Below are 57,671 nucleotides of genomic sequence, written 5' to 3' on the forward strand. Positions count from 1 at the left end.
TTAATTACTCAACTATTTTAGTAACAACACCTGAACCAACTGTTCTTCCGCCTTCTCTTATAGCGAATCTTAATCCTTCATCCATTGCTACTGGTGTTATAAGTTCTACATTCATGTCTATGTGGTCTCCAGGCATTACCATTTCCATTCCTTCTGGTAACTTGATTGTTCCTGTAACGTCTGTTGTTCTGAAGTAGAATTGTGGTCTGTATCCATCAAAGAATGGTGTATGTCTTCCACCTTCTTCTTTCTTTAGTACGTATACTTGGCCTACGAACTTCTTATGTGGATTTACGCTTCCTGGCTTTGCTAATACTTGACCTCTTTCAATTTCTGTTCTCTGTATTCCTCTTAATAGTGCTCCTATATTATCTCCTGCCATTGCTTGATCAAGAAGCTTTCTGAACATTTCTACTCCTGTACATACTGTCTTCTTTCTCTCTTCGCTTAATCCTACTATCTCTATTTCGTCTCCTACCTTTAGGATTCCTCTTTCTACTCTTCCTGTTGCTACTGTTCCTCTTCCTGTAATTGTAAATACGTCTTCTACTGGCATTAAGAATGGCTTATCTGTTGCTCTTTCTGGTGTTGGAATGTAGCTGTCTACTGCTTCCATTAAGTCAAGTATGCACTTTGATGCTTCTGGATCTGTTGGGTTTTCTAATGCTTTTAATGCTGATCCTGTTATTATTGGAATATCATCTCCTGGGAAGTTATACTCATTTAATAATTCTCTTACTTCCATCTCTACTAGTTCTAATAATTCTGGATCATCTACCATATCTGCTTTATTTAGGAATACTACTATGTAGTCAACTCCTACTCTTGATGCTAGTAATATATGCTCTCTTGTTTGTGGCATTGGTCCGTCTGCTGCACTTACTACTAGTATTGCTCCGTCCATTTGTGCTGCTCCTGTTATCATGTTCTTTACATAGTCAGCGTGTCCTGGACAATCTACGTGTGCATAGTGTCTATTGTCTGTTTGATACTCTACGTGTGCTGTATTGATTGTTATTCCTCTTTCTTTTTCTTCTGGTGCCTTATCTATTTCGTCATACTTTGTTGCTTCTGCATATCCCTTTTGTGATAATACTGTTGTTATTGCTGCTGTTAATGTTGTCTTTCCATGGTCTACGTGTCCTATTGTTCCAATGTTTACGTGTGGCTTATTTCTTTCAAATTTTGCCTTTGACATTTTTGTTTCCTCCCTTGTTTATAATACACTCACCCTGGTGTGTTGTTATGTAATAATATTATTTGGAGCCCATAACCGGGATTGAACCGGTGACCTCCACCTTACCAAGGTGACGCTCTGCCGACTGAGCTATATGGGCAATTTGCTGCTCTGGAGCGGGTGAAGGGAATCGAACCCTCGTAACTAGCTTGGGAAGCTAGCACTCTACCATTGAGTTACACCCGCCTGTATGCAACTATATGTCACATACCAGTTATTAATTTTAATATAAACACTCTTATATGTCAATATGTAATTTTTTACTTTCCAAACAAACTTTTTTCCAGCTTCCTTTTTACTCTCTGCAAGGCATTATCTATAGATTTTGCATGCCTGTTTAAGTCACAGGCAATCTCCTGATACGACTTGCCATCAAGATAAGAAGCCAATACTTCCATCTCCAAATCTGACAATATTTCTCCAATTTCCTCTTCTATATGCTTTAACTGTTCTTGACTTATTATAAGCTCTTCAGGATCTGTTACCTTAGCCATTGATAATATGTCAAGTAAAGTTCTATCCGACTCTTCATCATATATAGGTTTGTTCAAAGATATATATGTGTTAAGAGGAATGTGCTTTTGACGGGTTGCTGTTTTGATAGCAGTAATAATTTGCCTTGTTACGCAAAGTTCCGCAAAAGCTTTAAAAGAAGAAAGCTTATCCGGCTTAAAATCTCTTATAGCCTTATAAAGACCAATCATACCTTCCTGATAAATATCTTCCTTATCAGCACCTATCAGAAAGTATGATTTAGCTTTTGCTTTTACAAAATTTTGGTATTTATTAATTAAATATTCTTGGGCGTATACGTTGCCTTTTTTTGCTTCTATAACAATTTCCTCATCTAATTTATCTTCAAACTTACAAAATTTTTTGACGTAATTCACCGTTTTTTCCAAGATATCCCCTCCAAAGCATCCCACACCTATCATGATTATACCCTACACTTAAAATTTACGTCAAGAAATTTTATCTACTTCTACGTATTTTATCAAGCTTTTCCAAAACATCCTTTTGAATTCTATCTTCTAACAGATTCCTCTTTTCTGAGTAATTTTTATTTGCTCTAGCTCTAATTTTGTCTTCTGTTTCCTTCACTTCAAAATAAAACTCCATTGAGGACATTCTTGTTGCACCCCTTTGAAAAGCTGTCTGCTGTTCTAATGAATCAGAAGTTATAACAGAGACTTCAACTCTCCTTCCAATATTATTTACAGCTCTCTCAATAAAACTATCCGCTGTTTCTCCCTCTTTTGTATACACAACAGTAATACTATCACTTATTTTTTCTTTTTTCTCAAGACTTCCACTTACCATATGTGCGTCAAAAACTATGAAAACTCTATACCCTTTATATGTGGCATAATTTTGAAGATAATCTATAAGTTTTCCTCTTGCTGCTTCAAGGCTATACTCTTTCATACCCCTAAGCTCAGGCCAAGTATTTATAACATTGTATCCATCAACAAAAATATTTCTCACTTTTATTACCTTTTAAGCCTTTGTTTTAAGACTTCATACATCATTATTCCCCCGGCTACAGAGGCATTTAAGGAATTTATTCTTCCTGCCATAGGTATTTTAGTAAGTACATCGCATTTATTTTTAGTTAGTTTTGAAATTCCTTTTCCTTCGCTGCCTATAACGAGTGCTATAGCCCCCGTAAAATCTGCCTCAAAGCAATAGCTTTTGCCATCCATATCAGCTCCATAAATCCATAATCCTTTTTCCTTAAGGTCATCTATTACTATGTTTATGTTAGTCACTTTAGCAATTCTTATATGTTCTACTGCACCAGCAGAGGACTTATATACAACAGGTGTTATTCCAACATTTCTTCTTTTAGGTATTATAATTCCATGAGCTCCGCAAACCTCTGCACTTCTTATTATAGCTCCAAAATTATGCGGGTCTTCAATTTCATCAAGGATAATGATAAACGGTTTTTCTCCCTTCTTTTCAGCAAACTCTAACATATCATCCACTTCAAAATATTTATAAGGAGTAACAATAGCAATAACTCCTTGGTGAGCTCTAGATACAGACATTTGATCAAGTTTTTTTCTGTCAACTTCCTTAACTACTATATCCTTTTCTTTAGCAAGAGCTATTGCCACATTTATCGAACCTTCTAAGTCTCCTTTAGCCACTAAAAGCTGCTCTATAGTTCTATCTGATTTTAACGCTTCAATAACAGCATTTCTGCCCTCAATTATATCTTCTCTGACCGGCAATTCTTCCTTAGCATTAACAGGCACAACTTCTTTTCTAAATGGTCTGTTGCCTTTATCCAACTTCTTTGTTTTCCCTTTCTGTGTTTCTTTTTTCATTTTATCCCTTCCTTATATAAAGTTTTATCTATTTATTCTCCGTTTGATATTTTGCCCTAACTTCTGCAATTTTACCACAAGTCATTTTCCCTTCAGGACAAGGCCCGTTAACACATCCAGGTCCACTATATTTAAATAATGTAGGTGCAATCTTTTTAACCTGCATAAGCATTTCCTCTGCAAGTTCTCTTATTTCCCACTGTGCTCTATTACAGCACCTATGTCTAAAAAAGTTCATCAGGCTTCTTGCATTCATGGTAACTATTATTTTAGTTTCGCAAGCATTTGGAAAAACATATCTTGCATCTTCTATAGCTTTCTTTTCTGCATTTAATGCGTTCATACCTTCATTGATATACCTGTCTTTTAAAATATTTACTAACTCATCATAAGCTTTTTGGCTTTGCTCCATAGAGGCTATAAATACTTCTTTTGCTCTGTCATTTTTTTTAATTTCAGGCGGAATTACATATTCAAACTGATTTAATCTAACATATCTTTGACTCTGCTGTGAAAAAGAAGCTATTCTATGCCTTACTAATTGATGTGTTAAACTTCTTGATACACCTTCTATTGCAAAAGTAAAAGAAACATGCTCTATAGGTGATTCATGCCCATAAGACATAAGCATATTTAAGAATTTCTCTGTGTTTTCCTCTGTAAGATTTTCCATTATATCTTCTACTCCTACAGAACTATAGCAGAGTTTTGCTGCAGAAGCTATTATTTTTTCAGGATCAGGAGTATGTTCCAACAGTTTTACTTTTAACGCCATTTTATCTCCCCCTATACTTTCCACTTCCTTAGTACGATCATTTGTTATTTTCTTTTAAACATACTATCATATTTAAGAAATAATTTAATCTTTCAATCTGTTCAGTTAAATACAAAAAGCCTAATAGACTTTCAAATCCTGTTGCTATTCTATATTCCTGCAAATCTGCATTTTTAGGTACAGTACCAGATTTTGAATTCCTTCCTCTTTTAAATATAATAAGTTCATCTTCTGTCAATTTATCTTCTAAAAATTTCATAAAGTCACTTTGAGCATGAGCTTTTACAAAGGATATAGCTTCTATATGAAGCTTGTGTACAGACAATTCTCTATTTTTATCCACTAAGTATGTCCTTATAAAAACTTCATATATAGCATCCCCTATAAAAGCTAAAACTAGAGGATTAAGCATTTTTACCTGTTGTATAGTAAACTTACCTTTAAGTCTGTCAAACTCCATATTATATTCTAAGCCTTCTTCCATCTTACTCCCTGTGGAGTATCTTCTAAAATAATTCCTCTATTTTTTAAATCATCCCTTATCTTATCAGCAAGAGCCCAGTTTTTATCCTTTCTGGCTTGCTGCCTTTGTGCAATAAGAGCTTCAATCTCCTCTTCAAGGTTTCCCTTAGTTGATTTTTGAAGTATTCCCAAAGGCTTTCCAAATTCTCTTATAAGCTCTAATGCAAGTTTAACCAATTCCTTAGAGGAATTTACTGTTATATTTGTGTTTATATCTCTCACTAAGTCGAATATTACAGAAATACCATCTGCAGTATTGAAATCATCATCCATCTTTTCTATATATTTATCTCTATAGCTGCTTAAAGAAGCTGCATAAGCTTTTTCTTCCTCGCTCATGCTATCAGTTTTTACTTCTTCTAAAAGATTTTCAAGATTTCCAATAGCATTGTAAATTCTTTCAACAGCAGCTTTAGCTGAATCTAAAAGTTCAACACTAAAATTAAGCTGTGTTCTATAATGTCCTGAAAGCATAAAAAATCTTATAACGTCAGCATCGTATTTTTCTAAAACTTCTCTTGCTGTGAAAAAGTTATTTAGAGATTTAGACATCTTTTGATTATTTACATTTATAAAAGCAGAGTGCATCCAATAGTTTGCAAAAGGCTTACCAGTTCTAGCTTCACTTTGAGCAATTTCATTTTCATGATGTGGAAATGCTAAATCTTCTCCACCAGCATGAATATCTATTGTTTCCCCCAAAAGCTTATGAGCCATACAGGAGCATTCAATATGCCAGCCAGGTCTTCCCATACCCCATGGACTTTCCCAGGCAGGTTCACCTGGTTTTTGGTTTTTCCAAACTGCAAAATCCATTGGATCATTTTTTCTTTCGTCGACACTTATTCTTGCACCCGCTTGAAGCTCTTCTAAATCCTGTCCAGATAATTTACCATATCCATAAAACTTTTTAGTACTAAAATATACGTCTCCATCAACTTCATAGGCATAGCCTTTATCTATTAAATCCTTAACAAACTCTACAATTTCTCCAATAAACTCAGTAGCTCTTGGATTAACAGTAGCTCTTTCTATGTTTAAAGCATCCGCATCTTTATAGTACTCATTTATATATCTGTCTCCCAGCTCCTTAACTGTAGTATTTTCTTCATTAGCCTTCTTTATCATTTTGTCATCTATATCAGTAAAATTCTGAACAAACTTTACTTTATAACCTCTGTACTCTAAATATCTTCTAAAAGCATCAAATACTATAAAAGTTCTTCCGTTTCCTATATGAAATAAATTATATACCGTTGGACCGCATACATACATCCTTACTTCCCCTGGTATTATAGGAACAAACTCTTCTTTTTTTCTTGTAAGAGTATTGTATATTTTCATTCTATAATCCTCCTTGTAAAAGCTAATAAACACATTGTGTAATTTTTGTTTATTAATTATTATATAATATTCTACCACACAATAACTTTCTACACGATATTTAATATAATACTAAAAAATATACATATTTTCCATAGTATATTAAACAAAATAAAAACCCACCCTAAAAGGGTGAGTTACAATACTCCTACCATACAATATCTAAATAATCCAAAATTTTCTCGCCAATAAACAAATCCTCTGGTGTTGTTAATTTTATATTTTTGTAGCTTCCTTCATAAAGATAAACCTTATGTCCGCAATGCTCAACAACGCTAGTATCATCGGTTACTTTCAAATCTTTTCTTAAAACTTCTTCATGACAGCTAAGAATTAAATCGTATTTAAAACACTGTGGAGTTTGTACAGAAAAAAGTTTATTTCTATCCAGAGTACTTTCGGAAAATTTTTCCCTATCCATTACTTTGATAGTATCTTTAGGCTGAACTCCACAAGTACAAGCTCCAAATTTTTCTGCATATTTTATTCCATCTTCTATAACTCTTCTTTCAACAAAAGGTCTAGCACCGTCATGAATTAAAACAATATCACAAGAAGCTGCTTTTAACCCATTATAGACAGAATATTGTCTTTCAACTCCACCTTGTACTACAGCTGAAACTTTTTTTATAGAGTATTTATCAATTATTTCACTTCTACAATAATCAATTTCATCTTTAGCTGTAACGACTATTATTTCATCTACTAAATCACAACTTTCAAAAGCTTTTAAAGTATAGTATAGTACTGGCTTATTTTTTATATGAAGGAATTGTTTATTAATATTTGCTCCCATTCTTGTACCTTTTCCAGCTGCAACTATAATGGCACATATCTTATTCATACTTTAGTCCCTCAATTCTAGTTTATAACCTCTGATTCCTCTTTTTGTCTTGCAAAAATCATTCTTCCAGCTGCTGTTTGAAGCACAGAAGTAACTATTACATCAATAATCTCACCAATATGTTTTCTTCCACCCTCAACTACTATCATTGTACCATCATCAAGATAAGCAATTCCTTGTCCTGATTCTTTACCATCTTTAATTATTTGAATTCTCATTTCTTCACCAGGTAAAACTACCGGCTTAACTGCATTTGCTAATTCATTGATATTTAGCACAGGCACTCCCTGAAATTCTGCTACCTTATTCAAATTATAATCATTAGTTATAACTTTACCATTTAAAACTTGTGCTAGCTTTAAAAGTTTACTATCTACTTCAACAATATCCGGAAAATCTTTTTCATATATTTGCACATCAATATTCAATTCCTTTTGGATTTTATTTAAAATATCCAATCCTCTTCTTCCTCTGTTTCTTTTTAAACTATCTGAAGAATCTGCTATATGCCTTAATTCCTCCAGTACAAAATTAGGTATTATAAGTGAACCTTCCAAAAATCCTGTCTGACATATATCAAATATTCTTCCATCTATTATAACAGAAGTATCTAAAATCTTAGCATCTCCCTTTAAAGCATTCTTGCTCTTTTTCTCTTTCGATCCACCTGTTTTTTTAATATTTGAAAAGAAGGATGTCAGCTCTTCTCTTTTCCTTACAGCTACATCAGCACCAATAAGTGCCATAATAATTGCTATGATAACAGCTATAATAGTCCAAAAAAATGATACATGTGCAAAAAGTACCCCTAGCAAAGATGCAATAACAAGACCTACAATAGCACCAACAGTACCAAAAATAATTTCATTTGCAGGTATTTTTTGAACGCTTTTTTCAACATAATCAACAGCAGTAAAAATAAGCTTATTAATCCAAGGAGATACTAAAAATAAAATAAATCCAAAAATTAATGTACAAAATACTAAAAATAACACCTTTAAAATAATGCTGTTATTAAAATAATTTAGCCTTGGAAAAAAATCAGGATTTAATAGTATTTTACCAATTAAAAATCCAAGTACTAATCCTGTTGCAGTAAAAAGACTCCTAAAAATCTTTTTCAGCAATAAAATCACCTCCTTTTAAATTATTAACAAATTTTACAAATTTAAATCCTTTAATATTTAATATATCTTAATAAAATATTTTTTGCAAGAATTGACAGCCTTATTTAATAATTTATTTAATTATTTTCTCCCTAAGTCACTAATAATTTTAAATGCTTCATTAAAACTTATATCTAAAACCAGCATAATTTCACTAGAAACTAACGATTCAACTTTAGTTAATATTTTTTGCTCACCTAAAGGCATTATTCCCTTTCTTTTTAAGTAATATAAATCCCTGAGCACTTCACACTCTATATCAAATTTACCTGTATATATTTTTTCATTATTTTCTCTATACCTTTTATTCCATTTATTTTCTATATTATAAGGTTGCTGATTAATAATTTTCAAACACTCTTCTAGTTTATCCTTTGTTATAATTTCTCGTATTCTATAAGCTTCAATTCTGTTAATCGGAATTGATAAACAAATATTATCAATCATCAATATAACATCAACAAACTTATATATTGTATCATAAACTTTTCTAAATTCTATATTTTTTATTATTCCCGCTCCATAATTTGGCACAAAAACTTTATTCCCAACAGTTAACATACTATTCCCCCTATCTTTAAAAACGTTCTTGCTTTATTATATAAATATAAATAAAAATTTGTCCTATGGTTTGTTGACAAAATTATCCGAAAAAATTTATAATTACATTATAAACAGAATTTTTAAACTTTTTTAAGGAGTTGAGACCCAAATGAAAGATGTTATCTTTGACGATTTTCAAAACTCTGTCAGTGAATCTCTCTTAAGACATAGGAGTATTTTAGATATAATGACAAAACTTCAAGAATCCGATGCTAGAATTAACAGAGCAGTTGCTAAAGCTGTTACAAATTGTGGCTGCATACATATAGAAGCAAATAAACAAAAAATACCTGATCCAAAAGAGGATATTGATATATCAGATTTAAAAAATCATTTTCAAAGTCATTTAAAAGGTTCGGCATGTGATAATTGCAGAGATGTTTTAGAAAGAGAAATTGGAAATCATCTATTCTATGTGGCATCATTATGCAATCTTTTAGATTTAAACATGTATGATATACTTTTAAAAGAGTATGATAGAATTGATACTTTAGGAAAGTTTTCCTTAAGATAAACAAAAACAGCACCACTATTTGGTGCTGTTTTTGTTATTTAAATTGGCTTATCAATCATTATCTGTTCTCTAAGTCTTCTCAATCCATTTTTAATAGCTTTAGCCCTTGCTTCCCCTATTCCCTCTACCTTATCTAACTGTTCATAAGAAGCTTCCATTACGCCTTTAAGTTCTTTAAATTTCTTTATTAAATTTTCAATAACTCCTGAAGGTATTCTTGGAATTTTATTTAACATTCTAAAACCTCTTGGCGAAATAAGTGTATCTACTAAAGGTACCCCAGCATATCCAAATATTTTAGCAAGTGCATCTAAATCTAATAACTCTTCGGAAGATAAATTTTGCAGCTGCTTATATATTTCATTATAATCTAAATTGCTTTGACAATAATCTCTAATAAGAAATATTTCATCCTGTTCTACAAATTTTACTAATTCGTTTAGCTGCATAGAAATAAGTCTTCCTTCATTGCCAAGTTCACAAATGTATCTCTCTATTTCTCCAACAATTCTCATAACCATTTCGGTTCTTTGTATAACAGTTATAACATCAAACATAGTTGCCAAATCCTGAAACTCTAAAAGATTCAAATTGCTAATAACTCTATCTAAAACTGATACGTATTTTTCCAATGTTTGTATTGCCTGATTAGCTTTACTAAGAATAACACTGCTGTCTTTTAGTATATACTTAACATTGCCCTTATAAACTGTAATAATATTTCTTCTTTGTGATATAGCAATAACTATTGCTCCAGTAGTTTTTGCTACTCTATCAGCAGTTCTGTGTCTAGTCCCTGTTTCGAAAGTTGGTACACTAGACTCTGGTACAAGCTGAGTATTAGCATATAAAATTTTTTTCAAATCACTGCTGATTACAATAGCCCCGTCCATTTTAGCAAGCTCATACAAATAGGTAGGTGTATACTCAGAATTTATAAAAAATCCTCCATCTACTATATCTAATACTTGTTCATTATCCCCTACAACTATAAGTCCACCTGTTTTGGCTCTTAATACATTTTCCAGTCCTTCTCTTAAAGGTGTACCAGGAGCCATAATTTTAAGTATATTCATTAGCTCTTTATCTTTTTCAATTCTCACAAAAATCACCCTTTAAAAAACTTTATTTATAGCCTCTTTAAGAGAAGAAATTAGTATAACTTTAGCATCCTTAGTTTTAATTTTCTCTCTATTTCTATATGGAATAACTACATTTTTAAATCCCATTTTAAGTCCTTCATTAACTAATCTATCACAATAGGAAACAGGCCTAACTTCCGCTGTAAGACCTACCTCACCTATTATAAGTGCCTTTTCTAAGTTTAATTCTTTACCTTTTATACTAGAAATTAGTGCTAAAGCAAGACCTAAATCTCCATAAGTACCATCTATGTTAAGTCCACCTACTACATTAACATATACGTCGCAATTGTAAAAGGGGATTCTAAGCTTTTTTTCAAGCACCGCTAAAATTAAATTTAATCTAGAGTTATCTATACCTACAGCTGTTCTTCTTGGCATAACAGCTTTTGTTTCACTTACCAAAGCCTGTATTTCAACTAGAATAGGCCTTGTACCTTCCATAATTCCTATTACAACTGCTCCTTCTTTTGTCGCACTGCTATCCTCAAGAAACACTCTAGAAGGATCAGTTATCTCTCTCAATCCTGCATTTGCCATTTCAAACACACCAATTTCACTTGTTGTTCCAAAACGATTTTTCACAGTTCTCAATATCCTAAAATCTTCTGTTCTCTCTCCTTCAAATGAAAGCACAGTATCCACCATATGTTCTAAGACTCTTGGGCCAGCCAGTTCCCCTTGCTTAGTTACATGAGCTACTATAAAAAAAGGTATATTTCTAGTTTTGCCCATGCGCATTAAATCACTGGAACATTCTCTAACCTGTGAAACACTGCCAGGTGCAGAGGTTAAACTGTTTTTAAACAAAGTTTGTATAGAATCAACTATTACAAAAATTGGCTGAATTTCAGCTATATGTTCTTCTATAACATCAATATTAGTTTCAGATAAAATATAGAGCTCTGGAGAAGTAACTCCCAATCTGTCTCCTCTCATTTTTATCTGTTCTTCTGACTCTTCCCCCGATACATACAACACTTTTCCATACTTTTTAGCAATATTATCAGCAGTTTGCAAAAGCAAAGTTGACTTTCCTATACCTGGATCACCAGAAATAAGTGTAAGAGACCCTCTAACTAAACCGCCTCCTAACACTCTATTAAGCTCTGATATTCCAGTATCAAATCTTTCATATTCACCAGACTTTATATTAACTATACTTTTAGGTTTATTTCCACTGCTTATAGTAACTGCTCTTGTAAAGTCCGCATTAGAAGTTTTTTGTTCTTCTACCATACTGTTCCAAGATCCACAGCCTGGGCATTTCCCAAGCCATTTTGGATTTTCATAGCCGCAGCTTTGGCATACAAATATATTTTTAACCTTTGCCATATAAATATCACCTTTAGCTTTATAAGATTATACTATTATACCCGTTAATAATTATAGTTTCAATTGATAAATAAAATTTAAATTTTCTCTTTAACTAAACTTAATTAAACATATAAAGAAAGCCCGCAAAATCATTATAATTCAGATTTTACAGACCTCTTCTACTATTACATATACTCAATCTCATTACTTGTTATATCTTTTAACAGGGACATAAAACCTAAGTCTTATGTCCCTATCATATAGTCAATTATTTAATAAACTAAACTCTATTAAACTTCAATTCGTTATCATCTGCGGTAACCTTAACCTTATCTCCTGTCTTTATGTTACCTCTTAATATTTCTTCAGATAATTTATCCTCTACAGCCTTTGTTATAGCTCTTCTTAAAGGTCTTGCTCCATAGGTTATATCATAACCTTCTTTAGCAAGATGTAATTCTGCACTTTCGTCAAATTCAAGCTCTATTCCTTGGTCTTTAATTCTGTCAGATACAGTTTTAAGCATAAGCTTAACGATATATTTTAAATCTCCTTCAGCAAGCTGATGAAATACTATAATATCATCTATTCTATTTAAGAATTCAGGTCTGAAGGAACGTTTAAGTTCATCCATAACATTATCCTTCATCTTCTCATACTCATTTTCTGCTTCCTTTTCACTATAGGCTGAAAAACCAAGAGTTTTCTGCTTCTTAATTGTGCTTGCTCCAACGTTTGAAGTCATTATAATTATAGTGTTTTTAAAATCCACAGTTTTGCCTTTTCCATCTGTAAGTCTTCCATCTTCAAGAATTTGAAGAAGAATATTAAATACATCTGGATGAGCTTTTTCTATTTCATCAAACAGCACTACAGAATAAGGATTTCTTCTAACCTTTTCAGTCAGCTGTCCTCCTTCATCGTAACCTACATATCCTGGAGGTGAACCTATAAGTCTTGATACTGTATGCTTTTCCATGTATTCAGACATATCTATTCTAATCATGCTGTTTTCATCACCAAACATAGCTTCAGCAAGTGCCTTTGAAAGCTCAGTTTTACCTACTCCAGTTGGTCCAAGGAATATAAAAGAACCTATTGGTCTTTTTGGATCCTTAAGTCCAACCCTTGAACGTCTAACTGCTCTTGATATAGACTTTACAGCCTCTTCCTGACCTATAACTCTATTATGAAGAATTTCTTCCAGCTTTAAAAGTCTTTCTGATTCTTTTTCTGTTAATTTCTCAACCGGAACATTAGTCCATCTTGAAACTACTGCAGCAATTTCCTGCTCACCTACTATATGATGTGTAGAACCTTCATTTTGTGCCTTCCAGTTGTACTTTTCATTTTCCAGCTTATCTTTTAATTCCTTTTCTGTATCGCGAAGTCTGGCTGCCTTTTCAAAGTCCTGCACTCTTATTGCATCTTCCTTCTCCTTTGTAACCTTCTCAATTTCTTCCTCAAGCTGTTTTAAATCTGGAGGTGCGGTTAAATTTGCAATTCTAACTTTGGCTGCTGCTTCATCTATAAGATCTATAGCCTTATCTGGAAGATATCTATCTGTTATATATCTATCTGATAAATTTACAGCTGCCTCTATTGCTTCATCTGTAATCTTTACTCTGTGATGAGCCTCATATTTATCTCTAAGCCCTCTAAGAATTTGAAGTGCTTCTTCTTTAGTTGGCTCTCCAACTGTTACTGGCTGAAATCTTCTTTCTAGAGCAGAATCTTTTTCGATGTACTTTCTGTATTCGTCAATAGTTGTAGCTCCTATACATTGAATTTCACCTCTAGCTAATGCGGGTTTTAATATGTTGGAAGCATCTATTGCTCCTTCTGCGCCACCCGCACCAATTATTGTATGAATCTCATCTATAAACAAGATTACATTACCGGCCTTTCTAATTTCCTCCATTACCTTTTTAAGTCTATCCTCAAATTCCCCTCTGTATTTTGAACCCGCTACCATAGATGAAAGATCTAATGTTACTACTCTCTTATCCTTTAATATTTCAGGAATATTACCTGATACAATTCTCTGAGCCAACCCTTCAACAACTGCAGTCTTACCTACTCCAGGATCTCCTATTAAGCAAGGGTTATTCTTTATTCTTCTGCTTAATATTTCTAAAAGCCTTTGAGTTTCCTTATCCCTTCCTATAACAGGATCAAGCTTTCCTTCTGCAGCCATACCTGTTAAGTCCCTTCCAAACTGATCAAGAGTAGGAGTGGACTGGCCTGCTGCCTTGTGAGGAGCTGCAGTTCCAGCATTGGGCTGTTCTCCTGGTGCACCTGTACCTCCAGAAAGACTAGCTGTAATTTCTTTTCTCAAATTCTCCATATTTGCCCCTAAATTACTAAGTATTGTAAATGCTACTCCTTCTGATTCTCTAATTAGTGCCAGTAGTATATGCTCTGGACTTATATAATTATGGCCTAAATTTCTAGACTCTAACAGACTTAACTCTAAAAGCCTTTTAGTTCTAGGTGTAAGAGGTATTTCATTTTTATAAAGGTCCGCATCTCCCTTACCTTCATATTCCTCTACAAGATTTCTAACCTTTTCTATAGTAATACCAGAATTATTTAAAATCTTTCTTGCTACTCCGCCTTCTTCTTTTAATATACCAAGTAGTATATGTTCTGTACCTACATATCCATGTTGAAAGCTTTGTGCTTCCTGCTGAGCATAAGCTATAACCCTTTGTGCTCTTTCTGTAAACCTTGAAAACATCATAAAAATCACCACCTATAAATTATTATATATTATTTCCGCCAAGCTTTTGCCTAACAAGCCTAGCTCTGTTATAGTCTCTGTCTCTATCTGATAATTCTGAGTTTGCAATAAGCTGCAGCGTTGATGGCTGAGTTTCAACCAATAAGGAATTTAACACATCAATGCTTACATCTTTAATTATTCCCATTTCTACCGCCATTCTTACATTAGAAACAAGATTTAAACATTCTTTTGTGCTTAAAAGTACAGCTGATTTTAAAACTCCAAGAGATCTGTAAGCTTTATCCTGAATTTCGTATTTATAACTTTTCATAAGCTGCTGTCTTGACCATTCTTCCTTAGTTATTATTTGATTAACTACAGCCTTTAAATTACTAATAATTTCTTCTTCACTTAGTCCTAAAGTTACCTGATTAGATATTTGATATAAATCACCCTCTGCCTTTGAACCTTCTCCAAAAAGACCTCTTATTGTCATACCTACTTGAGTAACAGCATTTAATATCTTAGTCATATCATTATTCATAGAAAGTGCAGGAAGATGAATCATGACAGAAGCCCTAAGCCCAGTTCCTAAATTAGTAGGACAAGCAGTTAAATAACCTAATTTTTCATCAAAAGCATAATCAAGCTTTTCCTCAAGAAGATTATCAAGCTTATTTGCAGTATCATAGGCTTCATCTAAGTTAAACCCTGCTGTTATACACTGAAGCCTTATATGATCTTCTTCGTTTAACATAATACTCACAGTTTCATCTTTATCATATATAAAAGCAGCTTTATTATTATTTGATAAAAGCTTGCTGCTTATAAGATGCTTTTCAAAATATGAACCATTTGTAATCTTATCGTTAAGCCACAGATATTTGGTTTTATAAACTTCTTTCATATAAGAGGAACTATAAAAAGCATCTTCAATCCGATTTACTAAAGCTCTTCCCCGTTCAGCCTCAAGCTTGTCTGGAAAAGGTACACTTTTTATGTTTCTTGCCAGTCTAATACGACTGCTCAAAACTACATTATTATTTTCTGAGGCCTTCATCCAATTTTTCATTTTCTTGCCCCCTTTCCTTATTCTTCCTCATTTTGAATAGATTTTATCATATCTCTAATTTCTGCAGCCTTTTCATACTCCTCATTTGCTATAGCCTTTTGCAAATCTTCCTTAAGCTTTGAAAGCCTTCTTTTCTGCATTATATCCTTACCCAGCTTCTTAGGTATCTTACCTACATGTTCTACATTTCCCTGTACTCTCTTAATCACAGGACTGAGACTTCTTCCAAAACTTTCATAACATTCACTGCAGCCTAAAAGTCCATGTCTTTTAAAATTACTATAAGTTGTACTGCAATTCTTACAAATAACATCACTGACTTTATTTATCTGCTCTAAAGGATTCATATAATCCAAAATCCCGCTTAAAATGTTTTGAAACGAAAAGGAATAATCTCCATTAAGTTCTCTTGCACAGCTTTCGCAGAGTCTTTTTTCCTGTTTTATTCCATTTATTATCTGAGTAAAATGAACAGTAGCCTCATTTTTTTTACAATGTTCACAGAGCATACTTCTCACCCCTAAATATATATTCTAACTATTAAATAATAGTCATAACCATAGCTTTTAAAAGATCTGCTCTTAACTTATTTTTATTTTCTAATGTTCCTAATGTTCTGTCATTAATAGCAATTTTCATAATAGCAGCTTCTCTTGCAGTTATTATTTCAGCGTCCTGAAGACCGTTTATAATCTGTACACTGCTGTCATAGGTTAAACTGTTGCCTATCTTTTCATTTATGGCATCTAATAGAGTTTTCCTATGGTTAAACTCTATCTTTTTGATTACAATATATCCTCCTCCACCTCTTCTGCTTTCTATGTAATAACCTTTATCGATTGTAAATCTTGTTGTCAAAACATAGTTAATTTGAGAAGGAGCACAGTTAAAATAATTTGCAAGCTCATTTCTTTGTATCTGCAATTCACTTTCATCGTTTTTCTCTACTAACTGCTTTATAAATTCTTCGATTATATCTGATAGCCTAGCCATTTAAAAGCCTCCTTCTGACTTTGACTTTCTTTGACTTTAATTATATATTATAATTCTCCTTTGCTTTTTTCAACGATTAAAATGCCTTGAATTTTATCAATAAATACCATTAACTAATATTATCTCCTAAAATTTATAAAATATTTAATTTTTCTCTCATTTTTAAAAATATCATCAACAATATTTTAGGAAATATTGTTATGTTGTCCCGTAAACTTTTATTGTTTGGCAGATAAAACATAAATCCTCCAATATATTTCTATATATATTATTAACTAATGGGCACAATATATTTGTGCACCTCCCTGGCACTATATTTAATTCTGAAAGGAGAACTTTCTATGAACGATAATAATTTACAAGAAACAAAACAATTAAATGCACAAGCAAGAGCAAATTCAACTCCTGATGGTAAATCTAAGGTTAGCTTAACTCAAAAAACAGGTATCTCAAGCTTTTCTAGCAGTATTGAAAACTTCGACATCCAAGAAACTAAAAAATTAAATCAACAGTCAAGAGCAAAAAAAAATCTTAAGTAATAAAATTATCAAGGCAGGCTTATCCCCTGCCGCCTATCTTCATAATAAAACAATATTTTTTAGCTCATTTATTGAATTTATAGTATAGTCTGGTTTTTCTTCGTAAGATATATTATTAGTATTATATAAACAAACTTTTATTCCTGCATTTTTGGCTCCAATTATTTCTAACTCCCTGTCTCCCACAACTAATACTTTTTCCTTATCAATATTATACTTGTTTAAAACATATAAAAATCCTTCTGGATCAGGTTTTCTTTTAAATCCATTCTGTTTTGTAATTATATCTGTAAAAAGTGTTTCCATTTGATGAACCTTCAAGTAATCATAGGTGCTCTTATCTCTATGAGTTACAATAAAATTCCTGCCTCCATTTTTTGAAAATTCCTCACAAAACTCTTTTGCATAAGGAAATGGCAAGACATCTTCTGGATTTATATTATTATCATAGTAATGAAATCTGCCTTCTAAGTCGCCTTCTATTTTGTAAATTTCCTTAAATTGTTTTACAGCATAAGTAGAAGCAATTTTCATATAACTTAGTATATTTTCCTCACTCTCATTTACTCCAAAATCCCGTAATGCCATTTTAAAGGCTTTTGTCATGGAAGGATAAGTATCAAATAAAGTCCCATCAAAATCCCATATTATGTCTGTAATCATATGAACCTCCTTATAAAACAAAAGACTAAGCCGTCAAACTTAGTCTTATTCTTTATAATCACCAAAGCTTCTAAACTTATCATATCTTTTATTTAAAAGCTCTTCAATATTGCATTCACATAACTTAGGAACTACCTCTTCCAGTGCAGTCATAATATTCTGTGCAGTTTCTTCTACACTCTTATGCGCTCCGCCAAGAGGTTCCTTAATTATTCTATCTATTATTCCAAAGCCTTTTAAATCTTCAGCAGTAATTTTCATAATTCCTGCTGCTTCCTTTGCCCTGCTGCTGTCTTTCCAAAGTATGCTTGCAAAGCCTTCTGGAGAAAGTATTGAATAAATAGAGTTTTCCAGCATCCAAACCTGATCTGCTACTGCCATAGCAAGTGCTCCTCCACTTCCACCTTCTCCTATTACTATTGATACAATAGGTGTTTTAAGGTTTGCCATTTCCATAAGATTTCTTGCTATAGCCTCTCCTTGACCTCTTTCCTCTGCACCTAAACCTGGGAAAGCACCCGGAGTATCAACAAAACATATTACAGGTCTTCCAAACTTCTCTGCCTGCTTCATAAGCCTTAAAGCTTTTCTATATCCTTCAGGATTTGGCATACCAAAGTTTCTTTTTATATATTCTTTAGTATCTCTTCCTTTTTGCTGTCCTATTATTGTAACAGGCCTTCCATTCAGCCTCCCTATACCACCAACTATAGAAGAGTCATCTCCAAAATACCTATCTCCGTGAAGTTCTATAAAGTCCGTAAAAATTCTTTCTATATAATCTAAAGCTGTAGGTCTTTCAACAAGCTTTGCAAGAGTTACCTTTTCCCAAGGAGTTAAGTTAACGTAAACTTGGCTTTTCATGCTTTGCAGTTTAGTCTCCATCTTCTCAATTTCAGAAGATAAATCAACCCCATTATCTTTTGAGAAAGCTTTAAACTCTTCTATTCTTTTAGATAATTCTTCTATCTTCTTTTCAAATTCTAATGCTGCCAAAATCTCACCACCTTAAACTCTATGCAGGCTTAGAAGCTGTGCCAAAGTTTCCTTTAACTTCTCTCTTTTAACTACAGCATCTATAAAACCATGCTGAAGCAAAAATTCTGCAGTTTGAAAGCCTTCTGGAAGACTCTGTTTTATAGTCTGCTCTATAACTCTCCTGCCTGCAAAACCTATTAATGTTCCTGGCTCAGCTAAAATTATGTCTCCAAGCATTGCAAAGCTGGCTGTAACCCCTCCAGTAGTTGGATCTGTAAGCACTGGAATATATAAAAGTCCTGCCTCGTTATGTCTAGCAATAGCTGCACTTACCTTTGCCATCTGCATCAATGAAAACATACCCTCTTGCATTCTTGCACCGCCAGAAGCAGTAAATATAACAACAGGAAGCTTTAATTTTGTAGCTCTTTCGATTGCTCTTGTGAGCTTTTCACCTACTACAGATCCCATACTACCCATCATAAAACGGCTATCCATTACCCCTATTATGACTTCTTCTCCATTTATTTTTCCTTTACCTGTTACTACAGCTTCATTTAATCCTGTTTGTTCTTTTAAACTTTCCAATTTTTTATCATAGCCTGGAAAATCCAAAGGATTAGCACTTAACATAGCTCTATCAAGTTCAATAAAGGTTCCTTCATCTATAATAGAGTTAATTCTGTCTGGTGCAGGCATTCTAAAGTGCTTGCCGCATTCCTTGCAAACAAGCATATGCTTTTCTAAATCTTTTCTATAAATAGCTTTTCCACAGCACTCACATTTCACCCATAATCCACTAGGAATATTTGGCTTTTGTTCTTCCTGACTATCTACAGTTGCTGCACCTTTAGGAATATTAGCAGTAGTCGTTTGATTTACAGTTATATATTTAGTTTTCTTAAATAATCCATTAAGCACTGGCTATCACCAACTTCCACTTAAAATAAAGGCGACACACCTGAAGGTGATGCCCCCTATTATATAATTTATTTAATTCCCAATACTTTACCTATAAATCCGGTATCAAAGTTTCCACTTAAGAAAACATCGCTGCTTAAAATTCTGAACTGAAAATCTATATTAGTATCCACACCATCTATGACAAACTCACCAAGAGCTCTTTTCATCCTATTTATAGCTTCCTCACGAGTTTTTCCATGGACAATAAGCTTACCTATCATTGAATCATAGGTTGGTGGAATAGTATATCCTTGATAAGCAGCACTATCAAGCCTTACTCCAAGCCCTCCTGGTATGTGAAGTCTTTCTATTTTACCTGGAGAAGGCCTGAAACCTAAATCAGGATTTTCAGCATTAATACGACATTCAATAGCATGACCGTTTAAATTTATATCTTTCTGCTCAAGTTGAAGCTTCTCTCCTGCTGCTATCTTTATTTGCTCCTTAATAAGGTCCACCCCTGTTATCATTTCGGTTATAGGATGCTCAACCTGAATACGGGTATTCATTTCCATAAAGTAATACTTTCCATACTTATCTACAAGAAACTCAATTGTACCTGCATTCTTATAACCTACAGCTTTAGCTGCTCTGACAGCAACTTCACCCATTTCTTTGCGGAGAGCTTCAGTCATAACAGGTGATGGTGCTTCTTCTAAAACCTTCTGATTTCTTCTTTGAATAGAGCAGTCTCTTTCTCCTAAATATATAGTATTACCGTAGTTATCTGCTAATATTTGAAACTCTATATGTCTTGGATTTTCAACAAATTTCTCAACATACATTGTGTCATCGCCAAAAGCATTTTTAGCTTCTGACTTTGCAGTTTCAAAGGCATTAGCAAACTCAGAACTGTCCTTTACTATTCTTATACCTCTTCCACCGCCACCTGCTGAAGCTTTTATCATAACAGGATAGCCTATTTGTTCTGCAAGAGCTAAACCTTCCTCTACAGTTGCAACTGCTCCATTTGAGCCCGGAACAACAGGAACATCCGCTTCTATCATTATTTCTCTAGCTCTTGACTTATTTCCCATCTTTTCTATGCTTTCAGGGTCTGGTCCAATAAACACTATATTGCAGGCTCTGCACATTTCAGCAAACTCGCTGTTCTCAGATAGAAAACCAAAGCCTGGATGTATTGCTTCAGCACCTGAAAGTACCGTAGCACTTATTATATTCTGCATGTTTAAATAACTATCTCTTGCCTTTGCAGGACCAATACAAATAGCTTCATCAGCCATTTCTGTATGCAAAGCCTCCCTGTCAGCTTCTGAATAAACTGCTACAGTTTCAATGCCCATTTCCCTACAGGCACGGATAATTCTAACAGCAATTTCTCCTCTATTTGCAATAAGTATCTTTTTAAACATAAACTTCCTTCCTCTCTTCGATGGTCAGGAACCAGGGCAACCTAAGTGCACCTGTTGCAACCAGCAGATTACCCGTAAAAGTCCATTTAGGTCTTTTATCCTCCCTTTCAAGGATAAATTACTGAACTATAAATGAAAGTTCAGCTTCAGCTGCTTTTTTATCTCCTACGTAAGCAATGGCTTTTCCAATGCCTACTGGTCCTTTTCTCTTAATTATTTCAACTTCAAGTCTTAATACATCACCAGGCACTACTTTTTTTCTAAATTTAGCTTTATCTATTCCTGTAAAATAGCCTATCTTGCCTTTAAATTCTTCAAGACTTAACATTGCCACTGCTCCAGTCTGGGCTAGAGCTTCAATAATAAGAACTCCTGGCATAACAGGTTCTGAAGGAAAATGTCCTTGAAAAAACTCTTCATTTATTGTTACATTTTTATAACCTACAGCCTTTACTCCTGGCTCTAGGGATTCTATTTTATCTATAAGAAGGAATGGATACCTGTGAGGTAAAATCTCTTTAATTTCTTTTATACCTAACATAATTTGTTCTCCTTTTAGACTTTTATCCTAAATAACGGCTGACCGTACTGTACCATTTGTTCATTTTTAACAAGTATTTCTGTGATGATACCATCAACTTCGCTTTCTATTTCATTCATCAGCTTCATAGCTTCAATTATGCAAAGTACATCGCCCTTATTAACCTTATCTCCTACTGAAACATAAGGCTTTGCATCAGGGCCAGAAGCAGCGTAAAAAGTACCTACTATTGGAGAAGTTACAACAAAACCTTCTTTTTTAGACTCTTGAACCTTCTCTTCTGTTTTTTTATGTTCAACAATAGCTGGAGCCTGCTCCTCTACTGCTATAGTTTTCACAACTTCAGGTATCCTGTCAATAATTACCTGTTCTTGCTTCTTCTCCATCTTTATTTTAATTCCCTCTGATTCAAGCTCAAGAAGGGTTAATTTTGAATCACTTACCGTTTTAATAAGCTCTTGGATTGCTTTATAATCCATAATCATCTTCCTTTCTATCGGATCATAGACACTCTGTGCTCGCTTGTTACTACTGGCGACTGCTAATAAAAGCCATTTAGGCCTTTACCACTTATTCCGACCACTTTTTAAACATAATTGTAGCGTTATGTCCTCCAAAACCTAAAGAATTAGACATAGCATATTCAAGTTCTGCCTTTCTTCCTACATTAGGAACATAATCTAAATCACACTCTGGATCTGGAGTAGTATATCCTATAGTTGGAGGCAGGAAACCTTCCTGTAATGCTTTTATACACACTACAGCTTCTATTGCTCCAGCAGCTCCAAGCAAGTGCCCAGTCATAGACTTAGTTGAGCTTACTGGCACCTTGTAAGCTGCTTCCCCAAGAACAGACTTTATAGCCATTGTTTCATACTTATCATTAAGTGGAGTACTTGTTCCATGAGCATTTATATAAGATACTTTATCAGGTGTTATTCCAGCATCTTCAATAGCAAGCTTCATAGCTCTTGCACCACCTTCCCCCTCTGGTGCTGGTGCAGTCATATGATAAGCATCACAAGTAGCTCCATAACCTACAAGCTCTGCATAAATCTTAGCACCTCTTTTTTGTGCATGTTCTAAGGTTTCCAGTATTAAAATACCAGCTCCCTCACCCATTACAAAACCACTTCTATTAGCATCAAAAGGAGTAGAAGCACTGTTTGGGTCATTACTGTTGCTTAATGCAGTCAGGTTTGTAAAACCAGCTATAGCTAATTCTGTTATAGAACCTTCAGCACCGCCAGCAATTATTACATCTGCCATTCCATATTGCAGAAGTCTTAGCGCATCTCCGATAGCATTTGTACCTGTAGCACAAGCTGTAACTACAGAAGTACACATACCTTTAGCTCCATACTTTATAGCAATATTTCCTGCTGCCATATTACTTATAGCCATTGGTATAAATAGAGGAGAAACTCTGTTTGGTCCTTTTTCAACTAAGTTTTTTACCTCTTTTTCTATTGTTGCAAGACCACCTATACCAGAACCAACTACTACTCCAAGTCTTTCCTTATTTACGCTTTCTAAATCAAGACCTGAATCTTCAATAGCTTCTTTAGTTGCAGCTAAAGCAAACTGACAGTATCTATCCATTCTTTTAGCTTCTTTTTTATCTATATAATCTTCTGGCTTAAAGTTTTTAACTTCAGCAGCAACCTTAACCTTTAGTCTTTCTGTATTAAAAAGAGTTATATTGTCTATTCCGTTTTTACCTTCTTTTATTCCATTCCAAAAAGAATTAACATCATTACCTAGTGGAGTAATTGCACCCATTCCAGTAACAACAACTCTATTTCTCATATTTTTCCTCCTCACTTTCTTCGTCGGAATACGGAGCAGCCTAAACAAGCCTATTGTTGCAGACTTAGTTATAAAGTAATTTTCTTGTTATGAGCAACAGATTACCCTCTAAAATCTGTTCAGGCTATTAACCCCGTAAGAGTCCATTTAGGACTTTTAACTTGTTTAATAAATTTACATTACCATTCCGCCATCTACATTTATAACTTGACCTGTAATATAATTTGCATTATCTGAGGCTAAAAACGCTGCTAAATTTGCTACATCTTCAGGAGTTCCGAGCTTTTTCAGCGGTACATTTTCTAAAAGTTTTTCTTTTAGCTTATCAGATAAAACTTCAGTCATATCAGTAGTAATAAACCCAGGTGCAATAGCATTTACTGTAATACCTCTAGCACCTAATTCTTTTGCAACAGATTTAGTAAAACCTATTATACCAGCTTTAGCTGCAGCATAATTTGCCTGACCAGCATTACCTATAAGCCCAATAACAGAAGAAATATTTATTATCTTCCCGCTCTTTTGCTTAAGCATTACACTGCTTGCATATTTTGTGCAGTTAAATACACCCTTAAGATTTACTTCTAAAACTTTATCAAAATCCTCTTCCTTCATTCTAAGAAGAAGAGTATCTTTTGTTATACCTGCATTATTTACTAAAATATCTAATCTTCCAAATTTTTCTATAGCAAATTTCACAACCTTTTCTGCATCAAGGAAACTACTCACATCTCCCTGCACAGCAGCTGCTTCTCCGCCTCTTTTTTTAATCTCGTCAATAAGCTCTTGAGCTTCCTTCTCACTGCTTCTATAGTTTACAACTATGCTAGCCCCTAATTCTGAAAATTTTAATGCAATAGCTTTTCCAATACCTCTACCTGCTCCTGTAATTAAAGCAACCTTTCCAGTCAGCATAATTTATCTCTCCTAACAATTTAATGTTTCTAAAGCTTTTTCTAATGATTTTAAATCTTCTACATTAACAACCTTAGCTTTTCTATCAACTTTCTTTATAAAGCCACTTAAAACTTTTCCAGGTCCAAGTTCAACAAAGGTATCGACACCATCTTCAAGCATTTTTCTTATAGTATTTTCCCAAAGAACTGAACTCATTACCTGCTTTTTAAGAAGTTCCTTTATATCAGAAGTTTCCTTTACATACTCTGCAGTAACATTTGTAATAATAGGAGTTTTTATCTCTCCTAGTTCAACATACTTTAATTCCTCTTCCAATTTTTCTGCTGCTGGCTTTAACATAGAAGTATGAAAAGGCGCACTAACTGAAAGAGGCATAACTTTTGCTCCTCTCTCCTTAGCCTTTTCTGAAGCCACTTTAACAGCTTCAATTTCTCCACCAATAACAATCTGTCCCGGACAGTTAAAATTAGCTGGTTCAACTATGCCAGCAGCACTTGCCTCTAAGCAGATTTCTCTTACATCTTCATTACTGAGTCCAAGAATTGCAGCCATAGTTCCTACTCCTACGGGAACAGCTTCCTGCATGAATTTCCCTCTCTTTTTAACAATCTTAACTGCATCAGCAAAGTTTAAAACACCACTACATACTAATGCGGAATATTCTCCTAAACTGAGCCCTGCTACAACATCAGGCACTATTCCCTTTTGCTCTAATGCCTTTAATGCAGCTATACTTGTAGTTAATATAGCCGGCTGTGTATTTTCTGTTTTATCTAATTCTTCCTTTGGTCCTTCAAAGCATATCTTACTTATTTCAAAACCTAAGGCATTATCTGCTTCTTCAAATACTTCCTTTGAAGCTTCTATATTATCTGCAAGTTCTTTTCCCATTCCAACGTATTGAGCACCCTGACCTGCAAATATAAATGCTATTTTACCCATAGTTTTCTCCTTTCATTGGAAACACCAGGTAATATAAACTCCTTTAATTACCTGTTTTAAAATTATTTAGGCCTTTAAATCTCCTGTTTTACAGAAATTTCTTGTATACAGCTTCTGCTTCAGTAAACATTTCTTCGATTATTTCTTTACAGCTTTGCTTCTTATTTATAAGCCCAGCAATCTGTCCAGCCATAACTGAACCGTAATCTACATCCCCTTCTTTTACTGCTTTAGGAAGTGCTCCTCTTCCAAGATTATCATATTCTTCAAGAGGTGCTCCATTTTTCTCAAGCAATTGGAACTGTCTTACAAGCTTATTTCTTAATACTCTAACAGGATGTCCTGTTGGCCTTCCTGTAACAACTGTGTCTATATCTCCTGCTGAAAGTACTTTCTGCTTATAATTTTCATGTACTGTGCACTCATCAGCAACTAAAAATCTTGTTCCTACCTGAACACCTTCAGCTCCCAGCATAAAAGCTGCTGCAACACCTCTGCCGTCCCCTATTCCGCCAGCTGCGATTACTGGAATATTAACTGCATCTACAACTTGAGGAACTAGAGCCATTGTAGTAAGTTCTCCAACGTGTCCTCCTGATTCTCCTCCTTCAGCTACAACTGCATCTGCTCCTGTTCTTTCCATTCTCTTAGCTAAAGCTACAGAAGGAACTACTGGTATTACTATAATTCCATGAGCTTTCCACATATCAATATATTTTCCAGGGTTTCCTGCTCCAGTTGTTACTACTTTAACCCCTTCTTCACAAACAAGCTTTGCAAGTTCATCAGCATTGCTGCTCATAAGCATTATATTTACTCCAAACGGTTTATCAGTTAGCTCTTTTGTCTTTCTTATTTCTTCTCTTACATACTCAACTGGTGCATTCGCTCCTGCAATAACTCCTAGTCCTCCAGCGTTTGACACTGCTGATGCCAATGAACTGTCTGCAATCCAAGCCATTCCTCCCTGTATAATGGGATATTTAATTCCTATCATATCGCATAATACGGATTTAAACATAATTACCCTCCTGTATTCCTATTAAGCACATAACAATTATTAATTGTTATGCCTCCTGTATTCCTTATAAACATACAATAAACTATTATTCTTCTACTCTCTCTTCGATATACTTTACTGCATCTTCTACTGTTTTAATGCTTTCAGCATCTTCTATTTGAATTCCAAATTCTTCTTCAAGCTCAATAATTATTTGGAAAAGGTCTAATGAATCTACTCCTAAATCTTCAAAACTTGTTTCTAACGTAATTTCTTCTTCCTCAATTCCTAGTTGAGCTGATATAACATTTTTAATTTTTTCAAATACCATAATATAAATCCTCCCAATTATTAATTGTAAAATATTTATAGTATTTTTACAAGACATTCCAAAGAAACCTAAGCACGCCTGCTGCCACAGGCTAGGTTATCGGACTTTTACCACTCAACAAGGCATGCGGACCAGGTAAAGCCTGCTCCAAAGGCTACTAAAATAATTTTATCTCCTTTTTTAATAATTTCCTTTTCAATCATTTCATCCAGTGCTATTGGAATACTTGCTGCAGATGTGTTCCCGTACTTTTGAAGATTTAAAAAGAATTTTTCTTCAGGTACTCCAAGCTTTCTTGCTGCAAATTCTATAATTCTGTAATTAGCTTGATGCGGAACAATATACTTAATATCATCAAGAGTTAAATTAGCATCCTTAAGCACCTTATTAACAGCTTCAAGTACTATATTTGAAGCAAATCTAAATACTTCTCTTCCATCCATAGTAAGCCTTATATCTTCAATTTTTTCTGGAGTTACAAAAGGATTTTTCACAGGTACACAATTTATATTTAAAAACTCTGCCTTTCTCCCATCTGCTCCACAGAAAATTGAAGATACTCCTTTTTCTTCACTTGGAAGAAGTACTGCTGCACCAGCTCCATCTCCAAAAAGCACACAAGTATTTCTATCCTTCCAATCTGTTATCTTTGAAAGCACCTCTGAACCTATAACCAGTGCATTCTTACTCTGATTTGATTTTATAAACTGTACCCCTATATTTAATGCATAAATAAAACCGGAACAAGCTGCAGATATATCAAAACAAGCAGCATTGAAAGCACCAATATTTCTTTGAACAAACACAGCTGTTGACGGAGTTAAAGCATCAGGAGAAGAAGTAGCTACAATAATTAAATCTAAATCTTCTGGAGATAAATTTGCTTTCTCCAAAGCCTTTAACGCTGCTTTTGCAGCTAAATCAGAAGTATTCTCTCCTTCTGAAATTCTTCTTTCTTTAATTCCTGTTCTGCTGCTAATCCATTCATCACTTGTATCTACTATTTTTGCTAAATCATCATTAGTCATAATCTTTTCAGGAACATAGCTGCCTATGCCTGCAATTTTAACTTCTCTCATTTTTCTAATCCTTTCTAATTGTAATTATCAGTTATTTATTGCCAGATATATTATACTTCGACTTAAAAAAAAGATTCAATTTTTCAAGTGCTCCTACAAGTACATTTTCTTCAGTTTCTGTCATACCTTCAATAGTTGCCTTAACCATATCTTTATGGAATTTATCGTGTATTCTATAAGCTAATTTACCTCTTTTAGTTAACTTAATCAGCACGACTCTTCTATCTTGTTCAAGCCTTTTTCTTTCCACATAACCTTTCTTAACAAGGTTATTTATTGCAATAGTTAAAGTTCCAACAGTTATTTTTAAATCACCAGCTACCTCTGACATACTTCTGGCTTCATGCATACCTATAGCTTCAATAGTGTGTATTTCTCTAATGGATAAATCTTTAAACTCTCCTTCATTAAGCGTTTTCTGCTCAATAGTAATGATATCATTAAATATATCTACCAAAAGCTCATTTAAAACATTTATGATTTTTCTCATCAAATACTATATTACCCCCCCTTCTATACGAGGTATCTTTCTGCTTCATTAACCAACTCCTGAATTAGCTCCTTTACCGTCATTATTTTGTCTACTCTGTAAGCATTGCTTCCTGAAAATATAAGTCCTTCATCTACGTTACCTCTTACAGCTTCTATTAAAGCCTTAGAAATACAATAAGGAGTAGTAGCTGGATTACATGGTTTTAAGCAGTTGTAGCATTTTTTAACTTCTATATCTCCCTCATCCAGCCTGCTTAAAAATTTGTTATGTATTGCTCTTCCTGGTAATCCTACAGGGCTTTTAACAAATCTTATGTCTTCTTTATGTGAATTTACATAAGCCATCTTGTATTTTATATCTGCATCACATTCCTCTGTAGCGACAAATCTTGTTGCCATCTGAACTCCTGCTGCACCTGCTTTTATAAGCTTTGCTATATCTTCTCCTGTGTAAACACCTCCAGCAGCAACTACAGGAATACTTTTTTTATTTTTTTCTTCATAAGGTTTTAAAACCTCTATTACTTCTTTAACTATTTGAATTAAATTCGGTTTCTCCTCTGATTTTAACTCTTCTTTAGAAAAACCTAAGTGCCCTCCGGCTTCTGGACCTTCTACTATAACTAAGTCAGGTATACGTGAAAATTTATGATCCCATAATTTTGTAATTACCATAGCAGCTTTAGCCGAAGACACAATAGGAGCTATCTTAGTATTAGATCCTTTAACTAAGTTTGGAAGTTCTGTAGGAAGTCCAGCTCCTGATATAATTAAATCTATTTTTTCCTCAACTGCAACCTGAACCATTTCTTTATAATTGTTCATAGCTACCATTATATTAACAGCTATAATTCCTTTTGGACTTAGTTCTCTTGCTTTCCTAATTTCCTTTCTCATAGCTCTTATGTTAGCTTCATGGCTGTTGTTCTCAAAATCAGGTTCATTAAAACCAATTTGAGCACTGGATATAACCCCAACCCCACCTTCATTAGCTACTGCTGAGGCAAGTCCTGAAAGTGAAACTCCTACTCCCATACCGCCTTGAATTATAGGAACTGCTGCAACTAACTCACCTATTTTTAAAGGGGGTAGTTTCATAATATCCTCTCCTTGTTTTCAAACTTTAATATAATAACAAAAATACTTTGATTATCAAAATATTTTTTGATAATCAAAGTATAAATAATTACTATATAACTGTCAACCTATTTCCAAAAAAAAACTTTTTTAAAAAATTATGAACATATAGTTTTATTTTGCTTTGCTTAAAGCATCTTCCACTGCTTTTATTATTCCTCTGCTACTGAATGTTGTACTTTGTGTTTCTGTCTGTACATTATTATATCCTGTTTCATTTGCTTCAATACCACCTGCATAATATAAAACTGTCATAATTCTGTTTTATTATTGCTAAGTATATCTGCTTAATTGATGAAAATATGTTTATATATATTGCAAAGCTTAATTAAACCTTAAATAAAATAAGAATTTATAAAATGCCTGCTTAATTATGTAAACAGGCATTTTATAAATTTATTATTGATTTGGCTGCATAGGAGGCATTTGATCTTGTGTTCTTCCAGGACGATTTCCCTTCATTCCTCCCTGATCTCCATGGCCGCCTTGCATAGAGCTTCTAGCTGTTGTTACTCCGGACTCATTTAACCACGTTACAGAACTTGATATTTTAAAATCTACTACCTTTGTACCATTTGCATATTTTCCATCTGTAAACAAACCATCTGTTTCTTTTCCTGTTGAACTTCCTCCTGAATAAAGGGTATAATTTCCGTCTTTCTTAAGTTCAGGTGAACTTATAACTACTGTCTGATAATTCTTTGCAGGGGCAAAAGTTACAATTGATTTTCCACTGCTGTCTTGTAAATTTACAATAGTGCCTGCTGACTGTGTCTCTGGATATGTCATTATAATTGAATACTGCTTCGAACTTTCTGAAGGCGCCTGAGCCATACCAGCGCTTCCTGCAGCTATTAAAAAGCCTCCTGTCATTTCAAAAGTTCCATTGTAATCTAAAGCACCATTTCCATTCCCAGTTGGCCCATTTACAAGTACTGTACCATTAGTCATATAAATTGAACCATTAGAATCTAATCCATCACCTGCTGCATTAACTACTACATAACCACCATTTATATTAAGCTTATTATTTCCTGTATCAGCAAAATCATTTTGTCCAGGTCGCCCATTAATTGAAGAACCATCAGCCCCTCCGCCTGCGTTAACACCATCGTCATTTGATGTAATGTATATTTCACCGTCATTAACTGTTATTACTGCACTTTCTATGCCTTCATAACTTTTTGTAATATTAACTTTACCTCCCTTTATTGTTAAAGCTGCATCAGCATGTATTCCATCATCTCCGGATGTAACTGTTAAATCACCGCCTTCTATAACCGCATTATTATTACTGTGTATAGAATCATCAGCAGAATCTATAATAAATGTACCTTTTGCTATTCCTATATCACTACTGGCTTTTATTGCTTTTTTACTTTCATTTTCTGTCTGAGAAGTGTTTGTTTCGGAATTGCTCTTATTCTTGTCTCCCATAGGTCCAAACATATCTTCTTCAGCTTTCTTTAAACCATTTACACTTCCACCGCCAGTAGTAATGTTAAATGTACCATCAGCAATAAGTACCGCTGTTTCTGCATATATTCCATCTTTTTCAGATTTTAAATTAAAGTTTCCATTTTCAATGACTACAATTCCTTTAGTGCTGTCTTTATCATTAGAAGATTTTACTGCATCCCCTAAAGCTTTAACAGTTATTGAACCATTTTTAACTGCCACTATATCACGACCAACTAAACCATCATCAGCAGAATTAATTTGAACGTTTCCTCCTAGTATTTTTAAATCATCTTTACTTGTAATTCCGTCTTTATAATTTGCATTTACCGTTAATTTGCCATCACCATTTATAACTAAATTATCTTTGCTGAATATAGCTGCACTTGGTTCATCAGAAGAAGCATCCTCTAGAGTATACTTTGTCCCATCTGTTATTATATTTTCTGTACCTTCTTCAAGAGAAATAATTGTCTTACCAGCATTTTTTATATAAATAGGTGCATTATCAGAGCTTTTTATTTCTACTCCATTTAAAACAAGTTTAACTGTTCCTTTATTTTGAACATCAACAATAATTTGTCCATTATCTATCTTACCACTGATTACATAAGTACCTGCAGAAGTTACTGTAACCTTACCGTCCTTTACTTGTGCACCAGAGCCTTTTAAACTAGCAGTCGTTCCGCTTAATTCGATATAATTTGGATTTTCACTTTTCCAATCAGTATAAGAATCTTCATTATCGTAAGTAACCAATCCGCTTATAACACTTTGAACTGTTTTATCTCCAATTATACTTTCTTTAATCTGTGTAGATGAAGTTTTAGTTTCAATTGTGCTGTTTGTTTCAGTTTTAGTACCACAACCATATAAGAATGTAGTACATACAAGTACTATTGCTAATTTAGAATATATAGATTTTCTATTCATATAATAAAACCCCTTCTTTATTATTACATTTATATTTATAAGTATTTTGAACCTGTTTACATGTATTAATTGTAAATACTAAACCTTAAACAAACCTTAAATATTATAAAAAATAAATTTATTTTAAACCCATCATAAAAACAGACTTATTAAAACAAATTTTAAAGACAGCTATTAAATAATTTTAATAGCTGTCTTCATGACAATGCCATCCATAATGCTCGTGATGATTATGGTGATGCATTTTTTCTTTATAACATTTTATTGTATCATCATCTGTTATATTAAAATTTGCATTAATTTTATTAACTAACTCAAGCATTTTCTCAGCTTCCTCTTTTGTTAAACAACTAAAAAAAGATGTTGATAATTTATCATTAGCCTGAATAAATCCATTAACAGCAGCTTTACCTTCATCAGTAAGATAAACATGTATTGCTCTTTTATCTTTTTCATTCTGTTTTCGTATAATTAAAGAGTTTTTCTCCAGATTAACAAGCATTTCTGTAATAGAAGATGGCCTCATATCCATTATCTCTGCAAGATCTCTTTGTATTACTCCATCATTTTGTGAAATTACAAACAGTAAATGCATCTGTCCCCTGTGAATTCCTTCTCTTGGCGGCAATATACGATGTCTATGCCTGTGCATCTGCCTGTTTAATCGTTGTAAAGCATTATATAAATTATTATAAATAGAATCTTGCATAAAAATCCTCCTTAATTTTATCTCTAAATTTCAATCCCTTTAAATTGACTGTTATAAAGCTTAGAATAAAAACTTTCTCTTTTCATAAGCTCATCATGAGTTCCAGTTTCAACAATTTCACCATCTTTAACAATTAATATTTTATCAGCACTTCTTATAGTACTCAGTCTATGTGCTATGACAAAGCAGGTTTTTCCTTTCATTAAATTCAGCATAGCCTTTTGTATATCTATCTCTGTCCTAGTATCTATAGAGGATGTTGCTTCATCAAGAATAAGTATTGATGATTGTGATAATATAGCTCTTGCTATTGCCAGAAGCTGTCTTTGTCCATGAGACAAGTTACTTCCGTTATCAGATAAAACCGTATCATATCCTTCTGGTAATTGTCTTATAAATCTATGTGCATTTGCAAGTACTGCAGCTTGTTCTACTTCTTCATCGGTAGCTGTTAATCTTCCATATCTTATATTTTCACGAATACTTTCTGAAAAAAGATAAGTATCCTGCAAAACCATAGATATAGATTTTCTTAAATTATTTCGTTTAATATGATTGATATTTACGCCATCAATAAGTATTTCTCCACTATCTATATCATAAAACCTGGTTAATAAATTTATTATAGTGGTTTTCCCAGAACCAGTAGGCCCAACTATAGCAATTACTTGCCCTTTCTCTGCAGTTAAACTTATGTTTTTTAATATTTTCTTTCCTTCTTTATAAGAAAAGTCAACTTTATTTAATACAATTTTACCCTGTAAATCTGTAACTTCTTTAGCATGTGAAATATCACTTTCTTTAGGCTCATCCATAATTTCAAATACTCTCTCAGCACCTGCCAAAGCTGAAAGAATTGTATTAAACACATTAAGAATCTCGTTTACAGGACGTGTAAAATTTCTCATATAAAGTATAAAAGAAAGCAGTATACCTACAGTAATTCCTTTATTTGAAAGTATAAAATACGCTCCGCTGACAGCCACTATTAAATATGTGAGATTATTAATAAAATTATTAACAGGACCTAAAACACCTGAAAATCCCTGTGCAAAAATTGCACTTTTAGTAAGCTTTTTATTTATATTTTCAAATTCTTTTTTTACATTATCTTGACGATTAAATAACATTATAACTTTTTGTCCTGAAATTTTCTCTTCAATAAATCCATTCAGCTCTCCTAATTCTTTTTGCTGTTTAATAAAAAAAGGTTGCGTTTTTTTCACTAAAAATCTTGTAATTAAAAACATTAAAGGAACTGTTGTAAGACCTATAACTGTCAGCAAAGGACTTAAAATAATCATAGCAATAAGCATTCCTAATATATTAACAATACCAGAAAAAAACTGTGTTATACTCTGAGATAAAGTATTATTTATATTATCAACATCATTTGTTAATCTGCTCATTAAGTCTCCGCTTGAATGAGTATCAAAAAATTTTAACGGGAGATTCTGAATACTTCTATACAAATCTATTCTTATATTAGAAGAGGTTTCATTACCAATGCTTATCATTATTTTGTTTTGAATATATGTTGAAAAAGCACATACTATATAAATTACAATAAGTACTGCACATATATTAAATAATCCATTAATATCTCCTGTTTTAATAAAATTATCTACTGTATAACCATTTAATCTTGTTCCTGCTATATTACTAACAGTCGTAAGAAGATTTAGCGAAAAAGTAATTACTAATAAATTTTTTCTTTTTCCTAAATATTTTAATAATCTTTTCATTGTGCTTTTAGGATTTTTAAGTTTTTCAGATTTTTTACCTACACCTCTCATATGATGTCCAAATCCACTAGGTCTAATTTCGGGCATAACTTTATCATCAGCCATTGACAGCTGCCTCCTCTCCTAATTGTGCCGCTGCAATACTTTTATATATTTCACAATTATTCAATAAATCTTTATGTGTGCCCACATGGCATATTCTGCCTTTATCCATCACAATAATTTTATCTGCATTCATAACTGCTGAAATTCTTTGAGCTATTATAATTACTGTGCTTTGTACCATTCTTTTGTTTATAGAATTTTGTACTTTAGCCTCTGTTGCCATATCAAGAGCACTTGTTGAATCATCCAATATTAATATTCTAGGATTTCTTATTAAAGTTCTAGCAATATTAATTCTTTGCTTCTGACCTCCGGATAAATTTTTTCCTCTTTGTTCTACAATACTTTTATAACCATTTTCCTTTTCCATTATAAATTCATATGCCTGTGCATCAATACTTACAGCTTCCATAGTTTGAAAATCAGCATGCTCATTTCCAAACATTATATTCTCCTCTATAGTTCCTGAAAATAAAATGCTATCCTGCAATACAACCCCTATATTTTCTCTAAGCTGTTTTAAACTTATATTCTTAACATCAATTCCTCCTATTAAAACCTGTCCTTCAGTTACATCATAAAGTCTTGGTATTAGACTTACTAATGAACTTTTCCCTGAACCTGTAGTTCCTATTATACCTACATTTTCACCTTGATTTATTTTAACAGATATGTCCGTTAATACATTATCGCTGTGAGCATTATACTTAAAAGAAACATTTTTAAATTCTATATCAAATGAATTAACTTCCTTGGAATCTTCCAAATTTTGAATACTTGGTACACAATCTAATATCTCATTTATTCTATTAGCTGAAGCCTTTGCACGAGTAAAATTTAATACAATCATTACAAAAAGTATAAGGGAATGCATAATCTGCAGTAAATAATTAATAAAAGCCATAATTTTTCCTATTTGAAGTGTACCATTGTTAACCATATTTCCCCCAAACCATAATACAGCTATAACACTGATATTCATTATAAGTGTCACTATTGGCCATAATATCATATTCATATTTTGTGCCTGTATGCTGCTATTAGTTAAATCATAATTTACACCATCAAATTTTTCTCTTTGCTTATCCTCAAGTGTAAATACCTTTATAACTCTTATTCCCAGTATGCTTTCTCTCATCACTGTATTCACTGCATCTATTTTTTCCTGCAAAGCTGAAAAAAGAGGAAAAGATTTTTTAAGTACAATAATTACGGCAATTAAAACCATTGGTACAGCTGCTAAAAATATTATAGATAAATTCTTACTTAAAGAAGCTGCCATTACTATTCCCCCTAAGCATAAAAACGGTGCTCTAATTGCTCCTCTAAGTGCCATTATTATCATATTCTGAACCTGAGTTACATCATTTGTAAGTCTTGTAATAATAGAAGATGTTTTAAATTTATCAATATCTGCAAAAGACAAAGTCTGTATCTTATCAAAAAGTGTCTGCCTCAATTTTTCTCCCATATTCATAGAAGCAGCAGAAGAAAAAACTGCACAACCAGCTCCACCAATAAATCCGAAAAGTGCTGCTGAAATCATTTTTATTCCAGTAAAAAAAATAAATGAAATATCTCTTTTTGCAACACCTATGTCAATAATATCTGATAAAAGTTTTGGCTGCATTAAATCCATAGTTACTTCTATCAGCATCATAAAAGGAGATATTAATGCAAATATTACAGCAGGTCCTTTCATATATTTAAAAAGCTTAAACATACCTGTACTCCTTTCCTTAAAATTACAAATAATTATTAGGTTCCTAATTAATTTCAGTATAAGGTTTTATTTTCCAGTTGTCAATAATATTATTTATATTCAGTTTTGTCATAATTTTACAGTAATTTTATTAATCATTTTTCAAATAACCTTTCATTATGACAAATATTAATAAATTTGTAATTTATGTTAATTAAAATTTAAAATAAAAATACACTTTATAAAAATTCCCTTTTAACAGGCATTTTTAAATAGTGCATTTTTATTTTAGTAAATGTATTTTAAATTCTGCCAATTAACTCTCTTCTAAGCCAATCAAGCAAACTGATTACAGTTCTATATCTAATTTTCTGTCTGTCGCCGGAAAGATTTAGTTTTTTTACTTTTACTTCACCTTTAATATATAAACCTGCATAAACTAAACCAACGGGTTTCTCTTTTGTTCCTCCACCAGGACCTGCTATACCTGTAACAGATATTCCTATATCTGTACCTGCTGCTTTAGCAATACCTTCAGCCATTTCTTTAGCCGTTTCTTCGCTTACAGCTCCATACTTTTCTAAAGTCTCTTTTTTTACATTAAGCCTCTTTATCTTAGCTTCATTGCTGTATGTTACAGCTCCTTCCACAAATACAGACGAAATGCCTGGATAATTTATTAATGTCCCTGCTAAAAGACCTCCTGTACAAGACTCAGCTGTTGCTATAGTAAGCTTTTTATTTACAAGCATTTCTCCAACTACAGTTTCAAGAGTTGTTTCCCCTTCTCCATAAATATTCTCACCAAGTCTTTTCCTTATTTCAATTTCTATAGGTGAAATTAAGCTTTCAGCTTCTTCCTTTGTATTCCCTTTAGCAGTTATTCTAAGTATTGCCTCATGGTCTTTTGCATAAGGTGCTACAGTTGGATTTCTTAGACTATCCATAATATCCTGAACTTTTTCTGCCATAGCACTTTCACCTAAACCAGCTACTCTAAGCACTTTAGATACTAAAACACCGTCAGAAAATTTTAAAAGATAAGGAACAACACAATTTTCAAACATAGGAATCATTTCCTTTGGAGGCCCTGGAAGCATAACAAGAATTTTATTATCTTCAGCTATAATACATCCTGGCGCTGTTCCATTAGAATTAGGCAGTACTACTGCTCCTTCTGGTATGTAAGCTTGTTTTTTATTACTTTCACCCATTTCTCTATTTAGCCTATGAAAAAACTCTTTAATCTGATTTAAAGATTCCTCATGTAAAATCAATTTCTTCCGAAAATATTTTGCTCCAATTTCTTTTGTCAAATCATCTTTGGTAGGTCCCAATCCTCCTGTTGCAATAACTATATCTGCTCTTTTAAAAGCAAGTTCATAGGCATTATAAAGTCTATCTTCATTATCTCCAACAACAGATTGATGAAACACTGATATTCCTAAATCAGCTAGTCTTTTGGATAAATATTGCGAATTTGTGTTAACTATATCTCCAAGCAAAATCTCTGTACCTACAGATAAAATTTCTGCTTTCATTTTAAGACCTCCTTAATGGAAATTAACTACTATTATTTTACATACTTATAGTTTCTATATTCAATATTTATATTGGTATTTCCTTCTTAGTAACCATTTTTTCTTTAAAAACATATATTGAAAACATGAGATTTATGAATAAATATGAAAATAAAATTATGAGGTGATTTTTATGTGCGGTATAGCGGGCTTTATAGACCAAAACTTAGATTTAACTAAAGCTCACCCAATATTAGGTGCTATGATAGACACTTTAAGCAAAAGAGGACCTGATGCCTCTGGTATCAAACTTTATAAAAATGCAGCACTAGGGCATAGAAGATTAATAGTAGTTGACCCTGAAGGCGGAGCTCAACCAATGACAAGAGTTCATAAAGGTAAAGAATATACGATTGTATATAATGGAGAACTTTACAATACTGAAGATGTTAGAAAGCTGCTTCTTGAAAAAGGTTATACTTTTAAAGCGTACAGCGACACAGAAGTACTTTTGACTGCTTTTATTGAGTGGGGATATGAATGTGTTAAATATATAAATGGAATATATGCCTTTGGGATATGGAATGAATATAGCAAAGAACTTTTTCTTTGCAGAGATCCATTAGGTGTGAAACCTCTATTTTATTCTTTGCAGCCAGATTCAATAATATTTGCTTCAGAAATAAAGGCACTTTTAAAGCACCCAAAGATTAAACCAGTGGTAGATGAAACAGGACTTTTAGAGATTTTCGGCTTGGGACCGGCAAGAACTCTAGGAAATGGCGTGTTTAAATATATAAAAGAAGTGCCTCCAGCACATTACCTATATTATAAAAATGGAGATGCTGCTTTAACAGAATATTGGAAGCTTAAAGCAAAGGAGCATAAAGAAAGCTTTGAAGAGACAGCTGCACATACAAAAAGCTTATTACTTGACGCTATTGAAAGACAACTTGTAAGCGATGTTCCGGTATTCACCTTTCTTTCAGGAGGATTGGATTCCAGCGTTATTTCTGCTATTGCTGCTGCAGTATTTAAAAAACAAGGCCGTGGCCAGTTAAACACTTTTTCTATTGATTATGTAGATAACAATAAATACTTTAAACCTAATGAATATCAGCCAAACTCTGACAGCTACTACATTTCTAAAATGGTAAAATTCATAGGAAGCAATCACCATAATGTTTATTTAGACAATAATAAACTTGCACAAGCTCTCTACGAAGCAGTAAAAGCAAACGACCTTCCTGGCATGGCAGATATAGATTCATCGCTTTATTTATTCTGCAGGGAAGTAAGAAAGCACAGCACCGTTGGATTATCTGGTGAATGTGCTGACGAAATTTTCGGAGGATATCCTTGGTTTACCCGTAAAGAAGATATAAATTTCAGCTCTTTCCCATGGGCAAAATCCTTATCCACAAGAAAAGATATTATTGGTCAAAATCTTTCCAAACTTCCTATTGAAGATTATGTACAAAGTAGATATGAAGAAACAATAAAAGCTGTTCCAAAACTTTATGGAGAAGATAAAGCAGAAGAAAGAATGAGAGAATTGTTTTACTTAAACGTTAAATGGTTTATGATTACCCTTTTAAATAGAAAAGATAGAATGTCTATGTCAAACAGTCTTGAAGTCAGAGTTCCTTTTGCAGATTATAGACTTGTGGAATATGCCTTTAACATACCCAACGCTTATAAATTCTATATGGGCAGGGAAAAAGGCTTATTGCGTGAAGCCTTAAAGGGAATAGTTCCTGATGAAATTATATTTAGGAAAAAAAGTCCTTATCCTAAGACTCATAATCCTATATACACAAAGGCTGTTCAAAAGATGATGACTTCAATATTAAATGATAAAAGTTCCCCAATTCTTGACCTTATAAATTTTGATACAGTTAAAGAAATTGTTGAAACAGGAGGTAACTCCTTTAAAAAGCCTTGGTACGGGCAGCTTATGACCGGACCTCAGGTTATAGCTTATTTAATTCAAATAAATATTTGGCTTAAGGAATATAATGTTCAGATAGAATTATAGAAAACAGGTATGATTAACATTTCAGCTTTGTTAATCATACCTGTTTTTAAACTAATTTATAAAATAATTTGCTTTTGTTTCATAATTGTTATATCCCATCCTTAGTTCAAATTTCATTAACTATTTTACCTCTTTTCTTTCATATAAAAATAAGGTCCATACCAACCATCTTCATGAGTGCTTACAAAGGTCCAGGTAAAATCTTCGTCCACTACATAAATATCTTTATAAAATCTTATGTCCTCTAATAAAAGCTTATCCGCATTTTCTAAATAATAAGCAAAATACCCTTCGTTTAAGAACATATAGACGTTTTTCTTAGAACTAGCTTTAAATTTCTCCTTTGCTTCTTCACCCTGCAGTGCTTTCAAACGTTCGTTGCTAAAAACATGCCAGAGAAATGCCTCTATATAAATACCTGAAGTATCAACATCTTTTGCAAACTCCTCAAGCCATTTTTTTCTTAAACTTTCTGCTTCAGAACAATCTTTTAAATCGTTATTAAAAAGCTGAATATACTTAATTTTCTTTTCTTCCAGTATTATATGAAAAAGATTGTAACAGCATATTTCTATGCTTTCACATCTTATAATACCTTCGTTAATATGTTCTATTGCAGTATCCTCAGAAGGCTGAGTAACACTAGTAATGCCCTCAACTTCTATTATAGTTTCATTTGAGCTATCACAATCTTCAGGTGGTATATATTCTATATAATTATTATTAAGCAAAACATTAAAACTGCCATCCTCTCCTTTTCTTATATCTAAATCATTTATTTTTTTACCTGTAAAATATTCCAAACATGTACACTCTTCACCTTCATAACTTTCACTTTGTACATTCAAAAGTATTAGCTTTACAGCCATATCTCTTAAGCCGCCTTCCTGAAATAAAAGTTTTATACTATTGTCTTTTCTTTCAATAGACATAGATGAGCAATAAAAATATGGCCAAACACCTTGAAACTGATTTACTAGTTCTGTTCCACCTTTAATAGCCTTAGGACTAAAAACTTGTCTTATTATTACCGCCCCTCTAGGTATTCTTTTTTCTGAAGGTGATGGCTCTATCCAGGCTAATCTCCAGCTAAGCATACGAAAAACTACGTAAAAACCAAATTTATCTTCTCCAAGTACTAATATATTTCCTTCTATTTTTCTCCCATTTTTAATTGTGAGCTCATAAATAATATTTTTATCAGGTACAATATTTAGTTTTTCTGAAAACCATATCCTCTTAGTACCAAAAGTTAACTCATAAAAATCCTTATCTTTCCTGCTGACAAATCTTCTATTATTTACACATTTTAAAATATGATTTGATATTTTCACTTTAAAATACCGCCTCTCTGCTTTAACAGCTATTATATATTTTTATCATGTACTTAAATTATGTCTTCCCACCATCCCGCCATTTAATAAATCACCTGAATTACTCTTATTTATATCTATTTTTCTTTCTTCTTAAAAGTTCCGATGTATCTATAGTATTATTTTTTAATTTTTCTTGTATATTTGGTTTTTCTTCAATTATATTAGTCTGAGACTTTTCTGAATCATGTGAAATTTTTTCCAAATCTGTTATCTTATTTGCATCTGCTTTAGTTTTAACTCTAGTCAAAGTTTTAAAATTTTTCTTCCTACCCTTTACCTTGCTATATACGTTTTCTTTAACTATATTTATTTTTGAGTCAACCTTCTCAAAGGAAAGGTTTAATCTTCTTAAAGCTATATCAAAAATAAGAAATAACAAAGCTATTATAATAAAAGGAGTTGTCATATCAGTTCTTCCTGACACGTCCTTAAGCTCCCCTTTAAATACTTCTTCCGGCGTTTTTATATAACTTCCCCCTGAATCATTAACTAACATATCTAAACTGCTGTTTTCATTATATACTCTATACTCTGGAGAATACTGCACAGCAAGCCCATTAGTAGCTGTATTTAAGATTTCTCCGCTTTTATTCTGTACACCCTTTATCATGTAAACTCCAGGCTCTTTCACATCAAAGCTTCCACCATATTTCCCAGGCTCTGTTGGATAGAGCTTAACTTCAATACTTTCTAATGAAGGCGTCACTACTATGGCAGTAGTATTTGTTTCTTCTTTGAAATTTTTATCCGTAAAGCTTATGATTCCCTTGCTTCCCTGCAGCTCTGCCTCTATAGAAGCTTCTTCGCTTTCATAATTTGAGATAGAATAGTTTATAATGTTCTGCCAAAGCCTCACATTGTTGTTCCAGCCCACATAGTTTCTGCTCCATTTACCATTTATATCGGAGTTCCACGCTGCAGTTTTTCCAAGACCGTACTGCCAAATAGTTAAAATAGGATCATCCTCATCACTTCTTAAAATAACCTTTGCTGCATCTTTAGGGGAAGCACCTATATACCCTAAAAGGCTTGGGAGTCCATTTTCAGCAGCTGCTATAATAGGATGGCTGCTACTTATAACAGGAGTAAACTCTCTGTTGTTTAAATAAGCCTTTGCTGCCATAAAGGTTTCCTTTGCAAATATTGTAGGTATATTTGATATATCGTCTGTTGCATAAAATCTTCCGTCAGCACCTTTTGCAATACTTTCAAGCAAAAACTTATCCGCATCCTGCCCTACAGCAACGGTAGAAACAGTTATATTATCCTTTTTAATTCTTTTTACAAGCTCATCATAACCTGACTGCTCAGCCTGACCATCTGTTAAAAGTATAATGTGCTTAATCTTGGCATTGCTAGTCTTTAAGCTTTTATAGCCTTCCTCAAGGGCAGGAAGTATGCTTGTTCCCCCGCCTGGTCTTATAGTACCTATATCATCTCTAATACTCTCCTTATCTTCAGCTTTTTTAGGCTTTACTACCCAGTAATTTGTATCATCAAAAGTTAAAACACCTATTTCATCCTTAATTCTTAATGAATCTAAGGTTCTTGCAGCTGCTTCCTTTGCCACATCAAGCTTAGTAATACCGCCGCTTCCACCTGTCATACTGCCAGACTTATCTATAATAAGCATCATGGACATTTCAGGTATTTCCTTTTTACCCTTCATCTCCATATTTACAGGCAGTACCTTTTCAAGATTAGTTTGGAAATATCCCCCAAGAGCAAAGGAATTTTCTCCTCCTGTTGCTACAAAGCCTCCTCCAAAATCCTTAACGTAAGGCTCAAGAGAATTTAAGAAGCCTTCATTTAAATTTTCTGCTGAAACATTACAGGTTATTATGCTATTATAAGAAGTAAGCTCTTGAAGAGTTCTTGGAGCTGAATCTGCATCAATTTTGTTATACTCTATTCCTGAAGCATTAAGTATATTGATAAGTTCCTCAGCTTCCCCCTTTGCATCTTCAATTACCAATATTTTAGGCTTATCCTTAACATTAGTAAAAGCTGAAGCTTCATTATTTTTAACTTCACTGTCTGCTTCTGGTTCTAAAAGCACTCTGTAGTTTTTAAAGCCTCCGTTTAAAGCCCTGTCTTTAAACACAAAACTATTACTTCCTTTTAAAAGCTGAACACTTTCTTCTGAAACCTTGTCCTTTCCACTGAATAAAGTCAGCTTTCCTTTAGTTGCCACAGTACTGGTTATGTTAACAACTACATTAAAGTCCTCGCCAATATTAAGCCTTTTAGGAATATTAATGCTGTCTACAGCTGCTTCGTCTCCCATAGCTTTATCTATTTTATAAACCTTTAAATCAATTCCCTGCTCCACAATAGAAGGTGCTGCTTTTGAAGCCTTACCCTCATTTTCCTCGCTGTCTGTTATAAGCACTATTCTCTTTTTACTGTTTTCGGGCATTAAAGAAATGGCTGTTGTAAGCGCATTTTCTATATTTGTATAAGTTCCGTTAACCTTAGTTTCAAGACCGTTAAAAGCTGGGCTTTTGGAAACAAAACTTTCAATTAATGCGTTGTCTCCAAAACTTAACACAGCTACTGCATCCTTAGAAGTCTTTTTATTAATAGCATCTGCTACAAACTTTTCTACAGCAGACTTATTTGCAAGCATGCTGTCTGAAGCATCAATCACAAACACCGTAGCAGCATCTTTTGCATTCCATTTAAAACTAAAGCCGCTTAAAGCTAAAATAAGCAGAATAAAAATTATGCTTCTTACTATTAAAATGGTATTCTTTTTCACTTTATATATTCTGCTGAGCCTTTTAGATGTATAAAAAACTAAAAACAATGTAATGGGTAACAGTATAAGTAAATAGGGACGTGTAAAATTAATAGCCATATACATACACCATCCATTCTGCCATAAGTATTAAGAGTGCTGCTGTTACAAGAAAGCTTTTAAGATTTATTCCTGAAGAATTTAGAATACTATTGCTTTCTGCATTATTAAAAGTTTTGTCTTCAGTATCTATATCAGACTCCTTCTCACTAGGAAAATTAACAGCAAACAATCGTTCTGTTTCATCACCTTTAAAGCTTTGAGTAAGTCTGTAAATTCCTATTTCATCAGTATTTTCATAGGGCTTTATTGGATATTTAACTTCAATATCCTTACTGCTTCCTGAAGGAGATTTCATAGACAGCTTTTCTATATCTCCTATTGAATTTATTGTGATTGATTCTCCACTTTTATAGGAGGACTTTGTTTGAAAATCAAAATCAGTTAAATAACTTATTAAATTATGCATAAAAATAGGAAACTCAGATATTAGAGGAAAATCGCTGCTATGAAGGTCAAAGGCTAAAACTCCTGTCTTTTGTCCCTTAAGCTCCCCAACAAACCCTGCTGGCTTGTTATTTACTTTTAAAAATACACTTGCCCAATATGGAACTTCTATATTTTTAAACTTTGAAACAGTAAAATGTACATTTTCCATATATTTAGTTATACTGCTCTTAACTGCTTCACCTAAGCCGCCATCTATATCACCGTTAACTTTAAAACTTTCACTATCCTCTGGAGGATTTAAAAATAAAACTGCTCCTTCTTTTGGAAGAGCTTTCGGTGACACTCCATCAAAAATATATAAATCATACTTATCCATTATATTTTCAAAAGAATTAGTCTTATAAAGCTCTATATTGTTTAATGATGCTAAAACTTTTTCAATAAATACATTTCTTTCTGAAACTAAAAGCACCTTTTGACCCTTAGTACTCTTAACAACTTCATAAATACTGTTGTCTTCATTAAGTGAATCCTTTTTACTTATTTCTCCATGAAGATATTTTGTATAATTAGGTAAACCTGCAAAATATATAGTTTTTACTTCCTTAGGCTTAAGTTCCACATCCTTTAAAAAAAAGAGTTTTTCTTCTGCATAAAGAGCAACTTCTCTTTTTTGACTGTTACTGCTTCTATTATTAATTCTGATTATTGCATTAATGCCGCTTTCTGATTTGCTGTGGGATATGTAATCCAAACTCACATTTTCAGAGTAGGAATTAAGTACCTGAACCTCGCCATTTATACCTTTAATATCAACATTTTTATCAGTAAAAAATATACTCCTGTAGCCTTTATCCTGCTTAGATATTGATTTTACTAAGGATAAACTATCATTTATATCTCCAGCTGCATTAGTAATCTTTATATTTTTCAGCTTGTTTATAGCATCCTCCTTGTTTTCTGATAAGCTTATCTCAATCCTTGGCTTACTTCCTGACGATATTAAAGTTATCTTGCTTCCTGTCCTTAGTGAACGTATAAGCTTTTCTGCTCTTTTTATTCCTTCTTCAAATTTTGTGCTGTCTTCATAGGCAGCCTTCATGCTTCCAGTAGTATCTATTACTATAATTATATTTTGCTCTCCTCTTCCTTTTATGAGTAAAAACGGATCTGTTAAAGCAAGTGTTAATAGTAAAGCTAATATTATTTGAAGAATAAGGGGCAGGCTGCTCTTTAATCTTTGCCAAGGAGTATTAACATCTATATCTTTTATAACCTGATTCCATAAATATAAACTTGAAATTTTTCTCTCTTCAAATTTTTGCTTTAATATATACATCGCTATTATTACTGGTATAGATATAAGAAAAAACAGAGCTGCAGGATACAGTAATCTCATATGTTCACTCCCTAATAGTTAATAACCCCTGCCTGGGCTAAATAATCAAAAATTATTTTTTCTATTTTATCTTCAGAGCTTACTTGTATGTAGGTTACTCCCAGCTTATTTGAAAAGCTCTTTATGTTATTAATAAATAAATTTAAATTTTTCTCGTAATGCTTTAAAATTGTCGGAGTTATAGTTAAGTTTCTTCCTTCTCCGCTTTCACTGTCTACAAGTCTAACCTGACCGTAAATCTCAGGCTTAAGCTCCTCTGGAGAAAGCACATGTATAAGTATTACCTGCTGATTTTTATAAAGAAGGTACTTTATACCTTCCTCCATACCATCCTTTGAGAAAAAGTCAGATATAATAATGCTTATTCCTCTAGCTTTAATATCTTTTCTTTTTAAACAACCATTTATATTTGTCTCACCTGAAAACTCTGTCTTCTGAAGAAAATCTAAACACCTGTAAAACATATTCTTTCCTGTAACAGAATTGCTTTGATTTAAAACAGTGCCCTTTATTTGATTAATACAAACCCTGTCTAAATTGTTTAGTGCTAGAAAAGAAAGAACTCCCGAAAGCTTTAAAGCAGTCAAGCACTTTTTAGGACTTCCAAAATCCATAGACTTGCTGCAGTCTATAAATATGTTTACAATAGCTTCTCTTTCCTCCATAAAAAGCTTCACAAATAACCTTTCAAATCTGCCATATGCATTCCAGTCAATCCTTCTAAAGTCATCTCCAATAGAGTACTCTCTGAAATCGGAAAACTCCACAGAACTTCCCTTTGCCTTAGATTTTCTCCCTCCTGCAGCACCTTCGTTCATAGTAATTTTTGCATTTAAGGCTATATTATCAAGCTTTTTAAGAAATTCCGAATCAAAAATTTTATCTTCCATTTTAATCCTCGCTGCTTATTTTTATATTATCTACTATTATCTTTATGTTTTTTCATCTTTATAATTTATGTTATTTACATTTCCAATTCCTTACCACAGTTTGGGCATATATTACCTTCATTTAACCCGCTTCCGCAATAATAACAAAACTTTATCTCAATATCTCTTTTTTTACGCTTTTCTTCTTCAATTCTTTTAATTTGTGAAACTACACTGTATATATAAAAACGAAAAGCCACAGGAACAAATATTATACCCTGAAATACTTTTAGCCATAACGAAGTAATATACTCTTCATGTTCAGATAAATACATCAAAGCTACAAACAAAGCTATACTAACAATATTGACTAATACTCTTACTTTTTTACTAACCTTAAGTTCATATTTAGCTGCAAGTTTATACTTTTTGTCTAAATAAGAAAAAATTAATGATAACACAAAAATGTATATAATAAATACAAATAAATTCATATAAATCTCTTCCTTATAATAATATTAATTATAATAGCTGCACTTAAGGCAATCACTACTTTAATATACCAAAGATTGTTATTGAGAATAAATAAAGAAAATCCCTCAAAATTCATCTTGCCTTTCCGGAAATATACTCAATATTTATTTTTATTAATTTTGTTTTTTGACCAGCGTTTTTAATATATTCTTTACCTTTCTCTATATACTCTGGTGAATATTTATTTACTAAAGCCAACAGAGCTATAGTTTTTTCTTCTCCAGTAACCTCTATTGCTTTTCCAAAAACAACTACGCTTTCATATTTCGTACTAAACTTTTCAGGCAGAACTGTAGTTTGTCCAACTACACAAAAAGATACCTTATTACTATTTTTTATATTATCAAGCTTATGTCCCTCTACAGCAGAGTGGAAATATATAGAGTTATTCTCATATACATAGCTTACTGGCACTCCATAAGCATAGCCATTTTCGCTTACTGTAGATAGGATACCATACTCACAGCATTTTAATATTTCTATAGCCTCTGCCCTATTAAGTTCTCTGTCTTTTCTTCTCATTTCTCTGAACATAGTTATTTTACAAACTCCTTTTCTTTAAATTTTTCTAATTTTAAAGTTATATTTACATAAAAAAAGCGTGCTACAATTATAAATAAAGACTATACTCAAATTTTAGGGTTTATTATTCCATACATTGCTACATCACAAATTCCCGTATTATTTCTACCAGCTTTTATCCTCGTTCCTTCGTATTTTAAACCACATTTTAACATTACTTTCCCCGAATTTGGATTAAGTGGATCATGCCTCGATTCTATGCGATTAACACCTACTTCTTCAAAGAAAAATTCTATCAAGGCCTTAAGCGCTTCCGAAGTTATACCTTGATTCCAATATTTTCTCCCGATACAGTAACCTATTTCCACAGCCTTAATATTTTCTTTATAATCAACTACACCAATACTTCCTATGGCTTCTCCTGTGCTTTTTAGTTCAATGCACCATTGATAGTTTTTATCATCCGAATAACCTTTTATCCATGTATCAATTACTTTTCGGCTTACCTCTACATCTGAATGAGATGGCCAAGTTAAAAATTTAGTTACCTCATCATCACTTGCCCAATTTTTATACATATCTTCAGCGTCCGATAATGTAAATTTACGCAATATAAGTCTTTTAGTTTCTATAGTTTTAGTTCCTAAATTCTTCATTGATATTTCTCCTTATCATAATGTTAATTATAATAGCTACTTTAATATTTTGCTCTCACTCTTTAAATACTCATCAAAACAGCTAATATTCAAAATAAATTGATTTATATTAATATTTTCTGACTATTCAGTATTTCCTCTATAAGCCCGTCCGTAGTCATACCATCTGCAATACCGTCAAAATTCAGAAAAAACCTATGCCTTAAGGCTGGGTAAGCTACATACTTTACATCTTCAAAGGATACATTATATCTTCCTTCCATAAGTGCCCTGACCTTTGAAGCTAATATAATTGCCTGAGCTCCTCTTGGGCTTGCTCCAAATCTTATATACTTCTTTGTAATTTCCGGAGCTAATTCATTTTCAGGGTGAGTTGCGAGCACTACCTTTAATGCATATTCCTGAACTGGCTTTGCTATTGGTACTTCTTTTATTATTCTTCTTATGTTAAGTATTGTCTCTCCGTTCATCATTTTATTAAGTACTACTTCTTTGTTTGTAACCGTAACATTCATAATGTCCTGAAGCTCTTCAAGAGTTGGGAACTTTACATTTAATTTAAATAAAAATCTATCCAGCTGTGCCTCTGGAAGAGGATAAGTTCCTTCCATCTCAATAGGATTCTGAGTTGCAAGCACCATAAAGGGCTGCGGCAGGCTGTAAGTGCTCTTTCCAACTGTTACAGTCTGCTCCTGCATTGCTTCAAGCATGGCTGATTGAGTTTTAGGCGTTGCTCTGTTTATTTCATCTGCTAAAACTATATTTGCAAACACAGGTCCTTTTTGAAACTGAAAACTGCTGTCTCCCTTCTCATCTTTTACTATTATATTAGTACCAGCTACGTCCGCTGGCATCAAGTCTGGAGTAAATTGTATTCTTGAAAAGGAAAGGTCTAAAACTTTAGAAAGAGTTTTAACAAGCTGAGTTTTACCAAGCCCTGGTACACCCTCTAAAAGCACATTGCCTCCTGCAAGTATGGAAATCAAAACCTGCCTTACAATATCTTTTTGACCTATTATTGCTTTTCCTATTTCTTCTTCAACACTTTTTATTTTATCAACAATCTGTTGTATTTCTCTCTCATCTATCACCATGGTTATTCCTCCAACGATGTAAAATAATTTTTTATAATTTCCTTCATTCCCTCTGGTATAAAGCTACTTTCCATGCTCTGCATGGCACTATCTTTATAGCTTCCTATAACCTGATTATAAGGTACAGACTCTCCTCTAACATTAATGCCCTTCTCTGAATTAACCTTTTCAGAGTTTCCACTATTATTTTTCTTTCCTGTAATCTGAGAGGTTTCCCCCTGTCCTCCTAAATTTTTAGAAGTAAATATTTTTTCATATTCACCTTGTTTTGCCTCTGAACTGTCCTTTTTATTCAAACCTAAGCTTTGCGGCGATGTTACAGAAGGATTTTCCTCTCCTATGCTGCTGCCTTCACCAGCACCTGAACCTGCTCCCCCTTGTTGTCCTGGCTGCATCTCGCTTCCACCTGATTGATTGCCTGGTGAGTTTCCTCCTTGTGCTGAAAGTACTCCTCCGCTATCTTGATTAAGCTCTTTTTGAATTTGAGCTACAGCCTCCTTAAATTCATCACTGTTCATAACTTCCTGTGCATTTTGTGCCAACTGCTCAAGTTCATCACTTATATCACCGAGTTCACCGCTTGCAAGCTTTTGAGATAAACCAGCTAAAGCTTCTTTTAGCTCTTCATTGCTTTTTAATTCTTTAGAAAGATTTGAGAGTTTCTCTGCCAGCTTCTTACGCTGCTCTTCAGTTAAATTTTTCATTTCCTCTGCAGCAATTTTTATAGTTTCTTTAAGCTCTTTTGTATTTGTTTTGCTTATTAAATCCGATAAATTCTTAGTCAAATCGCTTTTAGCCAAAGCTTCAGTAAGCTTTTTTAAATCCTCTTTATCATACTTTTCTTTAACTATTTCCAGTTTTTTATCCGTTTTTTCAATAGCTTTATATATTTCCTTTTGATTTTTTGCGTCCTTTAAATCCTTTTTTAGCTCACTTAACTTTTTTTCCAGTTCCGTCTTTTCAAGAGGAGTTAACTTCTCATTTTTAGCCAGTTCTTTTTCTACCTTTTTAACCTTTTTAAGCTCCTCTTTTTTAGTCTGATTTAATTTATGCTTTTCAGAAGCTATTTCATTCATAGGATTAGGTGTAAAGGCTGAAATAGCTATAACTGCAATTAAAGCTAAAGTAATTGATGTATTTTTTAAAGGAGGTGTTAACTTAATATACTCTTTATAATTAAAGCTTTTTAAATGCTCTAAGGCATCCCTCTTTTGAAGCTGTGCAAAGCTTCCTTCCTCTTTTAAAAGCTCAAAGGCGGTTATAGCTCTTTCCTTAAGCCCATAAGAATCAATAGATAGAGCTGCAGAATGCAGGCTAGGTCTTTTTATAATAGAAAATATTATAGTTAAGCTGCAGACAGCTGCCATTATTAAAGATACTATTACATAAAAATTATAAATAGGAACAAACCTTGAAACTATTACAGCAATAATACTGCAGCTTAAGGCTATGGACAAAACTAATAACAAATTATCAATAGCCTTTTTAACTGCAAGTCTAAACCTTATTTTCTTTAAAACACCTATAAATGCCTTATTTTTTTCTTCCACTCTAATCACACCTATAATTTATTTTTTAATTTTTTTAAATCTTCTTCTCTTTATGGGGTTTATTTTTATAGTAGATAAAAATATGAGTACTGATGATAAAATTAAATTTGCAGCTAAATTAATCTGCCAAAGAGGTATAACATCTAACCCTGTATTTCTCTGAATGCTCGTTCTTGGTAATGGTATGTATACTCCTGGCAGTATGCTTCCTGCCATTCCATAGCCCCCAAACTGATCTGATAAGAGAGAAACAAAACCAGTTAAAGGATTTATATAAGAAAGGGGAAAAACCTTATTGTAAGGTGTTCCTCTTATTAAAAAAGAAGTATAAAACACATTTATAAATAATGTCCCAAATAATAAAAACAACACAAAACCATAGGTCATAACATTAGAAGCTGTTGTCTTTTTTATATAAGTTGAGAAAAATATTCCTATGCTCCCCATAGTAATTGAAACTACAATATAAAATAAAAACAGTTTAAAAACCTCCAGAGCAGATATTCCTCCAAACATAAATACTATAGAAAAAACAGGAAATGAAGCAACAACAAGCAAAATTACCTGGCTTATTGAAGAAAACAGCTTTCCTATTATTATTGACCTTGACGGCATTTTAGTACAAAGCAAAAGGTCTAATGTCTGCCTTTCTCTCTCCCCTGAAATCGTTCCAGAAGTCAGTGAAGGAGCTATAAATACTATTAACATAAACTGCATAACTGCTAGAGTTGTGTATACACTAACTGTCATTGATGGATCCATATTTGAATAATACATTTGTCTTTGAATAGAAAACATAAGAAATAGCGCAACTAAGGCAAGTACTGAAAGATAAGCTATAATCAGGCATACTACCTTCCAGCTTCTCATCCTGACCTTAATTTCTTTTAATAATACCGGATTTACATTCATAAATTCACTTCCTCTATTAGTATTAATTTTCTTCTTTTCCCGTTACTTTCATAAATATGTCTTCAAGATTACCATCCAACTGTGAAAAAGATACTACAGGTATGTTTCTATTAACTAACGTTTTAAGCATATTGCTCATATCTTCCTCTCCACCTTCAAAATAAGCCTGAATGGTGTTTTCCCCTGTAGTTATATTATCTACATTTGGAAATTCCTTAAGTACAGTAACTGCTTCTTCAAGATTTTTATGTACCTTTATCTTTACGCCTTTGTTTCTATAAACCTTTAACATAATCTCATCTACTGTACCTCTTAGAAGTATTTTGCCTTTTTCAATAATACCTATGGTAGTACAAAGCTCTGCAAGCTCTGGCAGTATATGAGAGCTTATTATTATAGTTTTATTCATATCCTTTAAAGCTCTTAAAATTTCCTTCATCTCAAATCTGGCTCTTGGATCCATACCTGAAGCTGGTTCATCAAGTACTAAAAGCTTTGGATTATGAACAAGGCTTCTAGCCAGACAAAGCCTCTGCTTCATTCCACGAGAAAGGCTATCTACATAAGCATCTCTTTTACTGCTTAAGTCCACAAGCTCCAAAAGTTCTCCACATACCTTATCTCTATCTTTTCCGTTTATATTATAAATAGAAGCATAAAACTCAAGGTACTCACTAACCTTTAAATTATCATAAACTCCAAAAAAGTCTGGCATATAACCTATCTTTTCTTTTATTTTCTTATCATTTTTTATAGCATCAACCCCATCTACATAAACTTCCCCTGAATCAGCTGAAAGTAGTCCGCATACAATTTTCATAGTAGTTGTTTTCCCCGCTCCGTTTGGTCCTACAAAACCAAATATTTCTCCTTCAGCAACGCTTAAATCTAAATTATCTACCGCAGTAAACTTTCCATATGTTTTATACAAATTTTTTATCTCAAGCATTACTTTACACTTCCTTTCACAGAAATACGGGGAACTTCAACATAAGAGTCCATTTCAGAAATTTCAACCTTCAGCTTTAAAGTATTATTATTATCTAAATACTTTGACACCTCATCTTTTTCAAATGTGTTACTGGTTGATGCCAACTCTTCATATTTGCTTGTACTGCTATTCCAAATATATTGTTTTACAACATTTGTTTTACTTTTTCCTTCATACTTAATAGTAGTTTCTATCTTTTCAACATCTATATTCTTATCAATATCATAAGATACCTCAAAGGTTCCGTTTCCATAAAACACCATTCCTGTTTCATTATAGCCATAACCGCTCTTCATATTATTAACATCAACTTTAGGCTGTATATAACCTAATGGATATTCAACAATATTGCCTGTTCTAAAGGTTAAATTAACAGGAGCAGATACAAGAGTTCTTTCGTACTTTTTAACTATTTTTCCATTAACAAGTATGTCTTTTGACAATGGTGCATTAGAAAAACCTATAAATCTTGGTTCTGTTACTTTCATATAGTCTCCCTGATAAAGAAGATTGATTGCAGCTCTTTTTTGTTCATCTTTTCTAAACTGACTTAACTCTTCATCTGTAAGATTAGTCTTTGGATTAGATCCTGTAAATGGATTTTTCCAGGCCTTATTTGTAAATTCGTATATAGTTCCATTATAGTAAGTTCCTTTATCGTTTATAGTTATTTTTTCTCCGTTTTTTATAGCACCTAGACTTATGAAGTTATCATTAGTAATTATATAAGCTTCTTCAAAATCAAAGCCTGAAATATTATTCAATTCTCCTTTAAAAGCTCCATTTGAATAATTTATGCTGCAGTCTAACTTTCCTATTTTCACATCCTCATTGTTAAGTTCAACAGCTTTACTGCTAAATATGCTATTACCATAAAACTCTATAGAGCCTTTTCCTCCTAAAGTGATCTTTGCATCTATTAATTTTGGTGCTTTTTCATTACCAGCATAAGACCTATAGTAATCATAATTAAATACAGGAAGTGCTTTTACTTTCATTCCATCAGCACCTTCAACCTTAATATCAATTTTCGATGGAGTAAATATACCAGCGTACATAGTTGATGACATTGTACCGCTTTTATCTAAAGTTACACTTGAAAATACGTTTGCTATAGGTTCAGTAATTCTTGTAGAAAAACCAAAGTAATACATTATTATTCCAAATATTATAGATAAAGCGGGTACTGTAGCCCACATCAATTCTCTTTTATCTAATTTTTTAAGAATAAAGTAATTTACTGGAGCCACAAGAAGTATGTATACTGCAAACATTATAGCTAGATTTTTTGCCTTAGGAATAGGCAGTTCTGCAATATTTCTTAAGGTGTTGCTTACAATATATAGATCCTTTTCCATCATAGCACCTTTTTCAAAGTATACACTGTTATAATAGTCTGGAAGTAAATTCCCAATAAGCTTTGCTGCAAATATTTTCTTTTGGCTCCAATTTGCAACAGGATTTATTCCAAAATCAAAAGCAGCTACAGCCACTACTCCTCTTCCTTTTTCTAATTTATGTACTAATGTAAAGTTTCTTTCTTTTAATGCCTGTGTACTTCCTTTTATATCTATAGAAACAGAAGGTATACTCATAGCTAAAGTACTGTTATCCTCTACTATAGAATAAAGTGCTTTAGTGCTTATATCACTAACGCTGCCTATTTCTCCTGATATAAAATTATCTTTTTTAAAAATGGATAAGGTTTTATTATAGGATGGTCCTGTTCCTACAACAAGCATACCTCCATTATTAACCCATTTTTTAAGCGCTTCATATTGCTCTATACTTAACTTGGAAGTATCAAAGTTATTCACTACTATTACGTTGAAATTATTCAAAGCATCACTATCATTAGAGAAATTTTTTTCATTTAATTTAACATTTCTAACAGAATAATTAATTCCCTGATTAATTTTAATATCACTTATATAGCTTACACTATCAAAGTCATCGCTCAATATTCCAATAAGAATATTATTAGCATTCAGACCGCCAGGTATGGTTACATCTTTTTCGTATACTGTATTTTTCCCTTCCACTAAGTTTATTTTGATTTTTGTTATATATCTTGTAATAGGAATATTCATAGTAACAGATTTAGATGAATTATAAGGCAGGTTTATGCTTTGTGCATATAAATTTACATTATTTTGATTATCCGACTGACTTGTATTTACTTCTATTTGTATTTCTCCGTTAATATCTTTCATATTATTTTCAATTTCAATGTTTATAGGCACTGTACCGCCTACTTTATATACACCTTCAATACCTGCTTGTACCTTTAGTTTTATCTGCTCTTTTTCTTCCGCATATACATTTCTAAAATTTAATAACAGTACAAATACAGTAAAAATTAAGATTAATCCTTTGTATCTTTTTCCCCACATATTCTCACCGCTTTCTAAAAAATAAATGTGTATTTATAGCATAACATTGCCATATTATGTATGCAACAGAAAAGTTACAATTTTCAAAATAATTACTATAAAAAAGAGAGCATTAACTGCTCTCTTTAACTGATATTATTTACTTTCTAATAATGCTAATGCTACTGCTCCTATAACCCCCGCATCTGTTCCTAAAGCTGCAGGTACAATTTTGCAGGATTCTGCCATCGCTTTAAAACATCTTTCATTTACAACCTCTTTTACCTTGTCAAAAACGATTTGACCTCCCTTAGATACTCCACCGCCTATAACAACCATCTCAGGATCAAAGCTTGATATAATATTTGCTATACCTATTCCCAAGTATCCTAAACTTCTATCCAATATCTCTTTTGAAACCTTATCTCCCTTTTCTGCCTCTTTAAAAACCTCATAGGAAGTGACCTTTTCATAATTTTTAAGTGATGTTTCAAGTCCGCTTTCTACAGCCTCTTTTGCCTGCCTTCCTATTGCAGTTCCAGAAGCTAAAGCCTCTACACAACCATAATTACCACAGTTACATCTAGGTCCATTTGGCAATACAGTAGTATGCCCAACTTCTAAAGCATTTGATGTGCTTCCTCTATATATTTTTCCGTTAAGTATTGCTCCGCCGCCTACTCCTGTGCTGACAGTTACATAAACCATATTTGTTGTACCTTTTCCTGCACCAAGCATATATTCTCCAATAGCTGCTACATTTGCATCGTTATCAAGATATGTAGGTATATTAAACTTTTCAGCTATTGGCTCAACCAATTTGAAATTCTTAAAAGGTAAATTAGGAGTAGTAATAATAATTCCACTTTTAGCATCCAATGGTCCAGGCGAACCTATACCTATTGCTTTTACTTCTTCTGCTGTCTTTCCACTATCTGTTATAACCTTTTCTATTACTTGAATAATTCTTGAAAGAACAGCTTGTTCACCTTCATGAGCATCAGTTGGCATAGTAAATTGGCTTAATACATTACCTTGTAAATCCGCCAGTGCACCGCTTATCTTAGTACCACCTAAATCAATTCCCACTACATAATTCTTATCCATTTGATTCCTCCAAAAGTAAATTTTCTTACTTTTATTATATCATAAAAAAAGAACAACTAATATAATCTAAAATTAAAGCACAAGCTATATTTTAACATAACTTGTGCTTTGTGCTTTCTAACCTTTAAATTCATCGCCTCTTCTGTAAGCGGTAATATAATATCTTCCATCATCATGACCGCCTTTAATTGCTATTTCCAGGCCATTATGCTGTAACATATTTGTCAGTATCTCTACGTTATGTGCATCTCCAGGTCCTATTGAAATTACTACCTTATCATTCTCACCGATTATATTCATATAATCGTTGATATTGGCATAATCACTTAACCCTATTGTTCCGTTTACTTCTAAACGATACTCTGACATAATATCTCTCCTTTAGCTTTACTCTTTTTCTCCTGCTTACAATACATATTTATTTTTTGTAATACCTTATAAAATATTCATTATTTTTTAACAAATATTTTGCCCTAAAAAGCTTTTTTTATGTTATAATTCAATTAATGTGCCATATGTTACATATGGAGTTAATTTTTGTGATGGAGGAATTTTCTATGAGTTCATTAAAAGGAACAAAAACAGCAGAAAATTTAATGAAGGCGTTTGCAGGAGAATCTCAAGCAAGAAACAGATACACTTTTTATGCTTCCGTTGCTAAGAAAGAAGGCTTTAATCAAATAGCCAACCTATTTTTAGAAACTGCGGATAATGAAAAGGAGCATGCAAAAATATTTTTTAAATTTTTAAATGAAGGTGGACTTGCAGGTGAAACTGTAGAAATTACTGCTGCTTTCCCTGTAGCACTTGCTGATACAAAAACAAATCTTTTAGCAGCTGCTAATGGCGAAAATGAAGAATGGGAAGATTTATATCCAGCTTTTGCTGATGTAGCTGAAAAGGAAGGTTTTTCAGCAGTTGCTGCTGCTTTCAGAAAAATTGCAGAAATTGAAAAGCATCATGAAAAAAGATATAGAAATCTTCTTGCAAATGTAGAAAATAATGCGGTATTTAAAAAAGAAACTTCTGTACTATGGAAGTGTGGAAACTGCGGATACATATATGAAGGTGCAGAAGCTCCAAAAGTATGTCCTGCCTGCCTACATCCTCAAAGCTATTTTGAAGTATTAGTTGAAAATTATTAACTTAAACTTTAAAAACCTCCCTGACTCTTAGGGAGGTTTTTTATAATTATTCTGCTTCCTTTAATTTCTGGGCATTTTCAATTATTTTCGCCGCTTCTACAGCTGGCACTTCTTCATATCTTGCAAAGCTCATTTCAAAGCTTCCCCTAGCTTGAGTCATTGATTTTAAATCAGTAGCATACTTAGACATTTCTGCCATCGGTACTTCAGCAACTATTTTCTGGTATCCCTCATCCGGTTCCATTCCAAGCACTCTGCCTCTTTTTTTATTAATATCACCCATTACATCTCCC

Annotated in this window: 55 protein-coding genes and 2 tRNA genes (1 of these 57 running past the window's edge); 4 read left to right on the forward strand and 53 right to left on the reverse strand. The window is 32.9% G+C overall.

Annotation, left to right across the window (positions count from 1 at the left end; all coding sequences use genetic code 11):
• Positions 1 to 4: 4 nt before the first annotated feature.
• The 12 genes from tuf to M2651_RS12080 all read right to left on the reverse strand — a co-directional run bounded on the left by tuf (position 5) and on the right by M2651_RS12080 (position 8,821).
• Positions 5 to 1,198 carry an elongation factor Tu gene (gene tuf, locus M2651_RS12025; RefSeq protein WP_252132597.1) on the reverse strand — a complete coding sequence of 398 codons (1,194 nt, stop codon included), beginning with the start codon at positions 1,196 to 1,198 and terminating at the stop codon, positions 5 to 7.
• 63 nt (positions 1,199 to 1,261) lie between these two features.
• A tRNA-Thr gene (locus M2651_RS12030) sits at positions 1,262 to 1,337 on the reverse strand.
• A gap of 12 nt (positions 1,338 to 1,349) precedes the next feature.
• Positions 1,350 to 1,423 (reverse strand) — tRNA-Gly (locus M2651_RS12035).
• Positions 1,424 to 1,497: 74 nt separating this feature from the next.
• Positions 1,498 to 2,172, reverse strand: coding sequence for an RNA polymerase sporulation sigma factor SigH (sigH, locus tag M2651_RS12040; RefSeq protein ID WP_434062151.1), 675 nt, complete (start codon positions 2,170 to 2,172; stop codon positions 1,498 to 1,500).
• Between the two features lie 37 nt (positions 2,173 to 2,209).
• Positions 2,210 to 2,722 (reverse strand): NYN domain-containing protein, encoded by a 513-nt coding sequence (locus tag M2651_RS12045; protein WP_252132599.1) that lies wholly within the window; start codon positions 2,720 to 2,722, stop codon positions 2,210 to 2,212.
• Between the two features lie 5 nt (positions 2,723 to 2,727).
• The gene (gene rlmB / locus M2651_RS12050; RefSeq protein WP_252132600.1) at positions 2,728 to 3,570 is read right to left on the reverse strand and encodes a 23S rRNA (guanosine(2251)-2'-O)-methyltransferase RlmB; all 843 of its coding nucleotides are present in this window, start codon (positions 3,568 to 3,570) and stop codon (positions 2,728 to 2,730) included.
• A gap of 28 nt (positions 3,571 to 3,598) precedes the next feature.
• Positions 3,599 to 4,345, reverse strand: coding sequence for an FAD-dependent thymidylate synthase (thyX, locus tag M2651_RS12055; RefSeq protein WP_252132601.1), 747 nt, complete (start codon positions 4,343 to 4,345; stop codon positions 3,599 to 3,601).
• 37 nt (positions 4,346 to 4,382) lie between these two features.
• Positions 4,383 to 4,805 (reverse strand): Mini-ribonuclease 3, encoded by a 423-nt coding sequence (locus tag M2651_RS12060; protein ID WP_252132649.1) that lies wholly within the window; start codon positions 4,803 to 4,805, stop codon positions 4,383 to 4,385.
• Positions 4,806 to 4,813: 8 nt separating this feature from the next.
• Positions 4,814 to 6,211 carry a cysteine--tRNA ligase gene (gene cysS, locus M2651_RS12065; protein WP_252132602.1) on the reverse strand — a complete coding sequence of 466 codons (1,398 nt, stop codon included), beginning with the start codon at positions 6,209 to 6,211 and terminating at the stop codon, positions 4,814 to 4,816.
• 187 nt (positions 6,212 to 6,398) lie between these two features.
• Positions 6,399 to 7,094 carry a 2-C-methyl-D-erythritol 4-phosphate cytidylyltransferase gene (ispD, locus tag M2651_RS12070; RefSeq protein ID WP_252132603.1) on the reverse strand — a complete coding sequence of 232 codons (696 nt, stop codon included), beginning with the start codon at positions 7,092 to 7,094 and terminating at the stop codon, positions 6,399 to 6,401.
• Between the two features lie 17 nt (positions 7,095 to 7,111).
• Positions 7,112 to 8,221: a PIN/TRAM domain-containing protein gene (locus M2651_RS12075; RefSeq protein ID WP_252132604.1), complete on the reverse strand. Its 1,110-nt coding sequence runs from the start codon at positions 8,219 to 8,221 to the stop codon at positions 7,112 to 7,114.
• Between the two features lie 120 nt (positions 8,222 to 8,341).
• Positions 8,342 to 8,821 (reverse strand): CarD family transcriptional regulator, encoded by a 480-nt coding sequence (locus tag M2651_RS12080; protein ID WP_252132605.1) that lies wholly within the window; start codon positions 8,819 to 8,821, stop codon positions 8,342 to 8,344.
• A 151-nt stretch (positions 8,822 to 8,972) separates the two neighbouring features.
• On the opposite strand from M2651_RS12080, the gene M2651_RS12085 reads away from it, so the two are divergent.
• Entirely contained in the window at positions 8,973 to 9,377 is a 405-nt protein-coding gene (locus tag M2651_RS12085) for a DUF1573 domain-containing protein (RefSeq protein WP_252132606.1), read from the forward strand.
• Positions 9,378 to 9,415: 38 nt separating this feature from the next.
• Here M2651_RS12085 and disA read toward each other — a convergent pair whose 3' ends face one another.
• The 6 genes from disA to M2651_RS12115 all read right to left on the reverse strand — a co-directional run bounded on the left by disA (position 9,416) and on the right by M2651_RS12115 (position 16,626).
• The gene (disA, locus tag M2651_RS12090; protein WP_252132607.1) at positions 9,416 to 10,480 is read right to left on the reverse strand and encodes a DNA integrity scanning diadenylate cyclase DisA; all 1,065 of its coding nucleotides are present in this window, start codon (positions 10,478 to 10,480) and stop codon (positions 9,416 to 9,418) included.
• A gap of 12 nt (positions 10,481 to 10,492) precedes the next feature.
• Entirely contained in the window at positions 10,493 to 11,854 is a 1,362-nt protein-coding gene (gene radA / locus M2651_RS12095; protein WP_252132608.1) for a DNA repair protein RadA, read from the reverse strand.
• A gap of 262 nt (positions 11,855 to 12,116) precedes the next feature.
• Complete coding sequence (locus tag M2651_RS12100; protein WP_252132609.1) at positions 12,117 to 14,579, reverse strand: ATP-dependent Clp protease ATP-binding subunit; 2,463 nt, start codon at positions 14,577 to 14,579, stop codon at positions 12,117 to 12,119.
• A gap of 22 nt (positions 14,580 to 14,601) precedes the next feature.
• Entirely contained in the window at positions 14,602 to 15,633 is a 1,032-nt protein-coding gene (locus M2651_RS12105; RefSeq protein ID WP_252132610.1) for a protein arginine kinase, read from the reverse strand.
• Positions 15,634 to 15,650: 17 nt separating this feature from the next.
• Complete coding sequence (locus M2651_RS12110; protein ID WP_252132611.1) at positions 15,651 to 16,142, reverse strand: UvrB/UvrC motif-containing protein; 492 nt, start codon at positions 16,140 to 16,142, stop codon at positions 15,651 to 15,653.
• A gap of 31 nt (positions 16,143 to 16,173) precedes the next feature.
• The gene (locus M2651_RS12115; protein WP_252132612.1) at positions 16,174 to 16,626 is read right to left on the reverse strand and encodes a CtsR family transcriptional regulator; all 453 of its coding nucleotides are present in this window, start codon (positions 16,624 to 16,626) and stop codon (positions 16,174 to 16,176) included.
• A gap of 341 nt (positions 16,627 to 16,967) precedes the next feature.
• Between M2651_RS12115 and M2651_RS12120 the strand changes: the two genes are divergently transcribed.
• A complete protein-coding gene (locus M2651_RS12120; RefSeq protein WP_252132613.1) occupies positions 16,968 to 17,165 on the forward strand; it encodes a hypothetical protein in 198 nt (65 codons plus the stop codon).
• Positions 17,166 to 17,204: 39 nt separating this feature from the next.
• Here the strand turns inward: M2651_RS12120 and M2651_RS12125 are convergent, their stop codons facing one another.
• The 20 genes from M2651_RS12125 to M2651_RS12220 form a co-directional block, all read right to left on the reverse strand.
• Positions 17,205 to 17,828 carry an HAD-IA family hydrolase gene (locus tag M2651_RS12125; protein ID WP_252132614.1) on the reverse strand — a complete coding sequence of 208 codons (624 nt, stop codon included), beginning with the start codon at positions 17,826 to 17,828 and terminating at the stop codon, positions 17,205 to 17,207.
• Between the two features lie 45 nt (positions 17,829 to 17,873).
• A complete protein-coding gene (locus M2651_RS12130) occupies positions 17,874 to 18,824 on the reverse strand; it encodes an acetyl-CoA carboxylase carboxyltransferase subunit alpha (RefSeq protein ID WP_252132615.1) in 951 nt (316 codons plus the stop codon).
• A 12-nt stretch (positions 18,825 to 18,836) separates the two neighbouring features.
• On the reverse strand, positions 18,837 to 19,727 hold the full coding sequence (gene accD, locus M2651_RS12135) for an acetyl-CoA carboxylase, carboxyltransferase subunit beta (protein WP_252132616.1): 891 nt from the start codon (positions 19,725 to 19,727) through the stop codon (positions 18,837 to 18,839).
• Positions 19,728 to 19,795: 68 nt separating this feature from the next.
• The gene (locus M2651_RS12140) at positions 19,796 to 21,142 is read right to left on the reverse strand and encodes an acetyl-CoA carboxylase biotin carboxylase subunit (RefSeq protein ID WP_252132617.1); all 1,347 of its coding nucleotides are present in this window, start codon (positions 21,140 to 21,142) and stop codon (positions 19,796 to 19,798) included.
• Positions 21,143 to 21,260: 118 nt separating this feature from the next.
• A complete protein-coding gene (fabZ, locus tag M2651_RS12145; protein ID WP_286208002.1) occupies positions 21,261 to 21,683 on the reverse strand; it encodes a 3-hydroxyacyl-ACP dehydratase FabZ in 423 nt (140 codons plus the stop codon).
• Between the two features lie 14 nt (positions 21,684 to 21,697).
• Entirely contained in the window at positions 21,698 to 22,162 is a 465-nt protein-coding gene (gene accB / locus M2651_RS12150) for an acetyl-CoA carboxylase biotin carboxyl carrier protein (protein WP_252132618.1), read from the reverse strand.
• Positions 22,163 to 22,253: 91 nt separating this feature from the next.
• On the reverse strand, positions 22,254 to 23,492 hold the full coding sequence (gene fabF / locus M2651_RS12155) for a beta-ketoacyl-ACP synthase II (protein ID WP_252132619.1): 1,239 nt from the start codon (positions 23,490 to 23,492) through the stop codon (positions 22,254 to 22,256).
• A gap of 174 nt (positions 23,493 to 23,666) precedes the next feature.
• Positions 23,667 to 24,407, reverse strand: coding sequence for a 3-oxoacyl-[acyl-carrier-protein] reductase (fabG, locus tag M2651_RS12160; protein ID WP_252132620.1), 741 nt, complete (start codon positions 24,405 to 24,407; stop codon positions 23,667 to 23,669).
• Positions 24,408 to 24,419: 12 nt separating this feature from the next.
• The gene (fabD, locus tag M2651_RS12165) at positions 24,420 to 25,352 is read right to left on the reverse strand and encodes an ACP S-malonyltransferase (protein ID WP_252132621.1); all 933 of its coding nucleotides are present in this window, start codon (positions 25,350 to 25,352) and stop codon (positions 24,420 to 24,422) included.
• Positions 25,353 to 25,440: 88 nt separating this feature from the next.
• Complete coding sequence (fabK, locus tag M2651_RS12170) at positions 25,441 to 26,373, reverse strand: enoyl-[acyl-carrier-protein] reductase FabK (RefSeq protein WP_252132622.1); 933 nt, start codon at positions 26,371 to 26,373, stop codon at positions 25,441 to 25,443.
• A gap of 85 nt (positions 26,374 to 26,458) precedes the next feature.
• Positions 26,459 to 26,683, reverse strand: coding sequence for an acyl carrier protein (gene acpP, locus M2651_RS12175; RefSeq protein ID WP_252132623.1), 225 nt, complete (start codon positions 26,681 to 26,683; stop codon positions 26,459 to 26,461).
• Between the two features lie 107 nt (positions 26,684 to 26,790).
• A complete protein-coding gene (locus M2651_RS12180; RefSeq protein WP_252132624.1) occupies positions 26,791 to 27,762 on the reverse strand; it encodes a beta-ketoacyl-ACP synthase III in 972 nt (323 codons plus the stop codon).
• Between the two features lie 31 nt (positions 27,763 to 27,793).
• Complete coding sequence (locus M2651_RS12185; protein WP_252132651.1) at positions 27,794 to 28,252, reverse strand: MarR family winged helix-turn-helix transcriptional regulator; 459 nt, start codon at positions 28,250 to 28,252, stop codon at positions 27,794 to 27,796.
• A 23-nt stretch (positions 28,253 to 28,275) separates the two neighbouring features.
• Positions 28,276 to 29,352 (reverse strand): NAD(P)H-dependent flavin oxidoreductase, encoded by a 1,077-nt coding sequence (locus tag M2651_RS12190; protein WP_252132625.1) that lies wholly within the window; start codon positions 29,350 to 29,352, stop codon positions 28,276 to 28,278.
• 153 nt (positions 29,353 to 29,505) lie between these two features.
• Positions 29,506 to 29,646, reverse strand: a complete 141-nt coding sequence (locus tag M2651_RS12195; protein ID WP_252132626.1) for a hypothetical protein — start codon at positions 29,644 to 29,646, stop codon at positions 29,506 to 29,508.
• A 144-nt stretch (positions 29,647 to 29,790) separates the two neighbouring features.
• On the reverse strand, positions 29,791 to 31,782 hold the full coding sequence (locus tag M2651_RS12200; protein ID WP_252132627.1) for a carbohydrate-binding domain-containing protein: 1,992 nt from the start codon (positions 31,780 to 31,782) through the stop codon (positions 29,791 to 29,793).
• A 184-nt stretch (positions 31,783 to 31,966) separates the two neighbouring features.
• Positions 31,967 to 32,491 carry a MarR family winged helix-turn-helix transcriptional regulator gene (locus M2651_RS12205; RefSeq protein ID WP_252132628.1) on the reverse strand — a complete coding sequence of 175 codons (525 nt, stop codon included), beginning with the start codon at positions 32,489 to 32,491 and terminating at the stop codon, positions 31,967 to 31,969.
• A 23-nt stretch (positions 32,492 to 32,514) separates the two neighbouring features.
• Positions 32,515 to 34,341 carry an ABC transporter ATP-binding protein gene (locus tag M2651_RS12210; protein ID WP_252132629.1) on the reverse strand — a complete coding sequence of 609 codons (1,827 nt, stop codon included), beginning with the start codon at positions 34,339 to 34,341 and terminating at the stop codon, positions 32,515 to 32,517.
• Positions 34,334 to 36,064 (reverse strand): ABC transporter ATP-binding protein, encoded by a 1,731-nt coding sequence (locus M2651_RS12215; RefSeq protein ID WP_252132630.1) that lies wholly within the window; start codon positions 36,062 to 36,064, stop codon positions 34,334 to 34,336. Before M2651_RS12215 ends, M2651_RS12210 begins: the two co-directional genes overlap by 8 nt.
• A 281-nt stretch (positions 36,065 to 36,345) precedes the next feature.
• Positions 36,346 to 37,584 (reverse strand): competence/damage-inducible protein A, encoded by a 1,239-nt coding sequence (locus tag M2651_RS12220; RefSeq protein WP_252132631.1) that lies wholly within the window; start codon positions 37,582 to 37,584, stop codon positions 36,346 to 36,348.
• Between the two features lie 172 nt (positions 37,585 to 37,756).
• On the opposite strand from M2651_RS12220, the gene asnB reads away from it, so the two are divergent.
• The gene (asnB, locus tag M2651_RS12225) at positions 37,757 to 39,601 is read left to right on the forward strand and encodes an asparagine synthase (glutamine-hydrolyzing) (RefSeq protein ID WP_252132632.1); all 1,845 of its coding nucleotides are present in this window, start codon (positions 37,757 to 37,759) and stop codon (positions 39,599 to 39,601) included.
• A 125-nt stretch (positions 39,602 to 39,726) separates the two neighbouring features.
• Here asnB and M2651_RS14475 read toward each other — a convergent pair whose 3' ends face one another.
• The 14 genes from M2651_RS14475 to M2651_RS12295 all read right to left on the reverse strand — a co-directional run bounded on the left by M2651_RS14475 (position 39,727) and on the right by M2651_RS12295 (position 56,602).
• Complete coding sequence (locus M2651_RS14475; protein WP_252132633.1) at positions 39,727 to 40,935, reverse strand: DUF4275 family protein; 1,209 nt, start codon at positions 40,933 to 40,935, stop codon at positions 39,727 to 39,729.
• 106 nt (positions 40,936 to 41,041) lie between these two features.
• Positions 41,042 to 43,738: a VWA domain-containing protein gene (locus tag M2651_RS12235; RefSeq protein WP_252132634.1), complete on the reverse strand. Its 2,697-nt coding sequence runs from the start codon at positions 43,736 to 43,738 to the stop codon at positions 41,042 to 41,044.
• 88 nt (positions 43,739 to 43,826) lie between these two features.
• The gene (locus M2651_RS12240) at positions 43,827 to 45,626 is read right to left on the reverse strand and encodes a vWA domain-containing protein (protein WP_252132635.1); all 1,800 of its coding nucleotides are present in this window, start codon (positions 45,624 to 45,626) and stop codon (positions 43,827 to 43,829) included.
• 11 nt (positions 45,627 to 45,637) lie between these two features.
• Positions 45,638 to 46,516: a DUF58 domain-containing protein gene (locus M2651_RS12245; protein ID WP_252132636.1), complete on the reverse strand. Its 879-nt coding sequence runs from the start codon at positions 46,514 to 46,516 to the stop codon at positions 45,638 to 45,640.
• 74 nt (positions 46,517 to 46,590) lie between these two features.
• Positions 46,591 to 46,989, reverse strand: a complete 399-nt coding sequence (locus M2651_RS12250; RefSeq protein WP_252132637.1) for a zinc ribbon domain-containing protein — start codon at positions 46,987 to 46,989, stop codon at positions 46,591 to 46,593.
• Between the two features lie 112 nt (positions 46,990 to 47,101).
• Positions 47,102 to 47,563 carry a pyridoxamine 5'-phosphate oxidase family protein gene (locus M2651_RS12255; protein ID WP_252132638.1) on the reverse strand — a complete coding sequence of 154 codons (462 nt, stop codon included), beginning with the start codon at positions 47,561 to 47,563 and terminating at the stop codon, positions 47,102 to 47,104.
• Between the two features lie 95 nt (positions 47,564 to 47,658).
• Positions 47,659 to 48,207 (reverse strand): GNAT family N-acetyltransferase, encoded by a 549-nt coding sequence (locus tag M2651_RS12260; protein WP_252132639.1) that lies wholly within the window; start codon positions 48,205 to 48,207, stop codon positions 47,659 to 47,661.
• A 104-nt stretch (positions 48,208 to 48,311) separates the two neighbouring features.
• Entirely contained in the window at positions 48,312 to 49,301 is a 990-nt protein-coding gene (locus M2651_RS12265) for an AAA family ATPase (protein ID WP_252132640.1), read from the reverse strand.
• 2 nt (positions 49,302 to 49,303) lie between these two features.
• Positions 49,304 to 50,851 carry a DUF8809 domain-containing protein gene (locus M2651_RS12270; RefSeq protein WP_252132641.1) on the reverse strand — a complete coding sequence of 516 codons (1,548 nt, stop codon included), beginning with the start codon at positions 50,849 to 50,851 and terminating at the stop codon, positions 49,304 to 49,306.
• An 18-nt stretch (positions 50,852 to 50,869) separates the two neighbouring features.
• A complete protein-coding gene (locus tag M2651_RS12275; protein ID WP_252132642.1) occupies positions 50,870 to 51,763 on the reverse strand; it encodes an ABC transporter permease in 894 nt (297 codons plus the stop codon).
• 22 nt (positions 51,764 to 51,785) lie between these two features.
• Positions 51,786 to 52,712 carry an ABC transporter ATP-binding protein gene (locus M2651_RS12280; RefSeq protein ID WP_252132643.1) on the reverse strand — a complete coding sequence of 309 codons (927 nt, stop codon included), beginning with the start codon at positions 52,710 to 52,712 and terminating at the stop codon, positions 51,786 to 51,788.
• Entirely contained in the window at positions 52,712 to 55,147 is a 2,436-nt protein-coding gene (locus M2651_RS12285; RefSeq protein ID WP_252132644.1) for a DUF8726 domain-containing protein, read from the reverse strand. The genes M2651_RS12280 and M2651_RS12285 overlap by 1 nt, the downstream gene beginning before the upstream one ends.
• Before the next feature lie 135 nt (positions 55,148 to 55,282).
• Positions 55,283 to 56,233 (reverse strand): ROK family protein, encoded by a 951-nt coding sequence (locus M2651_RS12290; protein WP_252132645.1) that lies wholly within the window; start codon positions 56,231 to 56,233, stop codon positions 55,283 to 55,285.
• A gap of 117 nt (positions 56,234 to 56,350) precedes the next feature.
• On the reverse strand, positions 56,351 to 56,602 hold the full coding sequence (locus tag M2651_RS12295) for a hypothetical protein (RefSeq protein ID WP_252132646.1): 252 nt from the start codon (positions 56,600 to 56,602) through the stop codon (positions 56,351 to 56,353).
• A gap of 188 nt (positions 56,603 to 56,790) precedes the next feature.
• On the opposite strand from M2651_RS12295, the gene rbr reads away from it, so the two are divergent.
• Positions 56,791 to 57,378, forward strand: coding sequence for a rubrerythrin (gene rbr, locus M2651_RS12300; RefSeq protein ID WP_252132647.1), 588 nt, complete (start codon positions 56,791 to 56,793; stop codon positions 57,376 to 57,378).
• A gap of 46 nt (positions 57,379 to 57,424) precedes the next feature.
• Here rbr and fusA read toward each other — a convergent pair whose 3' ends face one another.
• Positions 57,425 to 57,671, reverse strand: partial view of an elongation factor G gene (gene fusA, locus M2651_RS12305; protein WP_252132648.1) — the 3' end only. It continues 1,841 nt past the right edge of the window; only the last 247 of its 2,088 coding nucleotides appear in the window; its start codon lies off the right edge, out of view — the gene reads right to left on this strand; its stop codon occupies positions 57,425 to 57,427.

It is taken from the genome of Clostridium caldaquaticum (assembly GCF_023806125.1).
GTDB lineage: Bacteria > Bacillota > Clostridia > Clostridiales > Clostridiaceae > Clostridium_AT > Clostridium_AT caldaquaticum.

Bases quoted from the DNA above. Each gene is read 5' to 3' on its own strand.
- M2651_RS12190 (WP_252132625.1), bottom strand. From the start codon at position 29,352: ATGAAACTACCCCCTTTAAAAATAGGTGAGTTAGTTGCAGCAGTTCCT.
- M2651_RS12085 (WP_252132606.1), top strand. From the start codon at position 8,973: ATGAAAGATGTTATCTTTGACGATTTTCAAAACTCTGTCAGTGAATCT.
- fabZ (WP_286208002.1), bottom strand. From the start codon at position 21,683: ATGTTAGGTATAAAAGAAATTAAAGAGATTTTACCTCACAGGTATCCA.
- M2651_RS12060 (WP_252132649.1), bottom strand. From the start codon at position 4,805: ATGGAGTTTGACAGACTTAAAGGTAAGTTTACTATACAACAGGTAAAA.
- M2651_RS12265 (WP_252132640.1), bottom strand. From the start codon at position 49,301: ATGGTGATAGATGAGAGAGAAATACAACAGATTGTTGATAAAATAAAA.
- rbr (WP_252132647.1), top strand. From the start codon at position 56,791: ATGAGTTCATTAAAAGGAACAAAAACAGCAGAAAATTTAATGAAGGCG.
- M2651_RS12140 (WP_252132617.1), bottom strand. From the start codon at position 21,142: ATGTTTAAAAAGATACTTATTGCAAATAGAGGAGAAATTGCTGTTAGA.
- M2651_RS12220 (WP_252132631.1), bottom strand. From the start codon at position 37,584: ATGAAAGCAGAAATTTTATCTGTAGGTACAGAGATTTTGCTTGGAGAT.
- M2651_RS12285 (WP_252132644.1), bottom strand. From the start codon at position 55,147: ATGTGGGGAAAAAGATACAAAGGATTAATCTTAATTTTTACTGTATTT.
- M2651_RS12260 (WP_252132639.1), bottom strand. From the start codon at position 48,207: ATGAAGAATTTAGGAACTAAAACTATAGAAACTAAAAGACTTATATTG.
- M2651_RS12195 (WP_252132626.1), bottom strand. From the start codon at position 29,646: ATGACAGTTTTATATTATGCAGGTGGTATTGAAGCAAATGAAACAGGA.
- M2651_RS12115 (WP_252132612.1), bottom strand. From the start codon at position 16,626: ATGGCTAGGCTATCAGATATAATCGAAGAATTTATAAAGCAGTTAGTA.
- M2651_RS12245 (WP_252132636.1), bottom strand. From the start codon at position 46,516: ATGGAAGATAAAATTTTTGATTCGGAATTTCTTAAAAAGCTTGATAAT.
- M2651_RS12100 (WP_252132609.1), bottom strand. From the start codon at position 14,579: ATGATGTTTTCAAGGTTTACAGAAAGAGCACAAAGGGTTATAGCTTAT.
- sigH (WP_434062151.1), bottom strand. From the start codon at position 2,172: ATGATAGGTGTGGGATGCTTTGGAGGGGATATCTTGGAAAAAACGGTG.
- M2651_RS12250 (WP_252132637.1), bottom strand. From the start codon at position 46,989: ATGAATTTATTTGTATTTATTATATACATTTTTGTGTTATCATTAATT.
- M2651_RS12240 (WP_252132635.1), bottom strand. From the start codon at position 45,626: ATGAGATTACTGTATCCTGCAGCTCTGTTTTTTCTTATATCTATACCA.
- M2651_RS12205 (WP_252132628.1), bottom strand. From the start codon at position 32,491: ATGCAAGATTCTATTTATAATAATTTATATAATGCTTTACAACGATTA.
- M2651_RS12125 (WP_252132614.1), bottom strand. From the start codon at position 17,828: ATGATTACAGACATAATATGGGATTTTGATGGGACTTTATTTGATACT.
- fabG (WP_252132620.1), bottom strand. From the start codon at position 24,407: ATGCTGACTGGAAAGGTTGCTTTAATTACAGGAGCAGGTAGAGGTATT.
- rlmB (WP_252132600.1), bottom strand. From the start codon at position 3,570: ATGAAAAAAGAAACACAGAAAGGGAAAACAAAGAAGTTGGATAAAGGC.
- M2651_RS12255 (WP_252132638.1), bottom strand. From the start codon at position 47,563: ATGTTCAGAGAAATGAGAAGAAAAGACAGAGAACTTAATAGGGCAGAG.
- asnB (WP_252132632.1), top strand. From the start codon at position 37,757: ATGTGCGGTATAGCGGGCTTTATAGACCAAAACTTAGATTTAACTAAA.
- M2651_RS12275 (WP_252132642.1), bottom strand. From the start codon at position 51,763: ATGAATGTAAATCCGGTATTATTAAAAGAAATTAAGGTCAGGATGAGA.
- M2651_RS12105 (WP_252132610.1), bottom strand. From the start codon at position 15,633: ATGAAAAATTGGATGAAGGCCTCAGAAAATAATAATGTAGTTTTGAGC.
- fabD (WP_252132621.1), bottom strand. From the start codon at position 25,352: ATGGGTAAAATAGCATTTATATTTGCAGGTCAGGGTGCTCAATACGTT.
- M2651_RS12110 (WP_252132611.1), bottom strand. From the start codon at position 16,142: ATGCTCTGTGAACATTGTAAAAAAAATGAGGCTACTGTTCATTTTACT.
- M2651_RS12215 (WP_252132630.1), bottom strand. From the start codon at position 36,064: ATGTTTAAGCTTTTTAAATATATGAAAGGACCTGCTGTAATATTTGCA.
- M2651_RS12120 (WP_252132613.1), top strand. From the start codon at position 16,968: ATGAACGATAATAATTTACAAGAAACAAAACAATTAAATGCACAAGCA.
- M2651_RS12185 (WP_252132651.1), bottom strand. From the start codon at position 28,252: ATGAGAAAAATCATAAATGTTTTAAATGAGCTTTTGGTAGATATATTT.
- M2651_RS12200 (WP_252132627.1), bottom strand. From the start codon at position 31,782: ATGAATAGAAAATCTATATATTCTAAATTAGCAATAGTACTTGTATGT.
- M2651_RS12180 (WP_252132624.1), bottom strand. From the start codon at position 27,762: ATGAGAGAAGTTAAAATTGCAGGCATAGGCAGCTATGTTCCTGAAAAG.
- thyX (WP_252132601.1), bottom strand. From the start codon at position 4,345: ATGGCGTTAAAAGTAAAACTGTTGGAACATACTCCTGATCCTGAAAAA.
- M2651_RS12080 (WP_252132605.1), bottom strand. From the start codon at position 8,821: ATGTTAACTGTTGGGAATAAAGTTTTTGTGCCAAATTATGGAGCGGGA.
- accB (WP_252132618.1), bottom strand. From the start codon at position 22,162: ATGGATTATAAAGCAATCCAAGAGCTTATTAAAACGGTAAGTGATTCA.
- M2651_RS12280 (WP_252132643.1), bottom strand. From the start codon at position 52,712: ATGCTTGAGATAAAAAATTTGTATAAAACATATGGAAAGTTTACTGCG.
- radA (WP_252132608.1), bottom strand. From the start codon at position 11,854: ATGGCAAAGGTTAAAAATATATTTGTATGCCAAAGCTGCGGCTATGAA.
- M2651_RS12295 (WP_252132646.1), bottom strand. From the start codon at position 56,602: ATGTCAGAGTATCGTTTAGAAGTAAACGGAACAATAGGGTTAAGTGAT.
- fabK (WP_252132622.1), bottom strand. From the start codon at position 26,373: ATGTTTAAATCCGTATTATGCGATATGATAGGAATTAAATATCCCATT.
- ispD (WP_252132603.1), bottom strand. From the start codon at position 7,094: ATGAATAAGATATGTGCCATTATAGTTGCAGCTGGAAAAGGTACAAGA.
- tuf (WP_252132597.1), bottom strand. From the start codon at position 1,198: ATGTCAAAGGCAAAATTTGAAAGAAATAAGCCACACGTAAACATTGGA.
- acpP (WP_252132623.1), bottom strand. From the start codon at position 26,683: ATGGTATTTGAAAAAATTAAAAATGTTATATCAGCTCAACTAGGAATT.
- cysS (WP_252132602.1), bottom strand. From the start codon at position 6,211: ATGAAAATATACAATACTCTTACAAGAAAAAAAGAAGAGTTTGTTCCT.
- M2651_RS12210 (WP_252132629.1), bottom strand. From the start codon at position 34,341: ATGGCTGATGATAAAGTTATGCCCGAAATTAGACCTAGTGGATTTGGA.
- fabF (WP_252132619.1), bottom strand. From the start codon at position 23,492: ATGAGAAATAGAGTTGTTGTTACTGGAATGGGTGCAATTACTCCACTA.
- M2651_RS12290 (WP_252132645.1), bottom strand. From the start codon at position 56,233: ATGGATAAGAATTATGTAGTGGGAATTGATTTAGGTGGTACTAAGATA.